The 54,303-nt window shown below is 44.2% G+C and carries 50 protein-coding genes and 1 pseudogene; 22 read left to right on the plus strand and 29 right to left on the minus strand.

What is annotated here, in order from left to right; translation table 11 throughout:
* Window positions 1-363: 363 nt before the first annotated feature.
* The 4 genes from FEF09_RS12825 (at window position 364) to FEF09_RS12840 (ending at window position 4,510) form a co-directional block, all read left to right on the plus strand.
* Window positions 364-1,371: a helix-turn-helix domain-containing protein gene (locus FEF09_RS12825; RefSeq protein WP_186774323.1), complete on the plus strand. Its 1,008-nt coding sequence runs from the start codon at window positions 364-366 to the stop codon at window positions 1,369-1,371.
* Between the two features lie 199 nt (window positions 1,372-1,570).
* Window positions 1,571-2,929 (plus strand): NAD-dependent succinate-semialdehyde dehydrogenase, encoded by a 1,359-nt coding sequence (locus FEF09_RS12830; protein ID WP_146305477.1) that lies wholly within the window; start codon window positions 1,571-1,573, stop codon window positions 2,927-2,929.
* Window positions 2,930-2,977: 48 nt separating this feature from the next.
* A complete protein-coding gene (coaA, locus tag FEF09_RS12835) occupies window positions 2,978-3,919 on the plus strand; it encodes a type I pantothenate kinase (protein ID WP_146305478.1) in 942 nt (313 codons plus the stop codon).
* Window positions 3,920-3,934: 15 nt separating this feature from the next.
* The gene (locus tag FEF09_RS12840; protein ID WP_146305479.1) at window positions 3,935-4,510 is read left to right on the plus strand and encodes a Crp/Fnr family transcriptional regulator; all 576 of its coding nucleotides are present in this window, start codon (window positions 3,935-3,937) and stop codon (window positions 4,508-4,510) included.
* On the opposite strand, the gene FEF09_RS12845 is transcribed toward FEF09_RS12840, so the two are convergent.
* Entirely contained in the window at window positions 4,503-4,949 is a 447-nt protein-coding gene (locus FEF09_RS12845; RefSeq protein WP_146305480.1) for a DoxX family protein, read from the minus strand. The genes FEF09_RS12840 and FEF09_RS12845 overlap by 8 nt on opposite strands.
* A 167-nt stretch (window positions 4,950-5,116) precedes the next feature.
* On the opposite strand from FEF09_RS12845, the gene FEF09_RS12850 reads away from it, so the two are divergent.
* Window positions 5,117-5,650, plus strand: coding sequence for a YceI family protein (locus FEF09_RS12850; RefSeq protein WP_146305481.1), 534 nt, complete (start codon window positions 5,117-5,119; stop codon window positions 5,648-5,650).
* A 13-nt stretch (window positions 5,651-5,663) separates the two neighbouring features.
* On the plus strand, window positions 5,664-6,047 hold the full coding sequence (locus tag FEF09_RS12855; RefSeq protein ID WP_146305482.1) for a hypothetical protein: 384 nt from the start codon (window positions 5,664-5,666) through the stop codon (window positions 6,045-6,047).
* Between the two features lie 82 nt (window positions 6,048-6,129).
* Here FEF09_RS12855 and tssD read toward each other — a convergent pair whose 3' ends face one another.
* From tssD to FEF09_RS12880, 5 genes are all read right to left on the minus strand, one after another.
* A complete protein-coding gene (gene tssD, locus FEF09_RS12860; RefSeq protein ID WP_146305483.1) occupies window positions 6,130-6,516 on the minus strand; it encodes a type VI secretion system tube protein TssD in 387 nt (128 codons plus the stop codon).
* A 114-nt stretch (window positions 6,517-6,630) separates the two neighbouring features.
* Entirely contained in the window at window positions 6,631-7,143 is a 513-nt protein-coding gene (gene tssO / locus FEF09_RS12865; protein WP_146305484.1) for a type VI secretion system TssO, read from the minus strand.
* Between the two features lie 22 nt (window positions 7,144-7,165).
* Window positions 7,166-8,341 carry a hypothetical protein gene (locus FEF09_RS12870; RefSeq protein WP_146305485.1) on the minus strand — a complete coding sequence of 392 codons (1,176 nt, stop codon included), beginning with the start codon at window positions 8,339-8,341 and terminating at the stop codon, window positions 7,166-7,168.
* 45 nt (window positions 8,342-8,386) lie between these two features.
* Window positions 8,387-9,247 carry a TssN family type VI secretion system protein gene (locus FEF09_RS12875; RefSeq protein ID WP_146305486.1) on the minus strand — a complete coding sequence of 287 codons (861 nt, stop codon included), beginning with the start codon at window positions 9,245-9,247 and terminating at the stop codon, window positions 8,387-8,389.
* A 76-nt stretch (window positions 9,248-9,323) separates the two neighbouring features.
* Window positions 9,324-10,277, minus strand: coding sequence for a type VI secretion system baseplate subunit TssG (locus FEF09_RS12880; protein ID WP_186774324.1), 954 nt, complete (start codon window positions 10,275-10,277; stop codon window positions 9,324-9,326).
* Window positions 10,278-10,510: 233 nt separating this feature from the next.
* Between FEF09_RS12880 and FEF09_RS12885 the strand changes: the two genes are divergently transcribed.
* The 3 genes from FEF09_RS12885 to FEF09_RS12895 are packed head-to-tail and all read left to right on the plus strand — an operon-like array spanning window position 10,511 to window position 13,793.
* Entirely contained in the window at window positions 10,511-11,500 is a 990-nt protein-coding gene (locus tag FEF09_RS12885) for a PKD domain-containing protein (protein ID WP_146305488.1), read from the plus strand.
* Entirely contained in the window at window positions 11,472-11,951 is a 480-nt protein-coding gene (locus FEF09_RS12890) for a GPW/gp25 family protein (RefSeq protein ID WP_146305489.1), read from the plus strand. Before FEF09_RS12885 ends, FEF09_RS12890 begins: the two co-directional genes overlap by 29 nt.
* A 9-nt stretch (window positions 11,952-11,960) precedes the next feature.
* Window positions 11,961-13,793, plus strand: coding sequence for a type VI secretion system baseplate subunit TssF (locus FEF09_RS12895; RefSeq protein WP_146305490.1), 1,833 nt, complete (start codon window positions 11,961-11,963; stop codon window positions 13,791-13,793).
* Between the two features lie 139 nt (window positions 13,794-13,932).
* On the opposite strand, the gene FEF09_RS12900 is transcribed toward FEF09_RS12895, so the two are convergent.
* From FEF09_RS12900 to FEF09_RS12925, 6 genes are all read right to left on the minus strand, one after another.
* Window positions 13,933-15,009, minus strand: a complete 1,077-nt coding sequence (locus tag FEF09_RS12900) for a lytic transglycosylase domain-containing protein (protein ID WP_146305491.1) — start codon at window positions 15,007-15,009, stop codon at window positions 13,933-13,935.
* 11 nt (window positions 15,010-15,020) lie between these two features.
* On the minus strand, window positions 15,021-15,908 hold the full coding sequence (locus tag FEF09_RS12905) for a hypothetical protein (RefSeq protein WP_146305492.1): 888 nt from the start codon (window positions 15,906-15,908) through the stop codon (window positions 15,021-15,023).
* Between the two features lie 87 nt (window positions 15,909-15,995).
* Window positions 15,996-17,372 carry a DUF5458 family protein gene (locus tag FEF09_RS12910; protein ID WP_146305493.1) on the minus strand — a complete coding sequence of 459 codons (1,377 nt, stop codon included), beginning with the start codon at window positions 17,370-17,372 and terminating at the stop codon, window positions 15,996-15,998.
* Window positions 17,373-17,571: 199 nt separating this feature from the next.
* Window positions 17,572-18,018, minus strand: a complete 447-nt coding sequence (locus tag FEF09_RS12915) for a hypothetical protein (protein ID WP_012789968.1) — start codon at window positions 18,016-18,018, stop codon at window positions 17,572-17,574.
* A gap of 57 nt (window positions 18,019-18,075) precedes the next feature.
* The gene (locus FEF09_RS12920; RefSeq protein ID WP_146305494.1) at window positions 18,076-20,526 is read right to left on the minus strand and encodes an AAA family ATPase; all 2,451 of its coding nucleotides are present in this window, start codon (window positions 20,524-20,526) and stop codon (window positions 18,076-18,078) included.
* A 528-nt stretch (window positions 20,527-21,054) separates the two neighbouring features.
* Complete coding sequence (locus tag FEF09_RS12925) at window positions 21,055-21,909, minus strand: bifunctional helix-turn-helix domain-containing protein/methylated-DNA--[protein]-cysteine S-methyltransferase (protein WP_146305495.1); 855 nt, start codon at window positions 21,907-21,909, stop codon at window positions 21,055-21,057.
* 106 nt (window positions 21,910-22,015) lie between these two features.
* On the opposite strand from FEF09_RS12925, the gene FEF09_RS12930 reads away from it, so the two are divergent.
* Complete coding sequence (locus FEF09_RS12930; RefSeq protein WP_146305496.1) at window positions 22,016-22,948, plus strand: helix-turn-helix domain-containing protein; 933 nt, start codon at window positions 22,016-22,018, stop codon at window positions 22,946-22,948.
* Between the two features lie 104 nt (window positions 22,949-23,052).
* Here the strand turns inward: FEF09_RS12930 and FEF09_RS12935 are convergent, their stop codons facing one another.
* The 8 genes from FEF09_RS12935 to FEF09_RS12970 form a co-directional block, all read right to left on the minus strand.
* On the minus strand, window positions 23,053-23,625 hold the full coding sequence (locus FEF09_RS12935; RefSeq protein ID WP_146305497.1) for a hypothetical protein: 573 nt from the start codon (window positions 23,623-23,625) through the stop codon (window positions 23,053-23,055).
* A 389-nt stretch (window positions 23,626-24,014) separates the two neighbouring features.
* On the minus strand, window positions 24,015-26,132 hold the full coding sequence (locus tag FEF09_RS12940; RefSeq protein WP_146305498.1) for a multicopper oxidase domain-containing protein: 2,118 nt from the start codon (window positions 26,130-26,132) through the stop codon (window positions 24,015-24,017).
* A 26-nt stretch (window positions 26,133-26,158) separates the two neighbouring features.
* On the minus strand, window positions 26,159-26,641 hold the full coding sequence (locus FEF09_RS12945) for a DUF3347 domain-containing protein (RefSeq protein ID WP_146305499.1): 483 nt from the start codon (window positions 26,639-26,641) through the stop codon (window positions 26,159-26,161).
* A 77-nt stretch (window positions 26,642-26,718) separates the two neighbouring features.
* The gene (locus FEF09_RS12950) at window positions 26,719-27,138 is read right to left on the minus strand and encodes a hypothetical protein (RefSeq protein WP_146305500.1); all 420 of its coding nucleotides are present in this window, start codon (window positions 27,136-27,138) and stop codon (window positions 26,719-26,721) included.
* A gap of 604 nt (window positions 27,139-27,742) precedes the next feature.
* The gene (locus FEF09_RS12955; protein ID WP_146305501.1) at window positions 27,743-28,708 is read right to left on the minus strand and encodes an MBL fold metallo-hydrolase; all 966 of its coding nucleotides are present in this window, start codon (window positions 28,706-28,708) and stop codon (window positions 27,743-27,745) included.
* A gap of 74 nt (window positions 28,709-28,782) precedes the next feature.
* Window positions 28,783-30,204: an RtcB family protein gene (locus tag FEF09_RS12960; protein ID WP_261387454.1), complete on the minus strand. Its 1,422-nt coding sequence runs from the start codon at window positions 30,202-30,204 to the stop codon at window positions 28,783-28,785.
* A gap of 107 nt (window positions 30,205-30,311) precedes the next feature.
* A complete protein-coding gene (locus tag FEF09_RS12965) occupies window positions 30,312-31,112 on the minus strand; it encodes an FkbM family methyltransferase (protein ID WP_146305503.1) in 801 nt (266 codons plus the stop codon).
* 27 nt (window positions 31,113-31,139) lie between these two features.
* The gene (locus FEF09_RS12970) at window positions 31,140-32,003 is read right to left on the minus strand and encodes a hypothetical protein (RefSeq protein ID WP_261387455.1); all 864 of its coding nucleotides are present in this window, start codon (window positions 32,001-32,003) and stop codon (window positions 31,140-31,142) included.
* A 365-nt stretch (window positions 32,004-32,368) separates the two neighbouring features.
* Between FEF09_RS12970 and FEF09_RS12975 the strand changes: the two genes are divergently transcribed.
* The 12 genes from FEF09_RS12975 (at window position 32,369) to FEF09_RS13030 (ending at window position 46,393) form a co-directional block, all read left to right on the plus strand.
* A complete protein-coding gene (locus FEF09_RS12975; RefSeq protein ID WP_146305505.1) occupies window positions 32,369-33,604 on the plus strand; it encodes an acyltransferase family protein in 1,236 nt (411 codons plus the stop codon).
* Between the two features lie 59 nt (window positions 33,605-33,663).
* Window positions 33,664-34,428 carry a polysaccharide biosynthesis/export family protein gene (locus FEF09_RS12980; protein WP_146305506.1) on the plus strand — a complete coding sequence of 255 codons (765 nt, stop codon included), beginning with the start codon at window positions 33,664-33,666 and terminating at the stop codon, window positions 34,426-34,428.
* Window positions 34,429-34,436: 8 nt separating this feature from the next.
* Complete coding sequence (locus tag FEF09_RS12985; protein WP_186774325.1) at window positions 34,437-36,791, plus strand: GumC family protein; 2,355 nt, start codon at window positions 34,437-34,439, stop codon at window positions 36,789-36,791.
* Window positions 36,784-38,133, plus strand: a complete 1,350-nt coding sequence (locus tag FEF09_RS12990) for a flippase (RefSeq protein ID WP_146305508.1) — start codon at window positions 36,784-36,786, stop codon at window positions 38,131-38,133. Before FEF09_RS12985 ends, FEF09_RS12990 begins: the two co-directional genes overlap by 8 nt.
* A complete protein-coding gene (locus FEF09_RS12995; protein ID WP_146305509.1) occupies window positions 38,130-38,825 on the plus strand; it encodes an FkbM family methyltransferase in 696 nt (231 codons plus the stop codon). Before FEF09_RS12990 ends, FEF09_RS12995 begins: the two co-directional genes overlap by 4 nt.
* Window positions 38,818-39,459 carry a class I SAM-dependent methyltransferase gene (locus FEF09_RS13000; RefSeq protein WP_146305510.1) on the plus strand — a complete coding sequence of 214 codons (642 nt, stop codon included), beginning with the start codon at window positions 38,818-38,820 and terminating at the stop codon, window positions 39,457-39,459. Before FEF09_RS12995 ends, FEF09_RS13000 begins: the two co-directional genes overlap by 8 nt.
* 6 nt (window positions 39,460-39,465) lie before the next feature.
* The gene (locus FEF09_RS13005) at window positions 39,466-40,368 is read left to right on the plus strand and encodes a nucleotide-diphospho-sugar transferase (protein WP_146305511.1); all 903 of its coding nucleotides are present in this window, start codon (window positions 39,466-39,468) and stop codon (window positions 40,366-40,368) included.
* A gap of 12 nt (window positions 40,369-40,380) precedes the next feature.
* Complete coding sequence (locus tag FEF09_RS13010; RefSeq protein ID WP_146305512.1) at window positions 40,381-41,817, plus strand: hypothetical protein; 1,437 nt, start codon at window positions 40,381-40,383, stop codon at window positions 41,815-41,817.
* A gap of 4 nt (window positions 41,818-41,821) precedes the next feature.
* A complete protein-coding gene (locus tag FEF09_RS13015) occupies window positions 41,822-42,925 on the plus strand; it encodes a glycosyltransferase family 4 protein (RefSeq protein ID WP_146305513.1) in 1,104 nt (367 codons plus the stop codon).
* Window positions 42,922-43,659 carry an FkbM family methyltransferase gene (locus tag FEF09_RS13020; RefSeq protein ID WP_146305514.1) on the plus strand — a complete coding sequence of 246 codons (738 nt, stop codon included), beginning with the start codon at window positions 42,922-42,924 and terminating at the stop codon, window positions 43,657-43,659. Before FEF09_RS13015 ends, FEF09_RS13020 begins: the two co-directional genes overlap by 4 nt.
* Window positions 43,660-43,742: 83 nt before the next feature.
* Complete coding sequence (locus FEF09_RS13025) at window positions 43,743-45,146, plus strand: undecaprenyl-phosphate glucose phosphotransferase (RefSeq protein ID WP_146305515.1); 1,404 nt, start codon at window positions 43,743-43,745, stop codon at window positions 45,144-45,146.
* Between the two features lie 8 nt (window positions 45,147-45,154).
* Window positions 45,155-46,393, plus strand: a complete 1,239-nt coding sequence (locus tag FEF09_RS13030) for a WcaI family glycosyltransferase (protein WP_146305516.1) — start codon at window positions 45,155-45,157, stop codon at window positions 46,391-46,393.
* Here FEF09_RS13030 and FEF09_RS13035 read toward each other — a convergent pair.
* The 9 genes and pseudogenes from FEF09_RS13035 to FEF09_RS32980 form a co-directional block, all read right to left on the minus strand.
* Complete coding sequence (locus FEF09_RS13035) at window positions 46,377-47,126, minus strand: hypothetical protein (RefSeq protein WP_146305517.1); 750 nt, start codon at window positions 47,124-47,126, stop codon at window positions 46,377-46,379. The two genes, FEF09_RS13030 and FEF09_RS13035, sit on opposite strands and share 17 nt — an antisense overlap.
* Window positions 47,127-47,674: 548 nt before the next feature.
* Window positions 47,675-50,302: a glycoside hydrolase family 2 protein gene (locus FEF09_RS13040; RefSeq protein WP_261387456.1), complete on the minus strand. Its 2,628-nt coding sequence runs from the start codon at window positions 50,300-50,302 to the stop codon at window positions 47,675-47,677.
* 403 nt (window positions 50,303-50,705) lie between these two features.
* Window positions 50,706-51,119 (minus strand): hypothetical protein, encoded by a 414-nt coding sequence (locus FEF09_RS13045; RefSeq protein WP_146305519.1) that lies wholly within the window; start codon window positions 51,117-51,119, stop codon window positions 50,706-50,708.
* A gap of 96 nt (window positions 51,120-51,215) precedes the next feature.
* On the minus strand, window positions 51,216-51,803 hold the full coding sequence (locus FEF09_RS13050) for a HEAT repeat domain-containing protein (protein WP_146305520.1): 588 nt from the start codon (window positions 51,801-51,803) through the stop codon (window positions 51,216-51,218).
* Complete coding sequence (locus tag FEF09_RS13055; protein ID WP_186774326.1) at window positions 51,800-52,168, minus strand: hypothetical protein; 369 nt, start codon at window positions 52,166-52,168, stop codon at window positions 51,800-51,802. The genes FEF09_RS13050 and FEF09_RS13055 overlap by 4 nt, the downstream gene beginning before the upstream one ends.
* Complete coding sequence (locus FEF09_RS13060) at window positions 52,126-52,662, minus strand: hypothetical protein (RefSeq protein ID WP_146305522.1); 537 nt, start codon at window positions 52,660-52,662, stop codon at window positions 52,126-52,128. Before FEF09_RS13060 ends, FEF09_RS13055 begins: the two co-directional genes overlap by 43 nt.
* Before the next feature lie 17 nt (window positions 52,663-52,679).
* Window positions 52,680-53,361: pseudogene (locus FEF09_RS32970) on the minus strand (hypothetical protein).
* 86 nt (window positions 53,362-53,447) lie between these two features.
* Window positions 53,448-53,705 (minus strand): Gfo/Idh/MocA family oxidoreductase, encoded by a 258-nt coding sequence (locus tag FEF09_RS32975; RefSeq protein ID WP_261387457.1) that lies wholly within the window; start codon window positions 53,703-53,705, stop codon window positions 53,448-53,450.
* Window positions 53,706-53,711: 6 nt separating this feature from the next.
* Window positions 53,712-53,867, minus strand: coding sequence for a hypothetical protein (locus tag FEF09_RS32980; RefSeq protein WP_261387458.1), 156 nt, complete (start codon window positions 53,865-53,867; stop codon window positions 53,712-53,714).
* Window positions 53,868-54,303: the final 436 nt, after the last annotated feature.

The following is a 54,303-nucleotide window of genomic DNA, read 5'->3' on the forward strand; positions in this document are numbered from 1 at the left end:
TTTCCAGTTAATGGAAAAACAATCGAAAAGCATTAACCAGTTATTAACTTTTAAGCAAAAACTAAAAGATAACTTTATGCTCAGCTAGTAAACGGCAGTCTCTAATAGAGAGAAATCAACTATACGATGTCATTGTGATAGTTAAATTGCTCAACATGTGATTTTCCACGTCGTGTTATATTGTTAACATGAGAATCCAGATACCCATTCCCTGGAAATCAACCACCCTGCTTTCCAGCACCTGCGCAGTAGATGGTCATGTCTGTTATTCTCTTCATCGCGTAACATTACAGCATGTTTTGTTCCGGCATCAACCCGGCATAAATGGCATGCCTATTATCAATCAAAAAAACCAATCTAAAGATGTACCTGTTTTCAGCAGAATCCATTGAATTTTTCAGGGAGCTGCACTCCCCCTCAGATGTGCCTAAAAGATTTGCCAGCAAGATTATGCACCATTCTAACAAAGTGCTGCACGGCGACCAGCAAAAGACCATTTTTCTACAAAGACTTACGGCAGGCCTTTTTGAAGTATTTGAACACCACGTTGTATGCAAAGCTCCCGAAACGGAGATCCTGCCTACACCACTTATCCCCTCCCTTCACCTCCACGTTTCAATGGACGACAATGAAGTCGATGCCTATGTGAACGGACAACAGGGCGTGGAACTAAAACCCAGAGAAGTCAATCTCTTTTATCTGGAAGAAATTAATATCGCAGTACTACCTCCCGGAAAACACTGCTTTTTCCACATCGCTTTTAAAAATGAAACGCTGTTCCGGCTCCTGAAAAAGAAACCCTTCTCAGGACTCCACAATAAGCTACAAAAGAAAGTAAAGCAGGTAGAAGAAGATATGGGCGGCATGATCAATGAACCGGGTCAGGTGGCTATGGATGCCTACTTCATGATGCTCATTCATGAGATCAGACAGTGTAATTTCAATGAGGAAGCAAGCATCTATTATCGCGGAAAAAAATGTCAGTTAATGCTGGAACATTTCATCAGACAAATACAATACATACGCGAACCAAAAATAGAGCTGACCGATCAGAAAATCCTTACACTGGACTATGTAAAAGAATACATCAAATTGAACATTAACCGTCCGGTCAATCTGAAACAACTGGCCGAACAATTCAGCATCAGTACCAGTCTGCTTGAAAAAGGTTTCCGGCAACTGAACGGCATTTCCCTGCGCAGTTTTATTCACATGTATCGCATGGAGTTTATCACCAAACTGCTGGCCATAAAAGGAATGCCACATGACAGTATCGCCCGGCTGACAGGCTTCAGAAATTATGCGGCATTGAACGCCGCCTTTTATAAATACTTCGGTTGTGACGCGGAAGTTTTCCACGACCCATGTTAATATGCGATATATCGCTATCCGGATACCGACAAACATGAAAACGCTTTCTCTCAGAGAAAGCGTTTTTTATGGTCATCACCGGTCATCACTGCTTTACTCCTTATGACCACGGCATGCTCTTCAGGTAATACAGAAACAGTACATTTACATTACTACAGACGGCATACATGTTGTCTGTAAAAAGGTAAATTCTTTTCTTATGAGCACCTTTCAGAGCATCAACCCGTACAATCAGGAAACAATAGCTGAATATGCCTCTCATACGCAGGCAGACATAGAAAAAAGACTGGCATGGAGTCATCAGGCATTCCGACATATGACGCATACCTCCCTGCAGGAGCGTTGTGAATGGATGCTTGCAATGGCACAGTTACTAAAGACGAATGTAGATCAACATGCGGCCATTATCACACGTGAAATGGGCAAAACACTGAAAGAAGCGAAAGCAGAAGTGCTGAAATGTGCCTCTACCGCCGAGTATTATGTAGAACATATCGCTGATATGTTGCAACCCAAACTGATCAGCACAGATGCACAGCAGAGCTATGTAGCTTACGAGCCCAAAGGCATTATCCTCGCAATCATGCCGTGGAATTTCCCTTACTGGCAGGTATTCCGCTTCGCCATCCCCAATCTGCTTGCAGGCAATTCCGGTCTGCTTAAACACGCCAGCAATGTCAGCGGCTGTGCCCTCGCAATAGAAGAGGTCTTTCTGCAGGCAGGTTTTCCGGAAGGAGCCTTTCAGGCATTACTCGTCAATTCCAAACATATCGAACCCGTGATCGCCGACAGCCGTGTACAGGGTGTCACCCTGACAGGCAGTACCGCCGCCGGTATGAGCGTTGGCGCACTGGCCGGAAAATATATCAAGAAGTCCGTATTGGAACTGGGCGGCAGCGATCCTTTCATTGTGCTGAAAGACGCCGATCTGGAACAAGCAGCCAGAACAGCCGTAAAAGCCCGTATGCAGAATGCCGGTCAGTCCTGTATCGCTGCCAAACGCTGGATAGTAGAAGACGCTGTAGCCGGCGACTTCACAGATAAGGTCAGCCGCATCCTCCGGGAGATGAAACAGGGCGATCCTTTTAATCCGGCTACTGATATGGGCCCGATGGCACGTCCTGATCTCGCCGGCGAACTGGCGCAGCAACTACAGCAAAGCATTCATCAGGGCGCCAGACTGGAACTCGGCGGACAGCAGGAATCGGCCAATTTCGCCCCTACCCTGCTGACAAACGTGGAAAAAGGAATGACCGCCTTTGATGAAGAGACTTTCGGACCGCTGGCAGTCATTATCAAAGCCAGAAATGAAGAACATGCGATCGAACTGGCTAACCAGACGCCTTTCGGACTGGGTTCCTCCCTCTGGACGAGCGACCTTGACCGCGCCAAAAAGCTGGCCCGGCAGATAGATAGCGGAAATGTGTTCATCAATGCGATGGTCCGCTCAGATGCCCGTTTGCCCTTTGGTGGCGTAAAACTATCCGGTTATGGCCGGGAACTGTCTCTGGAAGGCACACATGAATTTTTGAATGTTAAAACGGTTTACATAGCTTAGCAGCCTGAAAATTACAGGTACAACAAGTAAACAGGCAACAAAATCTGCATGACGAGGAATAATTATGCTCCCTATATTACTATCAGCAGGGAAGAATGGGCAAAAAGGAGTGACGATCCTATGTTACACTTACTGAATGATTTCGAAACCTTGCAGGGGTTGAACGAACCGCTGACAATGGATGAAATCACCCAGATCTATGTACCACTCTCCCGGTTGCTGAACCTCTATGTTAGCGGAGCACAACGCTTACACGCAGCCACAAACAGCTTTCTGGGCAGTCAGTTCCTGAAAGTACCCTTCATTATCGGCATCGCCGGTAGCGTAGCAGTAGGTAAAAGCACTACTGCCCGTGTATTGCAGCGCCTGTTATCTGCATGGCCCAATCACCCGAAAGTAGATCTGGTTACGACAGACGGCTTCCTCTACCCTAACAAGGTACTGGAACAAAAAGGTATCATGAACCGGAAGGGTTTTCCTGAAAGCTACGATATCCGCCGCCTGCTGCAATTCCTCGCCAATGTAAAATCTGCCAGAGAAAGAGTGTCCGTACCGGTGTACAGTCACCTTGAATATGATATCCTTCCCAATGAATTAAAGTGGGTGGAATCACCGGATATCGTTATCGTTGAAGGTGTCAATGTATTACAGGTAAGACCCCGGCAACAGCAGAAAGAACCGACCATTTTCGTGTCTGACTTCTTCGATTTCTCCATCTTCGTAGACGCTGAACTGGAAGACTTACAGCAATGGTACATCTCAAGGTTCAAATCCCTGCGGCAGACGGCCTTCCGGAACCCGGAATCCTATTTCCACCGGTATGCCCATCTCTCCGATGCTGAATCGGAGGTGATCGCTACCAATATCTGGAATGAGATCAATAAGCCCAATCTGGAGCTGAACATCCTGCCTACCCGTTTCCGGGCCAGTCTGATACTGGAGAAAGGCAACCATCATTTTGTCCAGTCGCTGAAACTCAGAAGAATCTGATTTAAAATATTACATATGCCAGATATCCTTGCGGTCAAACAGGCGCTTTTGCAGCTTGATAAGCATGCAGGAGATAACTGGCACCTGTTTGAGCCGTTACTGCAGCCAATGGAGTGCAGTAACGGCTCTTTTCTTACTCAGGCAGGCAGAGTCTCTTCTGCGATCTATTTTATCAGTACAGGCATCGTACGGGTCTTTACCCTGCATCAGGATAAGGAAGTATGCCTCGATTTCGCATTTCCGGGGCAGTTTTCGACCGCTTATGCCTCTTTCATCACCCAGCATCCTTCCATTGTCTCTTTGCAGGCTATAACGCCCGTAAATGGCTTTGCGTTCTATTATAAGGATCTGCAGGAGCTATATAGTAAAAGTCATGAAGCTGAAAGGACCGGTCGTTTGCTGGCGGAATACCAATATCTCCGTAAATATCGCCGGGAACTTGCCTTTCTGCAATTCACCGCACGTGAGCGATACATTCAGCTGCTGGAAGAATATCCGCAGGTAGTACAACAAATCCCTGTAAAATATATCGCCTCCTATCTGGGTATTGAACCCGAAAGCCTGAGCAGGATCCGCAAAGGGCTTATCTGATACACCACCATATCCATGCTATATAAACCGGCTGAAAAGCCAGTCTGCTCCACGTATACCAAGGTTTAGCGGGTAATCCGCCGGGAGCTGGTAATTGTTTTACCGCCACATAGATATTTGCCGGAAACATCGCGATCAGTAAAAGGATCAGTCCCCACGCCGCATATGTTCTCATTGCCGGCACCAACAAACCTATTCCCAGTACTATTTCCAGTATACCACTGATCAATACCAGTTCCAATGCATAGGGCAGCCATCCCCCGATCATATAAGTCAGTTTACGGGGTGTTACCAGATGCATAATACCGATCAGTACAAACATCACTGCCGCAGCAATCAGGGCGTCATGTTGCGGTTGCTGTAACCAGTGAATACTGAACAGATGCCCCGTCAGCAGTAATAATAAACCTATTGTTAAAAGTCCGGATAAGAATGCCATCACCTTTGATTTTATACAAAGTTCCCTGAAATGAGTACCCGGCGAACTAACATTTGTTAGCTTTTACCGGCCCCACTTATTAACATTAATTTATAGGTATTCTTTTTGCAGTAGCAGATTTATCACATTACTTTTGAAACCAGTCATTTACATAAATGAACATTACAATGAAAAGAGCACTCTATCCATTAGCATTTGCACTTGTACTATTCGCTTCTGCCTTCACGTTCATCTCCTCCCAGAACTGGAAGATCGCAGAAGGGTATTCCGTTAAATTTTCCGGTTCAGGCGCCAACGGCATATTCAAAGATCTGAAAGGGCAGGTTGTATTCGATGAGAAAAATCCGGCAGCTGCTAAATTTGATGTAACAATTGCTGTGAACTCTATCAATACCGGTAACGGCTTAAAAAATACACACGCAAAAGGTGGTAAATGGTTTGATGCATCGAAATATCCTGCCATTCACTTCGTTTCTTCGAAAGTCACAAAAACTGCTGCAGGTTATGAAGCACAGGGTGAACTCGAGATGCATGGTGTAAAGAAACCGTTCACCATTCCTTTTACATTTGCAAAGAATGGTAACGGTGGTACTTTCACCGGCAACTTTGATGTGAATCGTGTGGACTTTGGTATAGGTGAAGCAGGTGGCAGAGTAGACGATGTGTTCAAATTACAGGTAAGCGTACCAGTTACACAATAAGCATTGTCATTACATGTTTAAAAGATATTTTCTCGCAGGAATAGCAGCAGGCATCCTTTCAGGACTTGCTGCTTTTTTTTACGATCGCATCTACACGACGGCGATGGAAGTGAATTTTACACGGCTGGTATCCCCGGCAGGTATATTCAGTGCATCGCTCTTCACCGGTATGCTGATCGCTTTATGCTGCTTTACGATCCGTGCATGCTTTAAAAAGGAAATGGAGATATTAACAAACATACTGATTGCAGGTATTACGCTATTGAGTATGATCATTCCTTTTATGGTGAGTCTTCCCTTAGATATGGAAAGACCGGAATTATTTCCGGGTCTGGTAATACCCATGCAGTTGTTTCCGGCATTGATGTGGCTTGTAATAAAACCGCTCTTTCTATAACGTCGATCCATATATGCACCAAAAAGCCCCCGCTTTCGCGAGGGCTCTGGTACAATTACGTTCAGTTAACAAATTATACCAATCAAACCCATTCGTTAATATGGGTCCCACTGCCCATACTCAATTCACGGGCTGAAATGGTGAAGGCAACGCTCATCGGGTTCTTGTCATCAGCGTCAAAAGACTCTTCAAACTTTACCAGATAGCCTTCTTTGAAGCTCAATTGTTTCAACTGCGCATCAGAGTCTCTTTTGTAGAAAGTAATGGTACCATCTTTTCTTTCGAAATTGTTTACCATCCATTCAAAGAGATCTGTTTCTCCTGTTGATTCAACAATTAAACGGATTCTGCCACCGCGTGTGATTGCCGAAGGGCGACCGGTAGCGTCTACTTCTTGGGTGAGGTCGTAGCTGCAGTGTTTTACCACCAATTTTTTGCCAGCTACTTCAAACACTGATTTGAAGGACATGGGTTAAATGTTTAAGGTTTGCAATAAAGAATTAACAAAAATGAGCTATTTATTTATGTAGTTATTTATGACATCAAATTTAACGTAATCCTTTAATACAACCAAAACTTTAACTCATCTTGATCTCATCATCTGTCTGTTATAATCAAGCTCATTGCGCGTTGTCTCCAGTTCGCGGTTGAGATCGGCAATCTTCTCTTTCAACTCTGCTATTGTTTGCTGTGCATTCTGCAATCCTCTCATCTGTTGCTTGCCTTGTTGAATAGACAGCAGATTCTGAATAATGTTATTGTACAGTCCGTAGTGCGTCACTGATTCTTTAGGAATAGTGTTACGCATTGTAACAAGATCCTGCGCTACTACCTGATCCATATAATTTGCATTCTGATTAGGCAGATTAATAGAGTCCAGATTATTCTTCACCTTCTCCATCCTTTGCAGAAAATCTCCCTGAAATGCCTGCTCCTGCCGGAATGAAGTCAGCTGCTTACGCAGATCTTCATTCTCTTTTGCAGGTACCTGATAATTAAAAAATATAGCCAGTACGAACAGGCCTACTGTAACGACAAAGAAAAGAAGGAACCAAAGAAATGCTGCTGTTCTCTCCTGTTTGTTTAGTACACGCATGTATTATAGTGTTATAAATAAATCAATCTGTGAAAAACCATCTTTTGGTTTTATGCTTGCGCAGATATTCTGAATCTTCTGCAGATTCTTCCTTGACAAAAATACCCTTGTCAGTTTTACTGCCGATGTAATCCAGTCTGCTGAGACTTTCGAACAATTTACTGATCGCACGTACGAAAGGTATCATAGGCTCCAGACACTCTCTTACATCTGTATGCTTATAACGGATATTCGAACAATTGACCATCAGCGTTTCCAGTTCACCCTGTCGCAGTTCACACCATTCTGACAGATAATTTAACAGTTCTTCCTTACCTGTATGTGCGCGTAAGTCAATTGCATTTTTCATGGTCCGCGACAATCCTGCCACTACTTCCAGCATCTCTGCGGGTGACTGATACAATCCTAACCAACGGAACTGTGATATACGTGTACCAAGGTATTGTACCATTCTTTCTGTAATGTACAACACCACCTGTGCCAGATCATTGTTCTGATTTTTACCATAGATCTTCTGTACGATCTGTACACCATGCAGTTCAAGATAACCAAGAAACTGATCCAGTTCCTGATGCAGATCAGCCAGTGCAGGATGTGCTGATACAACACTGGTTGGCGGAATATAATCATCATCCAGCTGCGGACGTCCATCCTTAACAGTGATACGTCCCAGTATCATCTGATAGGCGCCTAACTGCCCCTGTGGCATCTGTGATGCCGGTTGTATAAACAACTCATATTCCGGCGTAGCATATGGCAAACGTGGGGGATCTTCATGCAATAAAGGTTCTCCGCTCGGCTGACGGTCAAACGGATCGACCTGTATCAGAATATAATAAGCGGGTTCCGTATGCTGCGGGTCCCACCTGTAAGATATCTCAGGGAATGTAGTTGCATACTTCAAAGAGTGCACAGTATGCTCCGGGATCTCTATGCGTGCACCACCGGGAGTAACTGCACGGCATTCTGTAAGTTTGATGCGCCATTGATGCTGATTATCTGTTACGAACCAGCAGCGAAGGGATTCCTTACTCTCTGCTTTAGCCGGCAATAGTCCATAGTTCTGCGCATGCAAACCGCTGGAGATAGCATCCCGGATCTGATCAAGCATCGCATTTTCAGTTTCAATGAAATGCTGCTTCTTAATTTTCATTCCATCCACCCAGTTGACGGGAAAATATTTGAGCGGTTCTGCCATGGGATGATTGTTTGGTCAAAAAAGATTGTTTACTTGTATGAGGGATTAATTGTTATTCAGCACAACTCTGTTACAGATGATCACACTGTTTTCCTGCATGCCATTCATGAAAACAGGCTTTTCGGGATCAAGTGTACGCGCTATACCCAGCCATTTTGATTTCAGATGAAATACCCATCCGTAAGGCTGTCCGTTTTTATCGAGTACATCGATCGGCGTATTGGGGTAACGGTCATTATAGTCGTTGACAAAGTGATAAAACAGATCACCCAGATCCATTTTGATGGGGGTACGGGCCCTGAAATAAGTACGGTCCTGATCTTTGGTATTCTTCTCCAGTTCGAAGCCTATTACGATCAGATCTTTCATATCATCTTCATTCACTTCCGGTTGCTCATGATAGGCAGGATATTGCCACCATTTATGCACTCTCGCAGGAATGGCCATCATTTTTTCGAAAGTCTTGTATACAAAAGTAGGTAGCGCAAAAGCCAGAAAACAGGTCAGCATAGGGTAATACAAAAAGTCGCCTTTTGTGAACAGGAACTGTACCAGCATAAAGCCCACTCCCCCAAACAAAAAAATAGCCACAATAAAGGCCAGTTCTGAAGTCAGGGTACGCTCATTCGCCCAGAAACGGGTATACATGATATGACAATGTGCAATCCCCAGACCGAGGAACCATACCTGGTAAAACAAATATTGGCTGACAAGATTCTGATGTGTAAACAGAAAAGGAATCGAGCTGATCACCGCAAATACCAGTGTGATCAGAAACAGATACCACAATGCCTTTTTCTTATATAGAGTAAAGTTTTTAATATAACGGCTCAGTAATCCCACGATAAGAGCGCCTACCGCCATGATAGCGGCCAATACAAGATAAATTTTTGCTTTAAGTATCATAAGTTTTCCAATTGGGGAAAAGGGTTAAAACAGTCTATAGAGCCAACATCAGATGCAAAAATAGTTCCATTTAATGCTATAGGAAAAAATTATATCCCATCAATCCTTCCTTCTTGCGGCTATCGTTTACAACTACTTGTTTTTCATCCGGATGTGGTTCCAGTAAAGTTTCGGCTTCAACATCCGCCGGCAACAGAAAGCCCAGACAGGTTTCCAGTAATTTGCCATAAGGCTGCCACGAAAGGAAATCGTATACCCGGCGATGTTGCAGAGGACCAACTTTCACAATGACTCTGGGCATATCGGTATAAAAAAGGCTTCCTGTCATCGTATCTACTCCCAGCCTGCATTCTCCCAGACCGGTCTGTGTACCTGAGGATACGGCAACAGGACCATTTTCACATGTAATGGCTACCGGCTCATCCAGTATGGCCTGCAGATATAACTGCACCAATGGCAGGTTACCTGCTATACGATGAATATACGGTAATAACCTGATAAGTTTATTCACCGGTTCTTTGGGCAATCCATCCGGAATACCCCAGAAAGATAGAAATAATTCGTCGGCATCCTTTCCCAATGCATCAAATAACAGGTGTTTCTCTCTTTGCTCCAGAAATACACGTTGCAGGAAAAATTCATGTTCCAGCGGACGGAAGAATTTACGGGCCTCCTGCTCCTCCTGCTGATGCTTTTTATAGTTAGCCACCATCTCACTTACTTCCTGCTGTTTTTGCGGCGCAAAAGCGTGAAAAAGGCCCTCCGGCAATCGGTCATACAACCCGTCACGGGAAAGTGTTAAGGTAATAAAAGGATGATATGGCTGTGAATCATCTAATTGTGCATCTAAGATATCTTTATTGAAAGCTCTTGTAAAAACATTCTGCATTTGTACTGCCACTTCCGACTCCTGCACTTGATTATCCAGCAGTTCTCCCACAACAACTTCTGCACGCACATCATAATGGAGACGACGTATATGATCGATTACTTCTTCGAGCACTGCGGCTTTTTGGGCATTATTTACCATCAACGGGTTAAAATTTAGGTTTTTCGATTAATCAGGGTTCTTGTTCAGGCTTTCAACCGACACAGCAATTAACTAAAAAATTGAAATACGAATGTAGGTTGTTTAGTCATTTATGTAAAAAAATATTTAAAATTGCAGAAATTGAAAAACCCATGACCCCGCGCAAGACCCAAAATGAGCGTAAAGTAAGTACGTATAGACCCTTTAGCAAGATTACAAGCCACATTGACCCAATGGTGTTGTATACATTCCTGTGTTTACTGGTTATCAGCATTGCATTGCTCGCATTCCAGGCCTCCAATAGAGAAGTATGTACCGACGCAGCCATTGTGTTAGCCAGCCAGCAACGTGCGGGTAAATCCACCACATTTACAGCTGGTGAAGTCATCACTTTTAGAGCCGATCTCAAAGGCGGCGGCGTTGCCGGCGTTAACTGGGATTTCGGAGATTCCACCGCTTCCGCACCGGGTGTACAGGTATACCATGCCTTCAGTAAAGCAGGTGTTTACACTGTTATCCTCCATCGCGGAAAATGCGACTGGCGACAGGAAGTAATTGTCATCAATGCCCCTCCTGAAAAAGCCCCTGATGCCGGTGGTGATATCTACCCGCTGATTGAAGGTCCTGAGGAAGTTTTCATAGGCCGTCCGGTGACTTTCAGCAACCATACACCCGGCGCATCCAGCTGGTCCTGGCAACTGCTTCAGCCCAATGCAGAAGTGCATTCCGGCAATTCTGTCAAATATACCTTCGCCTCTCCGGGTGAGCGCATCCTGTCACTGATCGTCAATGGAGACAGTAGTAAAATGGTGACAAAAAGGATCACAGTCTTTGATGCGGCTCCTCAACGCCCCAGAAATGACCATTTTGACCCCATTCCTTTCCCTGAAGACCCTAAACCGGTCGATCCTAACGCAGGTGCTGCTCCGGTGCCGGATAAGCCTAAAACACCGTCTGTTTCGGATGATGAATTCAAGTTCTTCCTCACTCAGGTAGTAGATAAACAGAAAAGTGCTTCGGACTTCTCCCCTTACCTCTGTGATAATCTGAATGCAAGGGTGCTGCTGAATGATAAAGACACTGACACCTTTGCACATTTTTGTTCCCGCATCAGAGGTAAGAAACGTTTTAAGATCGAACTCGTCAACCTCATCAAAGATCAGAACGGTTGTGTGAAAGAAATCAGGGTGAGATATGACAGGAAATTCCTCGGTATATTCTAATCACTTCAGACCAGATGATATGAAGAACCAGTATTATAAACTGCCACTGGACTTTTCCCGGATCCTGCAGAAAAAGGATCTTCCTGACTGTAATCTGGAAGACTCCGTGGCCCAGCATATACAGTTGCTCATTACCACCGTACTCGGGGAGAATAAAGACGACCCGCAGTACGGCTGCCGGATATGGGATTTCGATTTCGATATCCGCGCTTCCAACAACGAAGTCAAAGAGCAGGTAGAACTGTCTGTTAAAAGCGCCATCGTGCGCTATGAACAACGTATTACTCAGGTAAGGGTGTCGGCCATGGTAAGCCAGGAGGAACTCAGTGGTGTTACCGCCAAAAAGGTCAAGAAAAAGATACGGGTGACCATCACCGGTACACTTGCCCGCAATAAAACTCCATTTCATTACAGCAGCTTCTTCTATGTAAGCCCGCTGTCGTACGATTAAACCTATGTCATGCCAAGAGAACAGAAAGAAAGGATAAAAGACCGTATGCTCAAAACGGCCGCCAGACTCTGGGGATATCCGGATGCAGAAGTGGAATCTTCTTTCGATCCCATTGTACAACTCCTGCTGGAAGCCTGTTCCAGCGAACTTGAAAAAATATCAGGCGAAGTAGACGTCTCTCATGCAAGACTGGTAGAAAGACTCGCGCAGATCATGATGCCGGAACCCATCACCAGCAGCCAGCCCGCCTACGGCGTATTACATGCCGGTAGTAATGAACCGTCTACCGTTATCGATGCAGAACACCAGCTGTTCTATACCTCGAAAAGCGGCTTCAATTCAAAAGACCTCTTCTTCATGCCGCTTACCCGGCATCGCCTGTTCCGCGGACAGGTCAAATACACCGCCATCGGCAACCGCTTCTTTGAAACGCGTGATAACTGGTTTAAAGAACAGATATTGCAAGGTAGTCTGCAGACAGACACCCCACCCAATCATCTGTGGATAGGCCTTTCACTGGAAGGCAGCCCCTCTTCCATAGAAGAAATGTCTTTCTTCTTCGATCTCAGAAACGTGCATCAACAGGAAATGTTTTACTACTATCTTCCGCTTGCACGCTTCTATCTCAACAATACAGAACTGACTGTCAAAAGCGGCTATAGCCAAAGTCAGGATGCCGCCACTGAAGCTGTTGACAATATCATGCATCCTGCCTTTGATACCAACACCCGTTACAGTCAGCAGATCCTGCATCGCTTCCGCCATCAGTTCCTGACAATCAGTCAACCGACTTCGCTTCCGCTGCAATCTCCCGCACCGGAAACGCTGCAACATATATTCGGAACCGCATTCAATAAAATCCAGCCCAATATACACTGGATCAGGATTGAATTCCCGGAGACCATCCGGCATACACTGATGGAAGATCTCTTTTGTAATATCAACTGCTTCCCTGTTGTCAACAAACGTATCAATGAACAGTCACAGCGGCTGAACCGTTACCTTAACATCATGCCGCTGCACACTGCTGATATCTATTTCGATGTCAAACGTGTACATGATACCGGTGGTACTGACTATCACGTACGTAACTTCACAACAGCCGGCGAAATGCAGGAAGGCGAACTGGTGGTGCGCAGCAGTGGTATCGGAAGATTTGATACCCGCGAAGCAAAAGAAATCATCGCCTACCTCATTGAAGTGATCCGTGATGAAAGTTCGCTTTTCGAAGAAGTACGCAATGACTATGTCGCCAACCGCATCCGCGAATTACATCAGTTAATTGCCTCTCTGGAAGAACAATTACAACCCAGCGTTAATCGTGGTAATATTCCATATCTCATGGTAAAACCACGGGAGGATGCAGACTTCCTCTTCATTGAATTTTTTACTACAAACGGAAGTCTGGCGAATAACATACGCATGGGAACACGTTTGCAGGAATATGGCAGCGTACAGCTACAGCCGGGTTCCATCACACTCCTTTCCAATACACAAGGCGGAAAAGACCGTCTCAGTATCGACGAAAAAGTAAACCTCTACCGTTATCACCTGCTGAGCCGGGATCGTGTAGTAACACCGGAAGATATCAAAGCACTCTGCCGCTATGTTGTCGGTAATGAGTTGCGGAATGTAAGTGTCGCCAAAGGTGTTTCTGTCCTCCCCGGCGCCTCTGAAGGATATACCCGTACACTGGATATCAGGCTGACATTATCACAACCTACAACAGCCTATGCAGCCGTGAATCTGGTGTATCTTAAAGATGAATTATTATCGCAACTGAAAGAGCGCTCAGCTAATAACTATCCGTACAGGATTTATATGAACGAGGTATTGATGTGACAAGCAATTAAAAATCAAACATCATTACCACAAATATCTAAAAGAGAAGAGGCGTCCGCTTAAAGCGGACGCCTCTTCTCTTTTAGATATTTGCCGCGATCTCCGCTGCATTTCAATTGCTGATTTTCCCTTACTTCTCTCATATCTTCAACAATCTCACATCCTGCCCTGCCTTCAAAGCATCAGCAGGCACTCCTTTTTTACCACCGGCATCACATAACGTAATCGTATTGCCAAACCCCAGATCCACATAAATACGATCACTCACAATCCATCCGCGACCTGAAATTTTTGTGTTCTTACGAATATACACACCATTAGCCTGCAGGTCATCGAGTAACAAAATGCTTATCAGCTGACCATCTTCAAACGTATTGTTCTTTTGCAGTTTCGCTGCAAAAGCCGCACTGGCTACTTGTGTTTTGCCCCGGGTCTTGGTATCAACTGTAATACGGATAGATTTAAAATCGCCGGCGTTACTTTCCAACGGTTTAGCGGCCGTTTGTCCCGGCTGACCGATACCAGATGCAGGTGTTGAAAACACAGACATATTTGCATTGCCCTTATTGAAAACATTATATCCAAAGCCCGGCATATACAATTCAGGACTCTCAAACAACTGCTTAATAGCAATGATCTTATAGATATATTGTGCAGTTTCATTATTCAGCACCAGCTGATAATAATCGCTGCTTCCCTGCCTTTTCATATTACGGGAGATGTTCCCGGCACCTACATTATAAGCCGCTGCTGCCAATGTCCATGAATGCAGCTGACTATATAATTGTTGCAGATAACGACACGCTGCATGTGTTGATTTCAGCAGATGATTACGTTCGTCATTATCATATCTGACTTCCAATCCCATGGCCGCTGCTGTTTCAGGCATAAACTGCCACACGCCCTGTGCGCCTACAGCAGAGGTGGCATTGGTAAAACCACTCTCTACTACAGGCAGGTACTTAAAATCTTCTGGTATATTGTACTGATGCAGTATGGGAATGATCACAGGGAAGTAAATGTCCGTCTTCGCTTTCAGTACCGGCAGAAAATTGCGATACCGGAGATGACCTTTTATAGCGTCCATTAATTTGTAGGAAACGAAATCACGTTCCATAGGCACGAATTCCCCACAGAAATTCACCTGCTGGGCATTGCCTGTCAATGTGCATAGCCAGAGACTGACAATAAACAATATTTTGAGTTGGATACGCACAGTGGTACGTGTTATTTACTGATCATATATTTTGGCAAGGCGCTGGCAGGTGTATATAATACAATCTGATTCTTATTCGCCTTATTGTACATCACCAGAATTATTTCATCATTCTTTTTGAAATCACGGGCCGCCGCTACAAACACAATGCTCTCATCTGCTTTTCCTGCTATGGCGTCCGTCCCTTTACGGTATAATACCGGCATCGTAAATAGTGATGCCGTATCCTGTTTCGTTTTATGCATCAGCGACACTTTACCGATCACAAAAGGCTCGCCTGAACGGTTCCTGATATGATAACTGAAATACACGAGGTTATTCAGACTCATCGCCTGTGAATACGTAAGTGTGATGCCGTCAGCGGTCGTTTCATACTGGTGACCACCTTTACGTTGTTTACGAAAATCTTCTGCAATATTACCTACCGTAACAGTATCAATACCAGCTGCAACTGCCGGATCTTCCTGTTCTGCCGGATCGGCCTCATTGCTGTCCCCTGTAGCCGCAGCAGTACTTCCGCTGCTGCCGGTAGCTGTACCTGTACTACCGTTATTTTTAACTGATCCGCTGGCAGAGAGCGTATACTTTAATCTGGATAATTCTGCCCTTTCACGGAAAGCCAGTATCATGTAATGTATATTATCTCCTTCACGGATCACCAGATTGGTGGGCCTTGGGTTGGCTACTACCGGCCGGATAAATACAACATTACCGTCTACTATGCGATAATCATAGTCTGCGTTCTTGCCATCTCCAATCTGAAAAGTGGTAATTGCGGATCCACAGGTAATAAGGGTGACAGCGCCTTTAGTTGTAATAATGCTATCTGTCTGTGACTGTCCCAGTGCATTGCACCATGACAATAAAAAACAGAAGACGCCTGCTAAGACATACTTCATCTGATAATCTTTTCCTTTCTTGAAATTTTTTAGTGATGAAAACAGTGGGCTGACCATCGATCATGATCAGCCCTTGCTGTTTTAATATTATGCTTTATCCTGTTCATATTCAGTATCCCATTCTGTCGCATCTTCCCCCTTATGTCCTTCCATTTTGATCAGGAAGTTCTTGGCCGGGAAGTACGGTTTCAGGTGAATATTGAGGTGGATACGATCTTTTTGTATAGGATCCTGTTCGAATCTGCGTACGTTAAAGTCCTCTATCAGTTTATCAGGACCGGTAATACTATCAAGGAACCGGATGATCTGTTTCATCAGGTCTTTACGTGTGTTGGCATTAAAGTTTTCAAATGCACGACGGTTCAGGAAGTCCATCAGCACCTTTGTCACGTAGTCGAATACACGTACTACAGAATAAGTCTGCAGACCGATATTATCACCGTTGAACAAGGTCTTGGCACTGAAGGCCATTACCTTACCATATTCTTTTACCATTGGTATCAGACCCATTTTTTCCAGACCGGCAATTTCACTCTTCTTCAGTTCAAACTTCACACCGTCTACTTCATTCATGCCACCAAATTTCTTACCGGCTGTTACCTGTGACATGAGTGTTTTATACACTTTACCGGCCAGTGCGCCTGATGGTGGTACGTACAGATTATCCTGTTCGTTGATCTCATCAAACTTACCACGACCTACCAGCCAGTTACAGGTCATCATTACATTAGATCGGTGTATTTCACCACCGGTGAGATTGGCCAGTTCAAACATTTCCATCACATCATCCGGTGCATCCAGATGAGAGAAGTCAGTGATGAGCATCGTTTTATTTTCATAAGCGATCTTCGCCCATTTCTCCAGTACTTTGTTCGAACCAAGATAGCCGGGAATAACCAGCAGACTATAGTTATCACGCAAGTCCAGCCGATCGTAGTTGCTCACCAGCTCCTGATGTATTGCATCAATAAAACGGGTGTTATCCAGATCTTTCAGCTGGTCTTGCTCCACGTTGATAAAGGCAACATTCTTTACCTTATCGGACTCTGTGTTTTTGAAAAACAGGGCCACATTACGGTAAGATTGTTCCAGTTCACGGGTAGCTTCCACTGCTTCTGCAAGGTTATTATTCAATACGCGCTCTGCCTGTTCTGAATGTTCGGTACAGAAGCTCACCATATCAGGCAGGTCCTGTGCTTCCGTCAGTACTTTTTCCCAGAGTTCGAGTGTTTTCTTCAGCTTATCGCGTTCACCTTTTTTGGTGCTTTCTGTAAGGAAGATATTACGACGTGCTTTACGGTCAGGGTTCAGGTTCTGCACGCCTTCTATCGCACCTTCAAGCAGGTCAAAACCACCAAATTTTGCCAGTATATCTATATTCTCCTGTAGAGAAGGAGCGGTTTGTTGAGAGGGGGCATTCTGCAGTTGGTCCTGCTGCTCCTGCTGTTTTTGTAATTCAGCCATAAGACATTTTCAATTAGGAATTAGGAATTACGAATTAGGAATGTAAGGTTAAAAGATGCTATGCTGAATAAAGATTATCCCTATTTAAACAGACATCAATTAAAGGATTTAATCAGCAAATCCATCATCAGGAAATTGAATTACTCATTCGTAATTCCTACTTCCTGCATCCTAATTTTTCGTTCATTTATTGCTTCAATCATTTCTTTTCAAGATCAGCTACCAGTGACCTTATTGATTCTAACAGTGCCTGTCGGGCAGCAGGATCAGCAAGGGCAGCTTTCAGCACCTTATTTGTTTTAAGGTGTTTCATGATTTTCAGATACTGTTCTTTTTCTGTGGCGAGGTTGTCGAGGAATGTACTCTGTGCGGTAATTCCTTTTATACCGAAGTCGCCCAGGTTGTGGAATTCGAGATTTTCGGGAACAGTACGACCTTCTGCATCATGAAACAACATGTTTACAGCCGGTTTATAATGTTCAAATACTCCTTCTACAGTGGTAAGTCCCTGCACGATTTCCGGTTTAACAGGCGTTTGCTGGGTCAACTTTTCAGCAAACAGGGTCCGGTTATGAGAGATCTCAACAATGGCTTCATTGGCGTCGAGTTTCACCTCATTACCACCAATCCCGTAATTGTCATTCATATCAATTGGTTTTTACAACAATAAATGTTCTATGGTTCTTCTGTCAGTTTCTCCTGATTATCCCTGCGCAGCGGTTTGCCATTGCAGCTCACCCTGCGCGTCAATATCCAGTTTAACGGTCGTATGGGGTTGCAGACTTCCTTCAATGATCATCCTTGACAAGGGCTTTCTCAGTCTGCTCCGGATCACTTCTTTCAATGGACGTGCGCCATATAACGGCGAATACCCTTCTGCTGCCAGCTTTTCTCTTGCGGCGACAGAAACGTCGAGGGTTATTTGCTGCTGCGTTAACAATTGCAGCAGATGTTTCAGATGGATATCAAATATCTTCACGACATTCTCCTGCTGAATGGGACCAAATGGAACGATCTCTGTCAGCCTGCCTAAAAATTCGGGTCTGAAATTTCTGGCCATGATCTCCATCAGTTGCTGTGAAGCGGGAATCACTCCCTGTCTGAAAGACTGGGCGATCACATCACTACCGATGTTGGATGTAAACAGGATCAGGGCATTTGAAAAATCACCGGTTTTACCCAGGCGGTCATGCAATTTGCCCTCGTCCATTATCTGCAGGAAAATATCAAATACTGATGGATGCGCTTTTTCTATTTCGTCAAACAATACTACGGCATAAGGTTGCTGGCGGATCTTATTTACCAGCAGGCCCCCTTCTTCATATCCCACGTAGCCCGGCGGAGCGCCATATAGTAAAGCCGCCGAGTGTTCTTCTTTAAATTCGGACATGTCAAATCTGATCATGCACCGTTCATCCTGAAACAAGAAGTCTGCCAAAGATTTCGCTAATTCCGTTTTCCCGGTTCCGGTTGGTCCGAGGAAGAAAAACGAGCCTATTGGCTGTCCCGGTCTGCTGAGACCGGAACGTGATTCCAGAATGGCTTCAGAGACTGTCTTAAGCGCATGATCCTGCCCTACCACCCTCTTCCGCAATTCGAGGTCCATATTCACCAGACGCTCGCGTTCGCCCGACTGGATCTTACCCAGTGGAATGCCGGTACTTTCAGCGATCATTGTTGCGAGGTCAATCCCTGTTACAGCAATATGCTGTGTTTCTACCAGTGGTTCCAGCTGAGAAACGATATCGATCAATGCCGTCTTCAGAGCAGCTGCATTTTCAATCTTGTATATATCGTGCTGCGGTTGCAGACGGGAAGTTACCAGTGCGCTATAGCGTTGCATACACTGTTGATACCACCAGAGTAATTCCTCCCGGCTATCACCGGCTGCTTCGAGTTTTCCTTTCAGGTCATCCAGTGTGATCCTGCCGGTATCCTGTGTGGTACGTATGGCTGCCAATGTACGATCGAGCAGGTTGACAGCACTGTCCGGCAAACTTCTTTCCTTCAGATAGCGACGTGAAAGTTTAATGGCTTCACTGATCACTTCCGGCGCTACTTTCAGGTTATAATAGCTTTCATAATCAGGCATGACTGCCTGTATCATCCGGGCAGCAGTTGCTTCATCCGGCTCTGCCAGTTGTACCACTTCAAAACAGTGCCGCAGCAGTCCATCCGGCTCTATCAGTTTACGGAAACCTTCCGGGGTACTGGTTGCAATAAGGGTGATATCACCTTTATTCATAGCTGCTTTCAGCACATTGCCGATGCCTCCTGCAGATCCCGGTTGTTTGTCCAACAGGGTATGCAGATTATCAATGAACAATACATGGCGACCCGCTTCCTGCAACTGCGCCATGATCTGTTGCAGTCTGTCTTCTAATTCATTCTTATAAGCAGCACCCGCGATAAATGCACCGTAATCCAGTGCATAAATGTCCGTCTGCTGTAACTGCAAAGGCGCCTGCTTTTGTACAATAGCCCTTGCCAGCGCGTCTGCCAGCGCGGTTTTACCCACGCCACCTTCTCCGGTGATCAGAATACTGGAACGTCCTTTACGGGTCAGTATTTCCATCATCATACGCACTTCCGCATCACGGCCGGCGAGTGCATGTTTTGTTTGCAAACGCTGCGGATCAGTGAGTTTATAGATGTATTTCTGTACAACACCTTTACCGGTGACAATCGTTGTCTTTGGCGCAGTGCCGTTACTATCTTTTTTATTGAAATGCGCAAGCAATTGTGCCCGCTGCAAAGGAAATGTCTTCAGTTGCTCGAAAGAGAATCCTACTCCCGGCGTACTGATGGCAACAAGTACGCACCATGCGTCTGCCGCATCAAGATCGTATTCCAGTCTTACCGCATCTGCTTCCTGCAGCACATTGGCTGCATATTCGTCAGCATCCGGCTCTTCTGGTAAACGGCCGGCTTTAGGTACACTATCCAGCCTCACTTCTGCCCATTCCTCAAGATAATACGTGTCTATATCCATTGCCTGTAGCTGCGGGGTCAGTCCGACTTCCTTATGCAGACATGCCAGCAATAAATGGGCAGGTGTATAATTTGCATGGTGATGTTCTTTGGCCAGTGCCTGTGCAATGCGAATAGCGGATTGCACCTCAGGAGCATATATGGTATATGTAGTCAGGGTCATTTGGGCGTTCCAAGGTTTTTCAGTTAACAGTTTAAAGGGTTAAATATTACATGGTTCTGTGACGCAAATGTAATATCGGGTTTTAATTAATTGTAGTAAAGATACTGCTAAAATGTATATGAAATATTTATTACGCCGGACGATAAAATAAGGAGGCGCCGGGTATGAAGTGGAGGCGGGGTGGACATGAGGTGGACTTGATCAATACATATAATTGTCCTTCAATCATTTAGGATATATGCAAGATAGGTATTTTAATAGCATCCTGATCGCAGTATCCGGGTCCTTTTTTACTACGATCAAAATGGCAAACAATGATAAAAGAAGCTTTAAAATAATTCCTCATCTGTATGTAACAATGTATACATCTATAACACTGAATATTTATAAAAATGTGAGTCTTGCCAGAGACAATTTGTTCGTCTCCGATATATCTCCATACTACATCGCTATCAGACCATCATTTCTTCGTTGGTGAGCGAAGGAATAATGGTCTGATAACGGTGTAATGCCGATACACCGGGAGATTCAGGATATTTCCGACGAAGCGCCTTTTGCCGCTTCCCAGCCAATCATAGCCATTTTACGGGTACTTCCCCAATGATATTCACCAAATTCACCATTTGACCGGATTACCCGGTGACAGGGGATGAGAAAAGCGACCGGATTATTGCCAATAGCCGTGCCTACTGCCTGATAAGCCCGGTCAGCTTTGGCCGCTATTGCCACTTTTCCATAGCTGGAGAGATCACCCATGGGGATCTGTAAAAGCGCTTCCCAGACTTTTAACTGAAATGGGGTTCCCTTCAGGTGCAATTTCACTTTTCCCAACGTACTCCAATCCTGCGTAAAAAAGTATAGCGCATTCTGCTGGATCATATCCAATACCTGTGTATAACGCGCGTTAGGAAATTGTTCCTGTAAGTTCAAGAAAGCCAGATCCCGGTTTTCTCCAAATGCGAGATAACAAAGTCCCTTTGGAGTAGCCGCCAGAATAAGGGGGCCAAACGGGCTTTCTGCAAAACTATAATTGATGGATAGTGCCTCGCCCCCGTTTTTGTACTCTCCCGGCGTCATCCCTTCTATATTCATAAAAAGATCATGTAATCTGCCGGTACCTGAGAGTCCGGTTTCTATAGCCGTGTCAAAAAGGGAAGTTTGTTTCTCTTTTAACAGAGATTTCGCATATTCTACGCTCAGATATTGCGTAAATTTCTTCGGACTTACCCCTGCCCATTCCGTAAACATGCGTTGAAAATGGTAAGGACTGAGGTAAACATTCTCCGCAATTTCCTCCAGAGAAGGCTGTTTTCTGAAGTTCCCCTTCAGGTATTCAATTGCCTTTGCGATACGCTCATAATCAGTCAGTTCCTGTGTAGTCATATCTATTTCATTTACAATACAAAAGTAGCTATTCACCTTTGTCACTGAAACCCGGTTCTTGCGGAGTTCTTTACACTGATTTTTACCGTAATTTTGCACCCTGATTATGAACACGAACCTGCCAATATTCGATATACCGTCCACGATACGCTACTACCTGTCACTTGACAAACCTGTGACACAAAGTTTCGGGATGGATAAATACGATGAGTTGCTGCACCCTGACAATTTTGCTGTACTGAGCAATGAGGGAAGCGTAAAAAGTGGCGCACCTATCAGGACTGACCACTACGCAATTATTTTATGCATCCGCGGCACCTGCCAAAAAACAATCGGCGCCTTCACTTTTGATGTAGGCCCGCAATCTCTGCACATCGTATCGCCAAAACATACCACTTCATTTGACAATGCTTCTGACGACCTCCTGTTATACATGGTCATGTTCAAGAAGGAATTTATCACGGATAGTTTTATCAAGCAAAGTGCGCTTGATCCTCTGATAGACCTGAACCCTTCCTGTGCACCGGTATACACTTTGTCAGATGTTCATTTCCAGAAAACAAAACAACTGTTCGAAAGAATAGACCGGGAATACCGGGAAGGTAGTCCTTTTTTCCTGCAGATCGTTCGTTTGCAGGTAGTGGAGTTGCTGTATGAGGTGAACCGTGCATTTGAGAAATGTCAGGAGAGCAGACCAAACCATCAGTTAACAAGACAATATTCCACTTTCATTAATTTCCGTGACATGGTGGAAGAACATTTTCTGGACAAACGAACAGTACAGGAATATGCGGATATGTTACATATCTCGGCAAAACATCTGAGTGAGATCGTTAAACAGGAAACCGGCAAGAATGCCTTACAGGTTATTCACAGCCGTCTCTATCTGGAAGCAAAATTGTTACTGACCACTTCTTCGCTGAGTGTAAAGGAAATTTCTGATCAGCTGAACTTCGATACCAGCTCACATTTCAGTCGCTTCTTCAAAAAGTTTGCTGACGAAAACCCTTCTGATTTTAAGAAGTTATCTGTCGCATAAAATTATCTTTCTGTTGCATAAAATACGATAGGGCCTCCCAAAAGGAAGGCCCTACTTCATTTGATTATAAACCCCTTAAACAATTATGTCCTGACTTATTGTACTTATTTTAATCCAAATGTATAAGCAACTCTCAAACCAATCAGATTAGCCGGATCGCCACCATCTACAAATTTTGAATTACCATCGAATTTAACACCAGCATCCAGATAATTTCCTTTACCCAATGGGATCAGATAACCGATCTGTGGGCTATAGGTGAACGCTGCTGTCTTGTTGCCAATCGGACCGTTGGTAATAAAGTTTACACCGGCTTGTCCCTGTACATACAGATTATTGCTCTGGAAAGGATAATACCTTAAACCAGCTTTCACGGGAATCCACTGCAAATCATCCAGACCAGGAATATCATCCGCGAATACATTTGCAAATCCTGCATTCAGGTTTACATATAATGTCTTCTTGATGATAGCATAATCTGCCTGTACGGAACCGCCTAAAGACCATTTGTAATAGTCACTGAAACTTCCAACCGGTATTCCTGCTTCCGGACCAACACTCAAAGAGAATGATGGTCTCTGTGAATCACTATTTCCTTTCGTTTGTGCCTTTACGCCTACTGCTACTGCTAATAATAATGCTAATGTAGTTACGCCTGCCTTAATTGTCTTTTTCATCGTCTTTCGTTTTAAATCTTTTTCTGTTAATCTTATATTCTATGTTGTTCGTCCTTTGTTGTTTCTTTTATATCGCAGCTGCTGTATAAATCTGATGACACAAAAGTAGACCGTAATCAGTTGCTGGTCAATGCCAATTTCACGGAAAAAATAGCCAATTTCTCCGATCACAAGAATTTCTTTAGACAAGCCGAAAAATTGGTTTCTTAAACCGAAATATTGGTTTTTCATATAACCTTTCGAGGTGCTACATTTGTGACACGAAACACGAAAAAAATAATTACAGTAATAAACAGTTGTAGGTTTAGGTAGAAACGGGTGTAATCATACACCCGTTCACTTTTTTATACAACCCGTAAGCTGTTTCGCAGAGAGCAATGCACGCTATATTAATAGGTAATAGTAATACCCGCACCGAGACCCATATCACTATCATAGTGCGTAGAGAGAGATAAATACTTCGTCATAATATACCTGAAACCGGCCATGTACTCCTTATCTGTATTCGCCATAAAATTGAAGCGCAGTCGCCGGGTAAGCGGAACATCTTCCCTGCTTAACTGAAAGCGTAATCTGCCATCCGTATCAACAGAAGCATCTGCAACTATCAGCATAGGTAAAGTATATTCCAGCCCCACATGAAATACGCTACGCCGGTTTTTGGTACTTACCTGTCCGAATAAATTCTTTTCCGGTTCATGCATACGCCGGTAACGCATATCCCATCCTACATAAGGGAATAACCATTGCATCTGTCCGAAATAACGACCGAAATGGCTTTCGGTTTCATAACCATTCTCACCATTATATCCGGCACGCCATTCCGTCTGAAAGCGGTAACGTGTATTGGCAAATACAATCTCACCATCACTGCTGTTACTTTCCAGACCTATTCTCGCTGATGAATGGATCTTACGATCATCTGCATAGATCTTGCGGATCGCTTTCTGCGGATCAGGAATTTCCGGATTAGGCGGAGAATCCTGATAACTGAAAATACGTCCCATACCACTCATCATGTGATAGAGAATATGACAATGGAAAAACCAATCACCACTCTCAGTAGCCGCAAATTCCAGTGTATCTGTCTCCATCGGCATTATATCCAGTGTATTCTTTAAGGGAGCATATTCACCCTGTCCGTTCAACACACGAAAGAAATGTCCGTGCAGATGCATCGGGTGACGCATCATCGTACCATTGTAAAGCACAATGCGGACGTTCTCTCCTTTTTTTATCAGGATCTTATCTGATTCAGAGACCGTTTTATTGTTGATCGTCCATACATAACGATTCATATTTCCACTCAGATTGAAATGCAGTTCCTTCACCGGGCCTTCGGGTAAAGTAGTCTTTACAGGCGATTTCAACATCGCATAATTCAGCGTTACGCCCGGATCTTCGGGATACATCACTGCGTTCATATCCATCTGCTGCAAACTCATTGACATACCCATGTCATCCATCTGGCCATTCATCTTCATCATGTCGTTCATCATCTTCATGCCTTCAAAATATTTGAGGCGGGGTAAAGGTTCAGCTTTTTTCTGCGGACCATTACCCAGAAAAACGGCAGTAGAACGTGTACGATCTTCTGCAGTGGAAAGGAACTCGTAACTGCTATCAGCAGGAATATCTACCTCTACATCATATGTCTCGGCAACACCTACAATAAGGCGATCTACCACCACCGGTTCGACATCCATACCATCATTAGCCACAACCGTAATTTTTCCACCGGCATATTTCAACCAGAAATAAGTAGACGAGCTTCCATTTATCACACGTAGTCTTACCTTATCTCCTTTTTTAAATTGTGGTTGTACTTCTATTGGCTTACCATTACTGAACAACTGATCATAGTACACGTCGCTGACATCCATGGCCATCATACGCTTCCATTCGTTTGTTACTTTGGTGGAAAAGTGGCCGGATTTAATCGCTTCTCCATAACTCTGCACGCTGTTCTTTCTTACCGCATACCAGTCTGTTGCCATGTGTAATGAACGGTCTACATGTACCGGATTTTCATTGGTCCAGTCACTCAGCAAAAGCGTATGTTCTGGCTGAGGAGCTGCATTCCGTTTTTTGATAATGAAAGCGCCATACATACCACTTTGTTCCTGAAACATCGTGTGAGAATGGTACCAGTAGGTACCATTCTGCACAAGCGGAAATTTATAGAGATGTGTTTCTCCTGCCTTGACAGGTGCAGTTGTAAGATAGGATACACCATCATAGCGATTAGGCAGTATCAGCCCATGCCAGTGTACAGATGTTTCCATATCCATTGTATTATGCACATAGATCTCGGCGGTATCACCTTCTGTGAAGGTCAGTACCGGTGCAGGAATGCTCCCGTTGATCACCATCGCATGGATCATTTTCCCATGACTGTGGATCATGGAATCCGCAACATACAGGTCATAGCGAACGGTGCGCGGCGTCTGGGAGAAAGCAAGGTAATGTGACAGTAATACGATTACTGTTAACAGAAAACGTTTCATATTAAATGCTTGTACGTGTCTGTTAATTATTTCAGCGTCTCTGTTACTTTTCCGCAGGTAAGCATCTGCTTGCCGTAATAAGGATTTTTTACCGCCGCTTCATTGCTCAGCCAGTAGCTTTTCTGCATAGGGCAGTACTGCTGGTATACTGGTGTATCGGAAAGCTTAACGGCTTTGGCCAATGTGAAGATATTGTTGGAGAAAGATTTGAACTGTTCGCGTTGTTTATTCAGATCTGTGGTGGCAGCAATCGCATTGGCATCCGCAGTCAGTTTTTCCTGCAGCGGCATGAATGCTTCATGTTCTGCTGCTGACAGGGCATGCATATCCACACTACCGATCGCTTTTACGAATTCAGCTGCTTTGGCATTTGCCGTAGTCGCATCACTGCTCACCAATGCATTCTTTACATCGTAGTAAAGAGATAACAGTTTAGATAAAGATGGATTTGCAGCTTGTGCAGAGAAAGTAGCGAGTAATATAGTAGTTGCTATGATAAGACTTTTCATTGTAATCTGATTTTAGTGTTTGAATAATAGAAAAATGGTTTGCCTTAGTGATAAGGCAGCTGCTTATTCAAACAAAATCAAATCTGAAAAGATTGAATGGACACCCTTATATCAATGGGTGGCGGGTGCTGGTGTAGTATAACGTATCTGTGTGGAGTAGCAGACCGGGATACCGGAGATACAGACAACCATCTCACGGGAAACAACACTGCCTGTAATGGCAGCCACTTGATATCATCGTGATGGGACTGGGTTTTGTCTAGCAGTTCAAACCTGATCATACCATCTCCGCAACAACGGTGCGAAGACTTTTTGGGGGCATGATGCAGCTGATGCTTTGCATGCATATCCTGCATGTCATGCATCTGGTGCATATCATGATGTCTGTCTGTCCAGAGACCAGACTCCAGTGCGCAGGCAAAACCGACCGCCGTATTCATCAGAAATACGATCAGCAGCAAAAGCGCCCGTAATGATATAGTCTGTCTGGACTTCATGTGGAGACAAAGATATATCCCCTATGCGGAAGCTTTGTTATATAATTTCAAGCGCTTGTTATATAATTTATGGCCTTTATTATCTTTTGAGCAAGGCAACGGCCATCAATATAAAGGCAACAATCAGCAATGCGTGTGCTGTCTCCCGGTTTTCGGCGTTCTGTACGATAAGCTGTTTGATTCTGGTCATTTTGAAGGATAGTATTATAATTATTTATGGAGGTGCGGCGGGCTGCATTACGGGTTGTGTCTATCTGGAAATATCCGTATTTATACGCAGCATCTTCCGCAGTATTACGCTTACTTAACTGGTTCTCTTATAGTAATTTGCATACTCATCGGACAGGAATTTCACTTTCGCAGGTTTCGCTCCGTTCACATGGAGCGGAACTTGTAAAGTGGAATAGTGACGAGCGTTACATAATATAACGCAACCAATATAGTATTATTATTATTTGAAACAAAGTTATAATATCAACACAGGTGTAATCGTTTCTCTTTCAACAGGCCATGAGCCAAACCCCATCCTTAATTAATAAAAAAGCTCCCGCCAGTGACGGGAGCTTTTTTCATTTATGCTCAGGCATTTATATACGACTGAATATTAACTGTATCTTTTTTTCACTTCGCTGGCCAATAAGGCCCCTATACCTACCAATGCCAGTACGGCGGCAGTACGGAGTAATGTTTTCCGGGTATTGGAGGCAGGAACATATTCCACTCCACTGATACCTGCCACAGCAGGGTCACCGGTATAACGTCCGTTGGCCGGCACAGCATCCTGCTGGAAATTGTCAGCCAGTTCCTGCAGGGCAGCCAGCGCTTCTCCTTCCATGATATGTCCATGTCCGGTAGCTACGATAGAAGGCTGTAAGGCGGCCAATGTCTGCACTGATTTCTCGGCAGCTGCCCAGTCATAAGTAAAATAACGGGGAGGTCCGGATAGCTTTCTTTCCTGTTTGAGGACGGCAAACAATGATTCCTGACGGGTGGTAACGAAGGCATCTCCGGCTAACAATACGCCGTCATGTTCTCTGTACAGACTGACGTGTCCGGGAGCGTGGCCGGGAGTGTGGATGTATTTCCATTCTTTTAGTCCGGGAATGTTGCCTTGCTCGGGTAAGAGCAGTAGTCGCCCGCCAAGATCAATGGGGCCTTTCGGGAACAAAAAGGAGAGCCAGGTAAACAATCCGCCGCCTGCTGTCGGATCAGGTGGCGGATAGGCAGAGCGTCCTGTCAGATATGGCGCTTCCAGATAGTGCGCATATACCGGTACATCCCATTCGTCGGCCAGCTGTTTCACGGCGCCAATATGATCGAAATGACCGTGTGTCAGAATAATGGCGGCAGGTGTGGCCTGCGGCCAGAATAATTCCCTTGACACTTTCCTGATCCTTGCAGCAGCACCGGGTAAACCAGTGTCGATCAGTACCCAGTGATTAGTGGAAGGATCATGTACAAAATAGACATTGACAAACTTATCACGTACGCCCCATACGCCGGGAGCTACAGAAAACCAATCATGTTCTGCGCATGCTTTAATTTTAACCAGTGCTTGTTGCTTTTTCATACTTATTGGAATTAACATGAACACTGTCTTCTCTCTCTCAAAACTCATGCTCAGTCCAACAAGCCCAGCCGTTATCAGTCTTCTTTACTCCCGTCATCAGCCATTCTAACCATTTTCGGGGTGAATTTCGCCACCACATCTACCAGATCTTTCTGCGCATTCATCACCACATTAATGTCCTTATATGCCATAGGCGCTTCGTCCAGACCTGCACCGATCAATGTCACATTATTCGCCTGCAGTATTGCTTTCATATCCTGATGGCTGATATTCTTTGTAGCCTGTGTACGGCTCATCTGACGTCCTGCGCCATGAGAAGCCGAGTTAATAGCCAGATCTTCCCCTTTACCTCTCACCAAAAACCCCGGTGCGGTCATAGAACCCGGAATGATCCCCATCACACCTTTACCTGCAGGCGTAGCTCCTTTACGGTGTACTATCACCTCTTCCCCATTCCAGATCTCTTTCCACGCAAAGTTGTGGTGGTTTTCCACTTTTGCCAGCAGTTGTCCGCCAATAGCTTTAGCCATTTTCTCATGGATCACTTCATGACATGCAGAAGCATAATCACCTGCCAGATTCATGGCCAGCCAGTATTCCTGACCAGCTTCACTGTTCATATCCAGATAAGCAAGGTTTGCTGCATCTTTTGGCAGTTTACAGATATCTTTCGCGACACGTGTATAATGACCCGCCAGTGTCGCACCAAGTCCTCTTGACCCGGAATGTGACAACAGTGCAAGGTATCTGCCGGCTGCAATGTTCAGAGGTTTATCTTCTTCAGAGAATTCAATGATACCCCATTCCACGAAGTGGTTACCACCTCCGGAAGATCCTAACTGAGACCATGCTTTATCATGCAGATTTTTAACAAACTGTGTCATGTTAAACTCGTTCCGGTCCAGTACAGCATGTTCTGCACGCTCCTTTCTCAGGAAGCCATGTCCTGCACCGAAACGGGTATGGGCAATCAGTTCTCTTTTATAAAAATCGGGATTTTCGAAATAGTGGTTCTCCGGAATATCGAAGATGGACAATGCCATACGGCAACCGATATCCACACCTACACCGTAAGGTATTACGGCGTTTTTAGCGGCCAGCACCCCTCCTATCGGCAGACCATAACCCTGATGCGCATCCGGCATCAAAGCGCCTGCTACCGTAACAGGTAAGCGCATAGCAATATTCATCTGCTTAACAGCTCCTTCATCTATATGTTCCTGACCATATACCGCAAATTCCTTTGCAGTTTCATTCAGGTCAATTGTTTCATCTTTTGGTGCGTTGGCTTCTTCAATCATTTTAGTAGCCAGATCTTCCAGTATCTCATGATCCAGATATAACTCCGGTTTTTCTGCCAATGACTTCATCATAGACAAGACAATATCACGGTCTGCATCGTGGTAATTCTTTTCCAGTACTTCCAGTGCAAGACCTAATATTTTACCCTGAGTAAAACCGATAGCTAACAGATCGTTACCATTAATCCTGTTCATATGCATTTGTTATTGGTTATAATAATAATGCAATATTCAGGACAATGTGCGCACTTTTTCTGCGCACTTGAAAATTCTTTTGAAAGAACAATAAAACTATATAATTATCAACGTTTTATAGCTACTATATTCTGAAACGCAAAGATTTCAAATGCGGCAACATTGTATTCACCGAGGGCTTTCAGACCATCCGGCAACAGGCGATAGAAATCATATCCCGGCAGGATATCGATAATATCTTTAAAGAAGGTGCGTGATATCACATTCATTTCGTTGAATTCAATCTGGATGACACCAATGATACCATCTTTAATCGCTTTACGGGCTCCTTTTAATACATTCAGCTCATTTCCTTCTGTGTCTACTTTCAGCAAAGCGATCCGGGAGAGTCTGTTGTCTTCGATAAACTCATCTATTGTGGTCAGATCGATGGGAATTTCTTCCACTTCGCTTTTACGAAAGTCGGCAATCACTTCTTTATACATGCTGGCATGTTCTGAACCCTTGTTCTCCACATAATCATAAATGTAAGTGGTCAACGCAGTTTCTCCGGCACCTTTCTGCACAGGAATAAAATGATGTAACGAAGCGGCTTCTTCCAGTTTATTAAATGCAACGGGATGAGGTTCGAATGCATAGATGGGTAATGAGACCTTCTTATTGCGCAGCATAACAGAATAGCCACCGATATTGGCGCCTACATCGAGAATAACACCTGCGTTAAATCTGCCGGTGGAGAGCATATATTTAACAAAAGCGTTTTCTCCGCTTATATCATCATTCTCATGATTCATGATACCAAGGCCCCGCATACTCAGTTTATATAACAACAGATTAAAGGAGTAGAGCGCTTTGCGTGCAAAGATGAATACATAGACTTTCCTTAGGGTGTCTGTGAGCACATTCATTGGTTGATTGTTTGGATTGGAGTTAGTTTATAGTTGTTCCTGTACACCTGTTGCTACATTGTGCACAGGCATACCTTTAATGCATTCATATCTTTCATGGCCAGACAGGTAGTTGAGGTTCCCTTTTTTATCGCGGCTTTCACGGAAACGGGAATATACATAACCTTCTTCAGGTGTAAGTGCTTTCAGCAATCCCAGACGTTCTTTTTTCACAAAATAAGCATTATTACCTATAGAATTTGATCCGACAAAAGCATATCCTTTTTCTTCAGCCAGCATACACAGCGCTTTGAGTGATGCGCCAAAATACAAATGACTGTAGTGTGCACGCTCTCTGACAAAATCCGGTTTATAGGGCACAGTAATAGCTTTCTCAATACCAAAGACACTATTATATTCTGCTACTACAATAACGGGTTCAACTATATTAATCGCTTTCCACACCCAATAATCATTGCCGTCAATATCTACTGAAAGTAATCCGATCTCTCCTTTCAATCCCTGCGAACCGATCAGTTCATTAATATTATCTGTTGTGATAAATGCCTTTACAGCTTTCAGATCGTGTTGATAATAGATATCGTCCGACTGTATATAACGTATACTCTTTTCAGATCCATCAATCACCATACCCGACCAGTTATTATATTTCAACAGAAAGCGGGTGTTGGATTCAACATAGTTTTCCACACCGAATTCAACAAAGGTTGTTTCGGGGATATACACCTTATTAATGAGGTATTGAATAATACCATCATCTCCTGTTTGTGAAAACACTTTGAACTCAGCGGCTGCAATGTTGTCCAGTACAGGCAGCTCCTTATTCTGACGGGCTAACAGGGTACCTAACAATAAAAGATCTGTTTGCTGGGCTTTCCTGGTGGTATACAAAAAATGGTGCAGGACATTAACCAATTTCGTCATTCGTTTCATTAAAAACATGGTATGAGTTAGGTGAACGGAGAGCTCTCCGAAAATATGTCAACTCATAAATACAGAAATAATATAAATATTGTTCATTTCGTAATAATTTCTAACATATCCGGTGTAGCGACTCTTCTGCGGATACTCAGTATGACAAAGGCGTAGTTCCGCCTGCTTATCTTTTTTTGGCAATTTTGTGCAAATGATATTTTTGAATTAACTTGCTCTGGTCTACGAATGCATAATCAATAAAATCTGCAAAATTCTCACTTGCATATAATGGTGCCCCAGCCGTTATAAGGAATTTTATTGTTCTATCTGATAGCCATTCCATGACTCCTAACACGTCCTCACCAAGATACTTTTTCAGCCTTGATGCCATAAGAGGCTTTGCTGCTCTTATTGTCGTCCTGTGTCACTGGCAATTCTATTTCTATACTGATCAGACGCTACAAACCAAGCCGCTCGAAGAGCTCGGCCTGCCCTTATTTCCTTACCTGTCAATTTTTTACCACCATGCTTTTTTTGCGGTGGATCTCTTCTTCCTGTTATCCGGATTCATCTTCTTCTGGTTTTATGCTGATAAGATTGCGGACAAAAAAACACCTTTCGGCAATTTCATGTGTTACAGGATTACAAGATTATATCCTGTTCACCTGATTACGCTGATTGCGATTGCACTGGTACAGTATGTCATGTTCGGTATGAACGGGCACACGTTTATCATCCAGAATAACGACACCTATCACTTTCTGCTCAACCTGCTGGTGATACACAGCTGGGGTTTTGAAAAGACGCCCGCATTAAACGGCTTTAACGGCCCTTCGTGGTCAGTGTCAGTAGAACTCCTGCTGTATCTGCTTTTTTTCCTGATCGCGTGGAAGAGACTACATCGTAACAAAGGGCTGATTGTCGCCATGATTGTGGCTGGCGCGGTCATTCAGTATATCTATTCCATGATCGGACAGGGTATTTATTCCTTCTTTCTCGGCGGACTCACCTATCACATCTATGCATGGATGACAGAAAAAAAGCAATTACATCGTATCGCCAATGTAGTAAGTATAGCGGCCATCGCTCTCTGGATCATTGTCGTGACTGAATACGCATTTTCATACATCAGGGATTTTTCTATGCCTTTACTGAAAACAGTCTTACCCGGCAAGGATGAAGCTTTTCACACTGCATTGTTCAATCTGTCACGCAATACTTTCTTCCGTACCATTATCTCGCCCATCACTATACTGACACTGGCATTGACGGAAACGACCAGAGGTGGTCTGAAAATAAAATGGATGCTGGTATTGGGCAACGCCAGCTATGCATTGTATCTCCTGCACTTCCCGCTCATGGTGACCTTCTTTATTATGGCAGATGTGCTGGGTATCAGCAAAGAGGTATTTCATTCACCGCTTACATTGCTGACATTCTATGCTGTATTGATTCCACTAAGTATACTTACTCATTATTACTTCGAGCTTCCCATTCAGGACTTATTCAGAAAGCGGCTGCTCAGGAAGCCGGCGCCGGTTCCCGTTACTGCGGTCAACAATCAGATTACCACGTAATACATAGTGCCAATAACGTCTTACTGTTATCACCTTGTTTTTATTAATCAAAATCGAATATGATAGCTAGAATCCATTTACTGTTATTTCTTGCCTCGGCCCTTCTTACAGGCTGTGTCAACACCAAAAAAATCACCTATTTCAATGATCTGGAGAAAATTAACGGAATTGAAACCGCCAACAGGTTACAATCATTTAAAGTACAGCCGGGAGATATCTTACAAATTACAATTACTACGATTGACAAAGACATTTCACTTATTCTGAATCCGACGGCAGTCAGCTCCTCTCCTATGAGTCAGCCCGGTATGGATCCGGGTTACATCGTAGATAGTGCAGGCTTTGTCAGTCTGCCGCTGATCGGAAAAGTGTATGTAAAAGAAAAAACGACTTCAGAGATCAATGACATCATTACACAGGAACTAAACAAGACGATCAGGAACCCATATGTATCGACGCGTGTAGCCAATTTCAGGGTCTCGGTATTGGGTGATGTCGCCCATCCCGGTTCTTACAGAGTAACCGGAGAAAGAGCCTCTATACTGGATGCACTCAGTATGGCCGGCGACCTGAACCCCACTGCCGTACGCAATGATATTATGATCATACGGGAGGTGAACGGAGAAAAAACATATGTCTCCCTTAACCTGAATGATGGCAAGACACTGGGCTCGCCATATTACTACCTCAACAACAACGACGTCATCTATGTGAAGCCCGGCTCTAACAAACTGTTTGGCACATCGAAGCTGGTACAGCTCTTACCTGCAGCAATCGGCATTCTTTCATTAATTACCACTATCGTTATCGTCTCTGTTAAATGATACACCAAATGAATCGAAATAAAGATCTTAATAATAAAAATGCGCTGATCGATCTGGGAGACCTGTTCAAAAAACTGCTCTTCCACTGGCCGCTTTATCTCATCGTACTCCTTATTGCTACAGCGGGCGCATTGACGTATCTCAAATACGCCCGTCCGAGGTATATGTCCAGCGCCAAGCTATACCTGAAAGATGAGAAGAAGAACGGGGAAGAATCAGACATGCTCAAATCACTCTCTATCTTCAACAACGGTAAGAATATCGAAAATGAAATGGAGGTACTGAAGTCACCTATTCTTGTGGAAAAGGTGATACGGGAGAACCGTTTTAATGTGCGTTATTTCAAAAAAGGTGCTTTCCGCAATGAAGAGATGTATGAGCAGAACCCTTTTCAGCTGAACTTTCTCAGCGATAGTGCCCGGGTAGGTAACTATCAGTTTGACATCACAGCGGATAAAAATCTGCTGAACGTCAAATGGGTCAACAATCCCAAAGATGAAGACATTGTTTTTCATGTACATTCCGGTGACCCCTTCTTTGTCAGTAAAGACCGGTTCAGTATCAGCTATAATCCATCAATAGATGCAGGCAATAATAGCTTCCGTATACAAGTGGATTCTGTCGAAGAAATGGCCTACAAGAAAATAGAAGATATCGGTACGGCGCTGGTGAACAGAGATGCGACTGTGGTCATGGTTACTTATGAAGATCGCGTTGCTGCACGGACTGCCAATTTCCTCAATGCCCTGCTGGATACTTACAATGAATATACGCTCGATGATAAGAACCGTGTGGCCTTAAAAACCATCCGTTTCCTCACTGTGCGTATCGACTCATTAAAAGATGAACTGGGTTTTCTGGAAAAGCAGGAGGAACGCTTTAAAGTACAACGCGGCATCACGGATATAGAAGGAAGCTCCAAACTGGCACTGGAACAGGTAAAAGAAGCGGATCTCAAACTGAACGATGCGAATATGCAATTGTCCGTATTTGATCAGGTAGAGTCTTATATCAATGATCCCGGTACAGATTATCCATTTGCGCCTGTACTCGGCAATGTGGATCAGGCACTGACGGGCATGATCAACCGGTATGAAGAATTACTGAAAGAAAAGAAACGGCTCTCCCTGTCTCTGCAGCCGGGTAGTATGATCCTCCAGAACATGGACGCGCAGATCTCCGATGCAAGAAATACGATCAAGAACTATATCTCCGGATATAAACGTAATGCGGGAGTAGCGCAAAATCAGATGCAGACCAAAGTGAATCAGATACAGGCGAAGATCGCCAATATCCCTGCATATGAAAGAGAATACATAAACATCAAAAGACAGCAAAGTGTAAAAGAAAATCTTTATCTGCACCTGCTGAAAAAGAAGGAAGAAGCTGCTATTTCTTACGCCAGTAATGTAACGGACAATAAAGTACTCGCACCTGCCTTTATTCCTGCCAAACCGGAATCACCAAAGAAAACGCTGGTATTTGTGGGTTTCCTTGCAGCAGCACTGGTACTTTGCACCGTCTATATCTACATCAAATATTTCCTTAATAACAGGGTGCTGGATAAAACAGAGATTGAACAGGTATTTGGCAGACCAGTAATGGCAGAGATCTATCAGGATGAAACAGGAGAAAAAGACCTGTCACTCCATAACAGATCTGTATTACTGGAACAGATCTTTAATCTGCGTACGAATCTCCGCTTCCTGCTGAATGAACATCATAGTCCGGCCACCATTATGATTACCTCGAGTATTTCCGGTGAAGGAAAAACCTTCATGACAGCACACCTTGGAAATGCCCTGACGGTGAACAACAAAAAAGCGATACTGCTGGAACTTGATCTGCGTAAACCCAAGTTATCCCGTTCTCTCGGATTGGATAATCAGGTGGGGATCACCAGTTATCTGGTGGAGAGTAAAACATTAGAGGAAATCATCAAAAAAGTACCCGGTACAGATCTCCATATGATCTCTTCAGGCCCTATTCCTCCGAATCCGGTAGAATTGATAGAAAGCGCGAGAATGCGCCATCTGCTGGAAACACTGAAGCAACGTTATGACTATATACTGATAGATACGGCGCCAATCGGTATCGTATCTGACGCCAAGAGTCTTGCACCTTATGTAGACTGTACCCTCTTCATGGTACGCTACAATTTTACTTTAAAATCAAAGATGGCTGCTGTTGCAGAAACAGTCAGAGATAGTTTCTTCCGCAAGTCAGGTGTCATCTTCAATGGTATAGAACAGGACTCTTTCTACCCTTATTACTACTACGATCATTATTCTTATTCGGAGAACGCACAAAAAGCGAAGGTATGGTCCTCATTAGCTAAAAAAATGAAACAACGCATTGCATAAAATATTTACAAATAGTGGTTGGCTGCTGGCAGATAAACTGGCCAGACTCTTCATCGGTCTGATTACGATGGCGATGATTGCGCGGCATATTGGTCCGGAAGCATTCGGCATCTGGAACTATTCCCTCGCACTCACAGCTATTGTAGGCAGTCTGGCGATACTCGGACTGGATAAAGTGGTGGTAAAGGAAGTTGTTTCTCATCCTGAAAGGGAAGACGGCATCATTGCCTCTACCCTCGTGATCCGTTTTGCGGCCGGCATGCTGGCATTTCTTGTCTGCGCGGCGGTGGTATACTTTACGAAGCCTGATTCATCTGTATACCTGTATTGCACATTGATCACAGGACTGACCATCATTCTGCAGAGCTTTGATGTATTTGATTATTTCTATCAGGCCAAAAACGAGGTACAGCAGGTCATCATTCCCAAGGTAGTCCTGTTTGTAATCTTCTGTATCCTCAAAATTGTATTCATCTATCTGAACGGCACCTTGTTACTGTTCTTATGGCTGTCATTTGCAGAGTTACTGCTTACCTATCTGATCATACTGATCAACTATCTGCGGAAGGATAACCGGCATCTGATCACGGCTGTCAGTCTGACGGAAGTACGGTATCTCCTGTTGCACAGCTGGCCTCTGATGTTTACGGGTGTGTTGATCGTGCTCTATCTGAAATCAGATCAGTTATTACTGGATACACTCAGCACAGCTGTACAGGTAGGAGAATATGCCGCTGCTGCGAGGATATCCGAATTATGGTATGCATTACCTACAGTGATTGCGACGGCATTACTGCCGGGACTGATCACTAAAAAGCAGGCAAGCCTTGACGCCTATATACAGGCTATGGAGCGGTGGTTAAGATTGTCTTTCTGGACCAGTACACTGATTGCACTGGCGATGACCTTTTTTGCGACGCCTGTTACACAGGTATTGTATGGGATACAATATCCGAAATCAGGTATTATTCTGTCTATTCATATCTGGGCTAATATTCCCGTCTTTCTCTGTACTGCCCTGATGCAGTATCAGCTGATAGAGGGTTCTTACAAAACCAATCTATACGCCAGCGTAGCAGGCCTTGTTGTAAACATTTTCATCAACATACTGCTGATACCATCACTGGGCGGAATCGGAGCCGCTATCGCTACTGTGGTATCATATGTGGCAGTGTGTACATCACTGGTGGTGCTCGACAAAACGGGCAGGCTTGCCCTGCTTATGCAAAAGATGCTATATCCGGCAGAAGCGGTTGCAGATGTCAGATATATGTTCGACGCCTTCAAAATATTTGCAGACAATTTCTTATCAGTAATCCGTGAAAAGTATTTGACGAAATGACGAGTGTAAAAAAAATATTAGCAACCCTGGCCTCAAAAGTTGCCCCACAGATCCGATATCTGGCGCCGGCTTATAGCTCCGAAGGAGAAGATCTGATTCTGAAAAGGATCTTCGACAACAAAACAAATGGCATATATGTCGATGTAGGGGCACATCATCCCTTCCGTGTATCTAATACATACCTCTTTTATAAAATGAAGTGGACAGGCATCAACATTGACCCTATGCCGGGCTCCAAGGCATTATTCGATAAATACCGTCCGCAGGATGTGAACCTTGAAATGGGTGTTTCAGCTACCAGACAGCAACTGACCTATCACATATTCAATGAACCGGCATTAAACACCTTCTCACCTGACAAGGTGGAAGAATATACGCAGGATCCGAAATATCAGGTGATTAAGGAAAAGAAAATCGAAACATGGCCATTGGCAGATATACTCGATCATTATCTGCCCGCAGGAAGGTCTATCGACTTTCTCACCATCGATGCCGAAGGACTGGATATGGATGTACTCCGGTCCAATAACTGGAAGAAGTACCGCCCTGCTTACATACTGGTGGAATCCAATCCATTCCTGCTTTCCAATATGGATAACTGCGAACTGGGACAATTCATGCAACAGGCAGGGTATGCCATTTTCGCAAAAACGTATTATACCTACTTCTTTAAAAACATGAGTCATGAGTAAGTTATATGTCCAATATGGTTGTGGTCCTTTTTCAGCACCAAAAGGCTGGAAAAACTTTGATGCATCACCGACGCTGCGTATACAGCAATTACCCCTCATCGGCGGCCTGCTAAAAAACAGGATGCATGTGACCTTTCCTGAAGATGTATTGCTGGGTGATATTCTGAGAGAATTACCCGGTATTGATCCTGACTCCTGTGATGGTGTATACTGTTCTCATGTATTGGAACATCTGGCATATGATGACTGTGTACTGGCCGTACGTAATACGTACAAAATGATGCGGCCGGGGGGCTATTTCCGTTGTGTGGTACCAGATCTGGAAAGCGCTGCCCGTGAATATGTACAGGATCTTTCCAATCATGACAGAGAGGCAAATACCAAATTTCTGGAAAAGACAATGCTGGGGAAAAAGCAAAGGCTACGAGGTTTCAAAGGGCTCATCCAGACAACACTCGGCAACAGAGAGCATTTATATATGTGGGACACTCCCTCACTGACTAATATATTACAACAGGCAGGATTCAGGCAGGTCAGGACCTGCAGGTTCAATGATTGTCCGGATGATATGTTCAGACTGGTGGAAGAAGCATCCAGATTTGAGAGCGCAGTCGCATTAGAGGCTATAAAATAAAGCACATTGAATACACCTGTTTTATTACTCATATTTAACCGTCCCGGTCAGACCATGCGTATACTGGAAACAATCCGTATGCAAAGACCTGCGCAATTGTTCGTAGCTGCTGATGGTCCCCGCCGGTACAAAGCCGGAGAGGATAGTCTGTGTCAGGAAACCAGAGACACCGTACTTAATTACATAGACTGGCCATGTGAAGTAAAGACGCTGTTCAGAGATCACAACCTTGGTTGTGCCAGAGCGGTGAGCAGTGCTATTGACTGGTTCTTTTCCGAAGTGGAAGAGGGTATTATACTGGAAGATGATTGTCTGCCGGATCCTACTTTCTACACACTCTGCGCAGCACTGCTGGAACGCTATCGTGATAACGACCGTATCATGCATATCGGTGGTAGTAATTATCAGGCCGGTGTGAGCAGAGGTGATGGTTCTTACTATTTCTCACGTTATGCACACATCTGGGGATGGGCGACATGGAGACGGGCATGGCGGTATTATGATTTCTCCCTGCACAGGTATCGTCATTATTCTACCAAAGGGCTGCCGCCACAATTTGCAAGAGATCTGGAGACTTTCTTTGCAGAAAAGGTGGATACCTGGGACACGCAATGGTTTCTATCTGTGCTGTTCAACAAGGGACTGGCCATTACTCCCAATACAAATCTGATCAGAAACATCGGTTATGGCAGAGAAGCCACCCATACTAAAAATGAACCTGCGTGGTTTAAAAAGATGGTATACGGTAGCATTCCGGTCATTCAACATCCCACAGCTGTCAGGTTAGATGACGAAGCCGATGACTATACCATAGATACAGTGTTCAAGTGTAGTTACTTTTTTCATGTAGTAAAAAAGATGGTAAAAAATAATACGCTGTTGTACAGTCTGTACAAACGCATATCATAAAACGGAAGGGCGATGGATAGTATCTATAATTTACTTGTCAGCAGTAATATGTACGTGGAGGTTTTCAAGGAAACCATGCCACTGGTCATTGCCGGCGCTTTGCTGCACTTACATTATAAGGGGCGTATTACGGCACTGGAAGCCTTACTGTATGCTTTCTCCACGGAAGCGTATACGATGCTGCGGGTCGGGCCTACTTTCACCGCCACGTTCTTTGTCAGTGTCGCATTTACTGTTGAACAGCTACATTATCTTATCAAAGGACAGATCTTTATTAACCGGCGATATCTGTTGTTACTCATATTACCCGCGCTATCCAGTCTGGTGATTTTCCTTGTTGTACAACTGTATAAAGATCCATTCTATTATCCTCCGGGAAAACAGAATGACTTTTATCTGCGACCCCTCTACTTTTATATCAAAACATACCTGCCATTATTTGCCATAGGCGCCAAGTTATTACAGGATAAGGAACAGTTGTCTTTCGAATACTATGCAGGCGTGATGAAGAAGATAGCTAAGTTCTCTTTCATTATTGCTACGCTACAGATCTTCTGTCAGCTTATTCTCAGAAACGAAACATTGGGAGAAATCATCGGTTTGCAACATCGTTATATGCTGGAATCATCCGGGTCTGCATTCAGTATGAGGGTACAGGCCTTGTTTGGAGAGCCGAAGGTATTCAGCGCATTCCTCTCTGTATCCATTCCCTTATTTGTGCGTGACAAAGAATACAGGCTGGCTGCGCTTAGCATACTTATGGGTTTGCTCACCGTATCACAAACGTTCTGGATCAACATGCTATCAGCTGTGATCACCTTTCTCGTAGTAGGCCGCTTTCCGTCTACCCGCATAAAGATAGCCGGTACACTGGGGATCATCATCAGCCTGTTCCTTATCATCAATGAATCAAAAGACTATTTCATAAAACTGTATGCGAAGAATCAGAACAGCGCCATGTATCAGCTGGTATTTAAACGATCTGTGTACAGATATGATAATGAAATCTGGCAGAAAGACAATGTTGTATTAGGTATGCCTTTACAACGTGATATGGAACTGCCGGTAGTCGATTTCTTTAAAGATCAGCCATATCTGTTACTATCAGGCTATGGAGCGGGCAACAGTACGTTTATTCCTGCGCAGTATTTCTTTGGGCAGATGAACTATGAGAACAGGCTTAATGGTGTGGGAGGACATAATCTCAATATGCGATGGTTTTACATACTAGCCGAATTTGGTTTCTTTTCATTAATCATTTTCTTTTTTATTCTCACGCATACACGGAAGGATATCCCCATATTTCAGAGCAGCTACTTTGCTTTTATATGGGTCTGTTTCTTCTTCAGTCAGATCGATCTCTTTCTTATTGTCACCGCACTTTTATGTGCACATGATGAAAATGAATCACCGGCACCGGGCATATATCAACTGAAACATTCTTATTAGGCTTATGCAGATTTTCCTGGACAATATCGTATTTACCATACAAAAAGCAGGCGGCGTATCAGTTTACTGGTATGAGCTGTTGCAGGGAATGTGCAATGCAGGGCTGCCGGTCAGTTTTCTGAATGCAGGACTTAATCCGGGTAATATCTTTGAAAAGCAGTTGAACTATCAACAGCATCCCTGTATCCGGGAAAGCTGGATTCCCCCAAAATATCTGCGTTATCTGCCCCTGCAATATACGTTGCCCCATAGCGCCATATTCCACGCCGGATATCTACGGGTATCTCCCCAGAAAAATGTACTGAACATTATGACAGTACACGACTTTGCACATGAGCGCAGAATAGCGACCCGTTTCCCAAGGGGGCTTGCCAATACACAGCAGAAGGCTTATGGCATAAAAAGAGCAGATGGTATTATCTGCATATCAGACAGTACAAGAAGAGAGTTACTACACTTCTTTCCTGACACCGATCCCGCAAAATTAAGGGTAGTGTACCACGGCATTGCCGATACTTTTTATCCGCTGGATAAAACAGCTGTTGCTGCTTCTTCCCTGCCCGCAGGCATTAACAAACCTTATATACTGTATGTGGGAGGAAGAGACAATTATAAAAACTTCAGTATTGCATTGGACACCATTGCGCTGCTTCCATCGACTTACATGCTGGTAGTCGCAGGCGGAGGCCCATGGCATAAACAGGAGAAACAGCTGATAGAAGAAAAACTACAGGGGCGTTATGTTATTGCTGAAAATGTACGCCCCAACGATCTGAATACGCTCTACAACAACGCCCGTTGTCTGCTTTATCCTTCCTGTTACGAGGGCTTTGGTTTTCCTCCGGGAGAAGCTATGAAGGCAGGTTGCCCTGTGGTCACCACCAACTGTACCTCCATGCCGGAAGTGGTAGGAAACGCCGGGCTACTGGCTACCGAAATAACAGCGAGATCATTTGCGGAAAGGATCCTGCAACTGGAAGATAACAACTTCCGGCAGGAGGTTATACAAGCCGGGATCGCACAGGGAAGCCTGTTCACCTGGGAGAAGAGTGTCAGGGAAACAATACGTTTTTATAAAGATTGCTGGAACAACAAATTTGCATCATGAACCTTATCTTCAAACTGGCAGACGCTGCCAAAGTCTTTTTACAATCCGGCAGAGGATTAACTTCACTCCTGAAGAAGGGCGTATCTATCGCCTCCACACAACTGTTACACAACTGTAAGCATTACATCCCCGAAGTAAACACGATTCTGGATGTAGGCGCCAACAGGGGACAGTTCGCACTATCTGCCAAACATTTTTATCCGGGTGCAGGTATCCATTCCTTCGAACCCATACCGGAAGTGTATTCCACCTTACAGCAGAATACACGGCATATTCCACGGATCCACACCTACAACTTTGCATTGGGCAGTACAAACGGTGTACTGGAGTTTTATGCGAATCATTATTCACATGCCAGCTCCGCATTACATGTATCTTCTCTGCAACAACAGCTGTTACCTCAGACAGCGGAAGCGGATCAGATCAAAGTACCTGTAAAATGCATGGATGACCTGCTGCCGACATTACCGGTAAAATCACCAGTACTGTTGAAGCTGGATGTACAGGGATTTGAAAAGGAGGTGCTGAAGGGCGCTGTTCATTGTCTCGGACAAATAGACTATCTCCTGTTTGAAACATCGTTTGTACAGATGTATGACGGCGAACCATTGTTCGATGAAATGCACAATTATGTGAAGGAGCTTGGCTTTGAATTTATAGCACCAGTAGGTTTTCTGCAAACAGATGATCTGCAGATCCTGCAAATGGACCTTTTGTATAAGAGAAGGAAATAATCTTCCGGAGTTTAACCTTAAGAGCACGTTATTTCATAGTCGCACCCCAATTATATCATGCACCAGTATAAAAGTACATCCATATGAAACGACGTATTCATGCTACTCAGTTTCTAAGACAGACGATCGACTACATAGTACTGACCGCCGCTTTTCTGTTAACCAGACAATATATCGCAGATAAGGGAGATGTCTTCTTATCTAATTTTAATGTCCTTCTACTGATGACAAGTCTGTTTGTATGGACGGTCACGGGAACCTCTCTGCGGCTGTATGATGACTACCGGAAGACCTCATCCTATTCTTTTGAATTTGTAGCCATTCTGAAAAACGTATTGCTGCATGTATGCATATTGTCTTTTCTGTTCTTTTACTTTTTTAAATCGTACCCTTATCCTCGTACTTTCACATTATTGTATGGCGTGTACATATTCGCGGGTATTATTACAACCAAGTATATTGTAAAGAAACTCACATTACGCTGGAGGTCTCATCACAGCAATCCCAAGAATGTGCTGATTGTCGGCACAGGACAGACAGGTATGAATTTCTATCACACGATCACCGCCAATAATCACTTTGGATATAACTGCGTTGGTTTTGTTGATGATCAGACAAACTCGCTTATCAACGGACGTTATCTTGGCAAGATTTCGGAGCTGACCAACATTCTGGAGTCCAATGAAATTGATGATGTGATTGTGGCATTACCGGAATCGTCCAGAGAACAAACCCAGCAAATCATCGTTACCAGTGAAAGAGCTGCCAAAAGGGTACAGCTCATATCAGACTTTCAGCAGTATTGTACGCCTACCACGAGCGTAAATCTGCTGGGGAATATACCATTGGTGAATCTGCGGTCATTTGCACTGGACGATCCCGGACATCAGAGGCTGAAGCGGGCATTTGATATCTGTTTTACACTCACTGTAATGCTTTCGTTCAGCTGGTTGTTTATACTGATAGCGCTACTTATTAAAATTTCCTCCAAAGGACCGGTCATCTTCAAACAGGAAAGATGGGGATTAAACAACAAGAAGATCACCTGTTATAAATTCCGCTCTATGAAAGTGCAGGCATCCGAGGTAGACAGCAATGGTAAATTCCTGCAGGCTACCCGGGATGATCAACGTGTAACAAGGATAGGGCGCTTCCTGCGTAAGACCAATCTTGATGAACTGCCGCAATGTATCAATGTGCTGATGGGTAATATGTCTTTTGTAGGACCACGTCCACATGCTACTCCCTTGCATATTGAAGCAAGAGAAACGATACAGCATTACATGTTACGCCAGATGGTAAAACCCGGTATTACCGGCTGGGCACAGGTGAACGGTTGCAGAGGAGAAACCCGCTTTTCCGGACAAATGCAGAAACGCGTTGATCTGGATATCTGGTATATCGAAAATTACAGTTTCTGGCTGGATTGCCAGATCATCTTCCAGACATTGATGAACATGATCAAGGGAGACAAAAATGCGTACTGATAGCTGATATGTCGAAACGTTTATTACTGATAGGTGGCAACTTTGCCCCTGAACTGACAGGTGTGGGAAAATACAACGGAGAGATGATCGGATGGCTGGCCAATAACGGTTACGATTGCACAGTCATTACATCTTTTCCACATTATCCGCAATGGAAAATACAGGCACCCTATACTAAAAGCAGATACTGGTATAAAAAAGAAACAGGGTATTATGGGCATGTGCTGGTCTATAGATGTCCGCAATATATCCCCGCACGCCCTTCCGGCAGCAGACGGCTGTTGATGGACTTTAGCTTTGCGATCAGCGCTTCTTTTCAGCTGTTATTACAGCTATTCAGGAAGAAAGCGGACTTTGTAATGGTAGTAGCGCCCCCCTTTCATCTGGGATTACTGGGTGTATTATATAGCAGGCTCAGAAAAGCTACTTTCATTTATCATATACAGGATTTGCAGATAGAAGCTGCCCGGGATCTGGGTATGATCAATTCTCCCACTCTCATAAAATTACTTTTCGGTATCGAAAGATATATACTGCGAAGCGCTGATGTTATCAGCAGCATTTCTGAGGGCATGATCCAAAAGATCAGCGATAAATGCGGACATGCTGTTACCAGTTTTCCGAATTGGGTGGATGTACGCTTGTTTCATCCGCTGGAGAACAGGAATCAGATCAAAATGGCATATGGCTTCGCTAGTAGTGATACAGTTATACTATATGCGGGGGCAATCGGAGAAAAACAGGGACTGGAAGCCATTCTGCATGTAGCACAGCAGGTGAGTCACCTGTCACATATCAAATTTCTGATCTGCGGAGCGGGACCTTACAGGGAACAATTACAACAGCAGGTACGATCCCGGGAGTTACATAATATTCAATTCAGGGATCCGGAGCCTTTCGACAGTTTCAACCGTTTACTAAATATGGCTGATGTGCATCTCGTGATACAGAAAGCGAGTGCAGGAGATCTTGTTATGCCCTCAAAGCTGACGACTATACTGGCGGTTGGTGGAGTGGCGGTAGTTACTGCGAATGAGCATACCAGTCTTTATAAGGTAGTTACAGCAAACGAAATAGGGATTGTGGTACCGGCAGAAGATGCACAGGCCTTAACAGCCGGTATCATGCAGGCTGTCAGTAAAAGACAGGAGCATATCACCGAAAATGCACGGCGATATGCTCTTGAATATCTTTCTATTGATAAAATAATGTCCAGGATGCAGGATACTATCAGGGAACCCACATGATGTTGGCGCCTGCGGTAGTACTGGTCACACCATTATTGGTGGAGGTAAAGTTCACCCCACAGAAGCTGACCATGGTCGTAGTTCCATTGATCGCAACATACACAGTACCTGAAGCACTATAGAATGGTTGCAGAGAACTAACGGTTGATACGATTCTCACTTTACCCGGAGCAATCACACCATCATTTACCTGAATAGTGTAAGTACCTTCAGTTGGAGGCTGGTTACCCGGGAACTGGAAATCACAGATCGCCAGGTTTTTACTTTCCGCTCTGATGAGGAAGTTGGAACCGCTTACCATACCGGTAACGAGATTAAAGGACATTGTGGTCGCCTTTACTATTTTCAACACGTTACTATCCAGACCACAGGGATTCCATGGACCGGTTATCGTGATCTTATCAGATGTAGCCGTGTAAGTACAACCGCCATTAGTTACCACACTTAATGTATAAGTCTGGTTTCCCTTTGGAGGATTAGGGATTACAGGAGCCCTTTCATGAGATACATAACCGCCGGGGCCTTCCCAGGTATAAGTTTTAGGTTCATCGATACCAAAAACTGATAACCTAAGGGTATCATTCTGGCCCAAAGGTGCGTTAGAGGATATTTTAGGTTTCAGCCCGAGGTCACATACGGTTTCTTTACCACCACCTGCACCACCACCACCACAGGCTACTAATAACCCTGAAATTCCAATAACGAATGCTAATAATATATACTTATGCCGCATTGCTGAATATTCATCAAAACCCTTAATACTTTTAAGACAATATTTCGAAATAAGATTCCGTTTAAATGATATCATAAGGTTACAGGATATTGGATATAGGTATACGCTGACTCTTTCATTCCTGCTATCTCAATCTGTATTGTTGCAACACTACCAGTCTACCCGACACTGACCGGCCTGTACCTGATTTTTCCTTATAAGGAAAAATGATAAAATCAGATATAAACGACAATCTCTTTGTTGGCTCAATACATCAAAAGGTGTACAACCGAGTAATAAATATAGTAAATAGTTTATTTATTAATATTTTTTTATATTAATAATACAGTAAGATCATATCGATAAGAGAAGAAAAAAGCAATAAAAGCAGATCATTTACAAGCACTTATACACATTAAAAATACTAGTGATTTTTTTTCATTTTTCCTAGGCAGAAAGGTGTTTTTTTACGCAAAAAGCCAAAAATCGCCATATTCAGGGATAAAAACAGCAAGGGCCGGAATGGTGATTCCGACCCTTGAAATTATCAAAAAGTGATACTTTTTTAACTATTTGATGCTGATCGTTTGTTCAGCCAGATTCCATCCTGAAACAGTTACTACTGCATTAGTATTTTTACCGATTGCATCTCCACTGATAGTCACCAGTTTCTCTTCTCCCGGCAATACAGACACATAGTTGTCATTATAGAATACGGGCAGGATACGTTTCTTTGTTTTGCTATCTACCAGAGATACGCGGTTAAAGAACGCTACCGGACCATTGGCAGGGTTACTGATCTTCACAGTAATGCTATCATTAGTAGCCTTTTGCGCAACGATCTGTACTTTGGCAGCCTTCATTTTCTGCAGACCGGAGTAATTACCGGTGCTGTCAGGGAACCAGTACAGGTTATCATCTATTACTTTCTGGTCTTTGTCCAGCAGGCGTAAAGACAGGAATACGCCTTCTTTAGCAGCCATTTTATCCAGACCATGTTTCACAGACAGGTACTTCTGTACCGTTTTCGGACTGATCTCTGTGAATACCTGCGTAAGCTGTTTACTTTTGCCTTCCATATCATATGCTGTCAGTTGCAGCATTACATCTGTATAATATCTGAAGGTATTATTGACAGTGAAGATGTTACCATCAATCGGGTTACACATCACATGCAGTGGTGCGCCACCCGTACGGTTACCATACAGACAGGCGTTCGGATCAAGGTAGTAATCATACATCTGACCACGCAGGGCTGTCCATGGGTTCTGTGTTTTCCAGATGATTACCCCTGTATACCAGTCCCACATATGGGCGCTAAAGCCTTCCATCAAAGCACGGTACTGATCATAGTTCACCAGCTGGGCCTTGTTAGCGAAGTCTTTTACATCTTTTGGTTTACCATATGGAGCCACAAAGTCGAAATAAGGGATATATTTATGATAATCCCATACTGAATCCACGCCACCTTTTTTATTCTCAGGCACTTTCATGTTGGCTGCCGGGATAAATCTTTCCAGTGATTCATAATCACCTACCCCTACAGAACCCACTTCTGAGTTGAAAGGGAATGTTCTTTCGTTCCAGAAAACGGAGAGCGGCTGTATATTATAAGGACCATCACCATTACCACCGAGGCTGTTGTAAGACATGCTATCGGTATTGGAATAATGGAAGAAGAAACGGGTATTATCCAGTGAAGGCAATAAGGAATCTTTTATTGCAGCGAGGATATCTACGGGAGGGGTAATTTCATTACCACCACACCAGAAAGCGAGGGATGCATGGTTACGCAGCATTTTGATCTGGTCAGCCACTGATTCTATGAACAGGTTGTGGTCATCAGGATAGCGACGACGCGTCCATTGGTCTTCTTTTTTCTGCGGATCTACCCATCTGCCGTTACAGTCACCGGACATCCAGAAATCCTGGAATACCAACATACCATATTTATCGCAGGCTTCGTAGAACTCTGGTCTTTCTGTCAGACTACCACCCCAGATACGGATCAGATTCAGATTCATATCTCTGTGGAAACGTACTTCTGCATCATAGCGTTCTTTGCTGAAGCGGAACATCGCATCGGAAGTGATCCAGTTACCACCTTTGATAAAGATCTTCTGACCGTTTACAGCGATCTCGCGGCTACTTGTGTGTGAGTTCCAATAGGTCTGGATCTCTCTTACACCGAAGTTGACTTCTTCTACATCATCTACGCCTGCATTTTCTGCGAATTCCAGTTGCAGGTTGTACAGCTGCTGCGGACCATAACCACTTGGCCACCAGAGTTTAGGCTCTTTCAGCTCGAGATCCGGCAATTGTACTGTAGTAGTTGCATTGGCTGCCAGTGTTACCTTCTGTGAAATGGTATTGCCTGCCAGTTTATAACGCAGTGTACCTTCCACGCTCTTCGCGGTCGCATTTTCCAGCGTTGCTTTTACCATTATGGTAGCTGGCGCCTGCGGACCTTCCGGCAATCTCACACCAGATACTTTGGTAATTACCTGTGGATCTGTAATATGTACGGCGCCTGTTTTTTCAATGGTTACTTTATCCCAGATACCGGTGTTACGGTCACGCATTGGCTGAATCCAGTCCCAACCAGCGGTATACTGCGGACCTACGTTCTTTGCGATGGTACCGTCACCACCCTGTCCACCGTTAGGATTACCAACAACAGCAGGTGGGTATACTATTACTGCCAGACGGTTCTTCCCATCTTTTGCCAACCATTGGGTGATATTATAAGAATGTCTGAGATAAGTACCGAAATGTGTATTGGGATTCAGGCGGTGACCATTCACATAGATATCACAACCGTCGTTTACACCTCTGAAATGTAACCATACCTGCCCATCAGCTCCGGGCTTCTGCTCTGCAAAATCCTTTACAAACCAGTAGGTATAATGATCTTTCCCGGTATTGTAAATATCCGGAATACGCTCATTGTTCATGCCGTAGAAAGGATCCGGCACCAGTTTGTTATTCAGTAATGTTGTCAGTACTGTTCCGGGCACTGTTGCCGGCAGCCAGCCTGAAAGCTTGTAGGATGGCGCGGAAAGCGCTTCTCCCTTTACAGTCACTTTCGCAATGTTGTTACATTGCCAGCCACTGTTCAATTCATATTGGCTTTGTGCAGCCAATGGTAAAAAAGGTGCTAGTAAAAGACCTGTCGCATTCAGTAATTTCCGAACCATAATGTGCATGAAAAGTTTACAGGCAGAAGTGCCTCATTCACTGATAAAACAAAAATATACGTTGACAAGCCAAAATCAAAATGCAGGAGGGGGAATAATGGATAGACGGCAGGCAGGAGACACAAAAATCAATAATGCACCATTATTTGTGAATTAACTATTAGCAGACGGAAGTATTATAAAAACTGCTGGTATAAGACTAAACCAGCACTGTTTAAACCTACAACTGTATACTACGCTGTCAGACAACGTAATTACAGCTACAAAGGTACAGCTGCCGGTCGCAATAAAGGGCGCGGTTTCCTCCAGTAAACTACTTACTATCAGGTTACCGCTTATACATAAAAAAGGTGAAAAGTGACATGATCACCTTCCACCCTTCATATATGGCAATTAATAATCGTTATGCAGGATCTGACTCTACGATCACCACTTTGGTATATACAGATCTGGTAGGCGGATTACGCGTAGTACCATCCACATTCTGTATTTCCAGATACAGATTACCAGTTTCGTAAGTGTAGATATAAGTAGAGCCGTTAATCACGTCAGGAATTGCTTCCCATAACTGCTGATCGTCGGAAATGTATACCAGGATACCACTGTTCTGATTTGCATAATCATCTAATTCTGCAATAGGGATCTGGGCATAATAAGTTTTTGTTGTGTTGTCGTATTTCCAGGCGTCAGGCTTTACTTCAAACTGAATAGTTTTATTAGGTATAACAACTTCCTGGGTTATTTCTTCTTTGGTGCAGCTGCTGAAGGTGAATACGCAACCTAACAGCAACATAGGCAGAAGCAACAGTGATTTCATAATGAGAGCCGGATTGATAGTGATTTAATATAGATTGATATGATAAACGATTATCAGATATCATATCAATAACAAATAGAATGCCATAAAAAGGATTTACTCTTTAACGGCCTCCAGTGTAGTTTTAGCAGCTGCAGCAACATCCGGATCTTCGCTATTCAGCAGCAGGCGGATGAAACGTTCCTTGTCAGCTGCCTTTTTTTGTGCCAGTACATGCAGTAAAGTGATCTGCGCAAATGAAGGTGCGTGTTGCAGTGCTACTGCTACATAGCCGGACACATCTCTGCTTCTGATACTTAACAGACTATTACCGATTGCTTTCACTTCTGTGGAATCGGCCGTCTTCATAGCTACCAGTAAAGGACTTAACATCTCTGTACTCTGCAGTTGCGCAGAGGCTTCGATGGCGGCCATCCTCACACGTGCATCGCTATCCTTTAACGCTTTTGTACACAATGATATTGCAACACGTTGTTTACTGGCGGCCAGCATTGCGATGATAGCCGCTTTAGTAGCGGGTTGCGAGCGCTCACCTTTTTGTGCCCAGACATCGGCATTGGCGGCATTCATGTATCTTCCGGCCATTGCAAGAGCGGCCGCTGCATATTGCGGATCTTTATTATCAGCGGCCAGCGTCAGTGTATTTGTTGCATTATCCCCCATGATGTCCACGATCGTTTTCAATGCAGCGATACGTATATGTGAGGGCTGTCTCCTTTACATTGCCGGAGTATTTTATTAGCGGCAGTTTGCGCTGGCGCTGTCGGCCAGTTATGACCAAGATTATTGATAAACAACAGATATGCCGCTGTAGCACCAGTTGTATCATAGGCAAAGTTTACTTTTTCAGCAGCGGCAAATAGTACCGGTTCGCTATCCTCGCTGGCGATATTCGCGAGTGCAAATAATGCTGTTCTTCTTAATATCGGATGATGGGAAGCGACACGTAATGTAATCCCCCCTTCAGCTGCGAGATACTGCAGATCGCCAAGGGCTTTTATCAGTGCTATTTCACCACTACCCTTTGCTTTATCCAGTGCCAGCTCCATCGCAATCCGGGAAGCAGAAGTTTTGATCTGTGACAATACACGAACGGCAGGATCGCTGAAACGAGCTTGTAGCAAATAGGTTTCAATAATGTTACCGCTGCATTATCTCCGAAGAACTGTAGCTGTTCTATCAGGAAAGTTTTACAGCTTACATCAGTGGTCAGTCTGAGTGCTTTCCCCCATGCTTTCACCGCTTTATTGCGCAAAGAATCTCTTGTAGCGGCAGCGACGTAATTGGCATAGCCATTTAATGCATATTGCAGGGCAGTATTGTCTCCTTTCCCCGGAGGACGCAGCATACAGGCCATTTCAGCCAGTCCGTTGATGCCAAGCGCGGTTATCTGTTGCATACAACTGTCCAGTTGTAATTGACTTTGCGCAGGCATACGTTTTAGTATCCGGCTGATCCTCACGGCATAGGGACTTTGCTTTTGTTGGGCAGACACTGTGACACAACTCAGCAACAGTATGACGAATAATATCTTTCTTTTCATAGGATTTCAATTGTCTGTCAGGCCCAACCAGCGCGGGCAGGTGGGTCAATCAGGCTGTTAGCGGCATCATCGTACAGGAATACCTGCCGCTCAGGATCGAACTCCAGAGAACGGCCTACCTGCAATGCTATCTTCGCTATATTTACAAGTGTACAGGAACGGTGTCCATTTTCTTCATTCAGGGCAAACTGTCGGCGCTCTTCACAGCAATGAGAAAATCAGTCACCTGTGGCGGCGGATCAGGGTAAGCTGCCAGCTTTTTCTCCAGTTCAGGAATATCAGAGCGGAAACCGGGATATAACTTACCCGAAGGCCTTCAATAAACGCAGCTTTTTCGTCTGTGCCTTCTCCATCGAGAATGATTTTGCACCCATCCTTGTAGGTATAAGTGATCCTTCTCCAGGTACCTACTGCATCAGGGTGTTGCTGTGGAGCATCTACTTCTACTGAAAGGACTTGTATCATCTTTTCCAGTATATATTGCACCGGGTCGAGGTAATGTTGGCCCATGTCTCCCAATCCACCGCCATCATAATCCCAATATCCCCGAAACGTTGATGTACTCTGTCGGGATGATAAGGTTTATATGGAGCAGGCCCGCCAGCGGTCGTAATTTAATTCTGCCGGCACCGGCGTCACAGGAAGATTGGTTTTACCGACCCAATGTTGTTTCCAGTCGAAACCGGTATGACGATTCAATGTTACGGTAAGCGGCCACCCAGCATACCACTGTTAACCAGTTTCTTGACAGGTTTAACCGGCGTATTCATCCCATAGAATTATCCTCAAGCGAACCAGTATTTAGCCGGAACATTCTTCCATATTGCTGTAGCTTCTTTTACTCTTTCCCCTCTCCTATGGTACGTGTCATTGGTTTTCACACCAGAGTCTTTGCCTGCACGAGCTGCTTCAACGGACATAATCCCATGCCAGTGAGGTGGAGTGGCAATATGTACGATATCGACTTCAGGTAACTGTATCAGTTCACGGTAATCATCGAATGCTTTCACGCCTCCTCCAAAAATCTCCTGTGCCTGTTGCAAAGCAGTTTATCCCATCACAGATAGCCACCACCCTCGTGCCGGCGTATCCGAAATGTCTTTTCCCATTCCACCCGTACCGATCACGCCTTTTGTCAGCTGATCACTGGGCGCCAGGTACCCGCGCCCCAGTACATGGCGGGGCACAATCGTAAATGCGGCCACGGCCCTATACTATTTCTGAGGAAGGTCCTTCTGGATTGATTCTTTTTTGCTCCATGTGATGGTTAAAATTCAATAAGCAGGAGCAAGATATAAAATGATTTTGCAAGTGTGTATTTCTGTGATAAACGGGTTATCAAATTGCAGCAAACATTCTCTATATTCGTTACGTGCCAGATTTTATAAACCCGTTTACCAACATCTGAGCCCGTATAATCCTTAAAAATAAGATCCCTGGAAACCATTCACCATTAACACCACAATACATGCCAGCTCTTATTGATATCCTGTTGCCCGAGAAGGTGAAAACCTCACCCATCATTCCACAGGAGTTTCAAGCATATGTCTATCCCTTACCAGACCAATTTTCAGATCCACACCACATTTACACGGATAGAGCAGATCATTGCTATCCATGGTTGCCGTATCATGAATGTCA

Origin of the sequence: Chitinophaga pinensis, from assembly GCF_007896845.1 — a bacterium.
Taxonomy (GTDB): Bacteria; Bacteroidota; Bacteroidia; order Chitinophagales; family Chitinophagaceae; genus Chitinophaga; species Chitinophaga pinensis_C.

Coding starts and splice junctions, on each gene's coding strand:
- FEF09_RS12920 (WP_146305494.1), bottom strand. CDS start 20,526: ATGACCCTGACTACATATACCATATATGCTCCTGAGGTGCAATCCGCT.
- FEF09_RS12915 (WP_012789968.1), bottom strand. CDS start 18,018: ATGAATGACAATTACGGGATTGGTGGTAATGAGGTGAAACTCGACGCC.
- FEF09_RS12905 (WP_146305492.1), bottom strand. CDS start 15,908: ATGAAGTATGTCTTAGCAGGCGTCTTCTGTTTTTTATTGTCATGGTGC.
- FEF09_RS13045 (WP_146305519.1), bottom strand. CDS start 51,119: ATGAAATCACTGTTGCTTCTGCCTATGTTGCTGTTAGGTTGCGTATTC.
- FEF09_RS12940 (WP_146305498.1), bottom strand. CDS start 26,132: ATGAAACGTTTTCTGTTAACAGTAATCGTATTACTGTCACATTACCTT.
- FEF09_RS13010 (WP_146305512.1), top strand. CDS start 40,381: ATGGATAGTATCTATAATTTACTTGTCAGCAGTAATATGTACGTGGAG.
- FEF09_RS12935 (WP_146305497.1), bottom strand. CDS start 23,625: ATGAAAAAGACAATTAAGGCAGGCGTAACTACATTAGCATTATTATTA.
- FEF09_RS12910 (WP_146305493.1), bottom strand. CDS start 17,372: ATGGCTGAATTACAAAAACAGCAGGAGCAGCAGGACCAACTGCAGAAT.
- FEF09_RS13025 (WP_146305515.1), top strand. CDS start 43,743: ATGAAACGACGTATTCATGCTACTCAGTTTCTAAGACAGACGATCGAC.
- tssO (WP_146305484.1), bottom strand. CDS start 7,143: ATGCGTGTACTAAACAAACAGGAGAGAACAGCAGCATTTCTTTGGTTC.
- FEF09_RS13055 (WP_186774326.1), bottom strand. CDS start 52,168: ATGGAGCTGGCACTGGATAAAGCAAAGGGTAGTGGTGAAATAGCACTG.
- FEF09_RS13035 (WP_146305517.1), bottom strand. CDS start 47,126: ATGCGGCATAAGTATATATTATTAGCATTCGTTATTGGAATTTCAGGG.
- FEF09_RS12875 (WP_146305486.1), bottom strand. CDS start 9,247: ATGATACTTAAAGCAAAAATTTATCTTGTATTGGCCGCTATCATGGCG.
- FEF09_RS13015 (WP_146305513.1), top strand. CDS start 41,822: ATGCAGATTTTCCTGGACAATATCGTATTTACCATACAAAAAGCAGGC.
- FEF09_RS12880 (WP_186774324.1), bottom strand. CDS start 10,277: ATGGTAAATAATGCCCAAAAAGCCGCAGTGCTCGAAGAAGTAATCGAT.
- FEF09_RS13040 (WP_261387456.1), bottom strand. CDS start 50,302: ATGGTTCGGAAATTACTGAATGCGACAGGTCTTTTACTAGCACCTTTT.
- FEF09_RS12950 (WP_146305500.1), bottom strand. CDS start 27,138: ATGAAGTCCAGACAGACTATATCATTACGGGCGCTTTTGCTGCTGATC.
- FEF09_RS12850 (WP_146305481.1), top strand. CDS start 5,117: ATGAAAAGAGCACTCTATCCATTAGCATTTGCACTTGTACTATTCGCT.
- FEF09_RS12830 (WP_146305477.1), top strand. CDS start 1,571: ATGAGCACCTTTCAGAGCATCAACCCGTACAATCAGGAAACAATAGCT.
- FEF09_RS12840 (WP_146305479.1), top strand. CDS start 3,935: ATGCCAGATATCCTTGCGGTCAAACAGGCGCTTTTGCAGCTTGATAAG.
- coaA (WP_146305478.1), top strand. CDS start 2,978: ATGACGAGGAATAATTATGCTCCCTATATTACTATCAGCAGGGAAGAA.
- FEF09_RS12965 (WP_146305503.1), bottom strand. CDS start 31,112: ATGAATGTGCTCACAGACACCCTAAGGAAAGTCTATGTATTCATCTTT.
- tssD (WP_146305483.1), bottom strand. CDS start 6,516: ATGTCCTTCAAATCAGTGTTTGAAGTAGCTGGCAAAAAATTGGTGGTA.
- FEF09_RS12870 (WP_146305485.1), bottom strand. CDS start 8,341: ATGGCAGAACCGCTCAAATATTTTCCCGTCAACTGGGTGGATGGAATG.
- FEF09_RS12955 (WP_146305501.1), bottom strand. CDS start 28,708: ATGAAAAAGCAACAAGCACTGGTTAAAATTAAAGCATGCGCAGAACAT.
- FEF09_RS12895 (WP_146305490.1), top strand. CDS start 11,961: ATGCCAAGAGAACAGAAAGAAAGGATAAAAGACCGTATGCTCAAAACG.
- FEF09_RS12995 (WP_146305509.1), top strand. CDS start 38,130: ATGACGAGTGTAAAAAAAATATTAGCAACCCTGGCCTCAAAAGTTGCC.
- FEF09_RS12930 (WP_146305496.1), top strand. CDS start 22,016: ATGAACACGAACCTGCCAATATTCGATATACCGTCCACGATACGCTAC.
- FEF09_RS12975 (WP_146305505.1), top strand. CDS start 32,369: ATGACTCCTAACACGTCCTCACCAAGATACTTTTTCAGCCTTGATGCC.
- FEF09_RS13060 (WP_146305522.1), bottom strand. CDS start 52,662: ATGAAAAGAAAGATATTATTCGTCATACTGTTGCTGAGTTGTGTCACA.
- FEF09_RS12960 (WP_261387454.1), bottom strand. CDS start 30,204: ATGAACAGGATTAATGGTAACGATCTGTTAGCTATCGGTTTTACTCAG.
- FEF09_RS12890 (WP_146305489.1), top strand. CDS start 11,472: ATGACAGGAAATTCCTCGGTATATTCTAATCACTTCAGACCAGATGAT.
- FEF09_RS12925 (WP_146305495.1), bottom strand. CDS start 21,909: ATGACTACACAGGAACTGACTGATTATGAGCGTATCGCAAAGGCAATT.
- FEF09_RS13030 (WP_146305516.1), top strand. CDS start 45,155: ATGTCGAAACGTTTATTACTGATAGGTGGCAACTTTGCCCCTGAACTG.
- FEF09_RS12980 (WP_146305506.1), top strand. CDS start 33,664: ATGATAGCTAGAATCCATTTACTGTTATTTCTTGCCTCGGCCCTTCTT.
- FEF09_RS12825 (WP_186774323.1), top strand. CDS start 364: ATGTACCTGTTTTCAGCAGAATCCATTGAATTTTTCAGGGAGCTGCAC.
- FEF09_RS13000 (WP_146305510.1), top strand. CDS start 38,818: ATGAGTAAGTTATATGTCCAATATGGTTGTGGTCCTTTTTCAGCACCA.
- FEF09_RS12855 (WP_146305482.1), top strand. CDS start 5,664: ATGTTTAAAAGATATTTTCTCGCAGGAATAGCAGCAGGCATCCTTTCA.
- FEF09_RS12885 (WP_146305488.1), top strand. CDS start 10,511: ATGGTGTTGTATACATTCCTGTGTTTACTGGTTATCAGCATTGCATTG.
- FEF09_RS12845 (WP_146305480.1), bottom strand. CDS start 4,949: ATGGCATTCTTATCCGGACTTTTAACAATAGGTTTATTATTACTGCTG.
- FEF09_RS12945 (WP_146305499.1), bottom strand. CDS start 26,641: ATGAAAAGTCTTATCATAGCAACTACTATATTACTCGCTACTTTCTCT.
- FEF09_RS12985 (WP_186774325.1), top strand. CDS start 34,437: ATGAATCGAAATAAAGATCTTAATAATAAAAATGCGCTGATCGATCTG.
- FEF09_RS13020 (WP_146305514.1), top strand. CDS start 42,922: ATGAACCTTATCTTCAAACTGGCAGACGCTGCCAAAGTCTTTTTACAA.